Source organism: Actinomadura alba (assembly GCF_014323705.1).
Taxonomy (GTDB): Bacteria; Actinomycetota; Actinomycetes; order Streptosporangiales; family Streptosporangiaceae; genus Actinomadura_C; species Actinomadura_C alba.
Genome location: NZ_JABVEC010000019.1, coordinates 57480 through 112521, shown reverse-complemented (window position 1 = coordinate 112521; position 55042 = coordinate 57480). Strand labels below are relative to the sequence as shown.

Here is a 55042-nt window from a genome sequence, read left to right as displayed (position 1 = left end):
AATCTGGTCTTCCAGCGCGACTACCGCATCGTGCCCGCCACCACGGCCGGCGCGATCTCATGACCTCCGAGAGCACTGGCTGTAGCTGCCGTATTTCGCATCGAAGCCCCAGAGGGTGTAGAGCTCGCGGGGAACCTTGGTGCAGGGCGTGAGTCCCGTGTCGCCCAGGTAGGTCCAGTCGGCGTCGCCTTCTTTGCGCCAGACATGGGGGCCGCCCTGGCGGCTGATGTTGTAGTTGGTGAAGCCCGTGCTGCCGACCGCGTAGTAGGTCTTGGGCACCCTGTCGAAGCCCCAGACGATGCCGTAACTGATGTTGGTCGGGCCGATGACCCTCTCGCGGCGTCCCTTTGGGAAGGCGTGCTTCTGGCTGGCGAAGTAGGCGTCGGCGAGTTGCTTGCGTAAGGCCTCGGTCACGGGGAGCTTGGCCGCCGTTCCCGTAGGCACCGATGCGGTGACCTGCGGAGCGCCGGCGGCGACATTGCGTGCCGGAGGCGCGCCCTCCGCCCCGCCACAGGCGGCGATGGCGAGGGCCGTGACGGCGCCCCCGAAGGCCAGGACGGCCTTCGTCGCGATGGGTGACGCCGAGGCGCTCTCCGCACGCTTCGGTGTCGTGGTCGTGGTCGTCCGTGCGTTGGCGCTCACGTCGGTTCCTCTGTGTGAAGGGTGCCGCAGTGTGCTCGGCCGAGGTCGGGAACGCTCCCCTCTCTCGGGCACGGCGATTGCCTCGTGCACTGACGATGATTCCCCCCGTACATGCCCGGAATTCGCGGCGTGGGGGAACCCGCGCGAAATATTAGGAAACGCGGGCTCCTGCCGGAGAGCCAGCTGACCTGCTGGAACGCCGCGTACGAGTGGGAGTGCTCAGGAGCCGGCTCATCGGCCGCGATCGACGCCGGCCCAGAGCGGATCGCGGAGGGCACGGCGCAGGATCTTGCCCACCGCGCTCTTCGGGATCGCCTCGACTAGGCCGCCAAGATCATCAATCTCGGGCGAAAACATGTTGTCCACAGGCTGTGGACGAGCGTGGGCGACTTCGTCCGATGCCGCCTCTGCCGCCCATTTCGACGTGACCCCGGGGAACGGTTGCGCGGCTCCCGAGCCCATGTGAGCAGGGCTGACGTCACTGCGGCAGCCGAATCGCACTCAGCGGCACGGACACGGCAGCGATCCGGCAGGCGGGGAAGTGAGGCTTTCCACCGGCGCCGGGCGGTAGCGGTCAGGGTGCTCGTCCCAAGGCGATCACCTGGCCGAGTTCGCTGAGCCTCCGCATGCCCGGCGCGGAGAGACCTGAAACGGCTGAACGCCGGCGGGACCGGAGGCCCTCAAGCCGAACCGCCGGTGACGATAGGAAGGTGCAGTTCCACTATGTCGATCAACGATTCCAGCGGCTACGCCGCACCCACGGCACCCGGTCCGGCTCCCACCGGACCGGCCGGGGGGCCACCTGCTCGCACCACTAGCGGGATGGCCGTCGCGTCGCTCGTTCTCGGGATCGCGGGCTTTCTGGTGATCACGATCCCGATGAACCTGGTGATCGGCGTTCTCGCGCTCTCACGCACCGCACGGCGGGGACAGAAGGGCAAGGGCCTGGTCATCGCGGGGCTGACGCTGTCGGCCGCGTGGGCGGTCGGCCTCGGCGTCATCGGCGCCATGGCGGCCTCGTCGCCGGAGCCGGAGCGGGACGCGCAGGGGCAGATCACCAAGCCGGCGCAGGCGGCGCCGGACAAGCTCAAGGTCGGCGACTGCGTGGCGCAGATCAACGCGGCGGAGGTCTCCGACGTCCGGGCGCAGCCGTGCGGTCAGCCGGGCAGCGGCAAGGTCTTCGCGATCTTCCAGCTCACCCAGGGCTCGTGGCCCGGTGAGAAGGTGGCCGACGACAAGGCCGGCGACACCTGCGTCAAGCGGTACGAGAAGTCGGGTGAGCAGGCCGACAAGCAGTCCGGGATCCAGTACATCCGCCCCACGGAGGCCAGCTGGCGGCTCGGCGACCGCAGGGTCATCTGCCTGGTGGTTCCGAGGGCATGACCCCTCTCGCGGTCGGCCGCCGGAGATGAGTCCCGGCCGGGGGCCGGGGGCCGGCGGTCGACCGCGAGCGAGCCGGTGACCGGGGGCGGGAAAATCCGGTTGATCCGGCCGCTCGGGGCCGACATCGTGACGCCCATGCGGACGCACGAGATCAGGGCCGACTACGACCGGGAGTCCATCGTGGTCTATCAGGCCTACCGACCTGAGATCGCCCGGCCGGCGCTCGAGCACGGGCGGTTCGTTCCGCCCTTCTCCCGGGCCCGGATGACCTGGATCAAGCCGTCGTTCCTCTGGCTGATGGAGCGCAGCAACTGGGCCCGCAAGCCGGGACAGGAGATGATCCTGGCGGTCCGCATCACTCGCGAGGGCTGGGAGGAGGCGCTCTCGCAGGCCGTTCTCACGCACGCCGACCGGCGGGTCTACCGCGGCACCGAGGAGTGGCGGGCCGCGTTCGCGCGGGCTCGGGTGCGCGTGCAGTGGGACCCGGAACGGATGCTGCGCGGGGGGTCGCTTGAGGCCCGGAGCATTCAGGTCGGGCTCAGCCGCCACGTCATCGACCGGTACGCCGACGACTGGATCACCGGCATCGAGGACCTCACCCCGCTCGTTCGCAAGATCCATGGGCTGGCCCACGAAGGTGCCACCGCCAAGGCCAAGGAACTGCTGCCCCGCGAACTCGTCTATCCCCTCGCCCCTGAACTCGCCGGGAGGATCGGCGCGGATCTCTAAGGGCCGGTGGGCGGAGCACGACGGACGTCGGGTTGGATCAGGTCATGTCCGTCATCGTGCATCAAATCGCTCGGCCCCATGGCTGGCCGACCGCCGACCAGTTCGCCTACACCGAGGTCCCCACCCCCACACCGGGGGCGGGCGAGGCCCTGGTGGAGAACATGTACCTCTCGGTTGATCCCTACATGCGGGAGGCGATGGACGACCGTGAACTCGGCGTCCCCATGGAGGGCCGCTCGATCGGCCGCGTGGTCGACTCCCGGGCCTCCGGCCTGACGGCGGGAGACCTGGTCTTCCACCGGCAGGGCTGGCGCAGCCACGCGATCATCACGCCGGACGAGGCCCGCGTCCTTCCCGAGCCGCCGGGCGTCCCGATCACGGCGTACCTCGGCGTGCTCGGCGGTACCGGCCTGTCCGCGTACGTCGGGCTCACAAAGATCGCACGGCTGCGGCCGGACGAGACGGTGTTCATCTCGGCCGCCGCGGGAGGGGTCGGCAGCGCGGCCGGCCAGATCGCCCGCCTGCTCGGGGCCCGCCGGGTGATCGGCAGCACCGGGTCGGCGGCCAAGGCCGAGCATCTGGTCAACACCCTGGGCTTCGACGCGGCCGTCGACTACACCGCCGGTGACCTGGCCGCCCGGCTCACCGCCGAGGCTCCCGACGGGCTCGACGTGTACTTCGACAACGTCGGCGGCGACCATCTGGAGGCGGCGATCACCGCGATGCGCGACCATGGCCGGATCGCCTGGTGCGGTGCGGTGGCGCAGTACAACGCCGTGACGGCCCCGGCCGCGCCTCGCAATCTGTTCGACGTCGTCGGCAAACAGTTGCGCCTGGAGGGCTTCCTCGTTCGCGACCACCGGCACCTGCAACCCGAACTCGAGGAGTTCCTCGCGCCGCACCTGCGGAGCGGGCGGGTGGTCGTGGACCAGACCGTCGTCGACGGGATCACCGACATCGTCGACGCCTTCCTGACGATGTTGCGCGGGGGCAACACCGGCAAGATGATCGTCAGCGTCTGATCCATCGGCTGGGGCGGGCCGACGGGCTCTGCCCCGGCTCAGCTCCGTACGACGTCGTGATAGGGCTGGATGAGGTCCCAGCGGTTGCCGTACAGATCCTCGAACACGGCGACCTTTCCGTAGCGCTCCTCACGCGGGGCCTCCAGGAACGTGACCCCCCTCGCCGTCATGCGCGTGTAGTCGTAGTCGAAGTCCTCGGTGTAGAGGAACAGGCCGACCCGGCCGCCGGTCTGCTCGCCCACCCGAGCCTTCTGGCGGGCGTTCGCCGCCCGGGCGAGCAGCACCCCGGTCTCGCGCGCACCGCGCGGGGCGACGACGACCCAGCGCTTGCGCTCGTCCAGCCGGGTGTCCTCGCGCAGTTCGAAGTCGAGGGCGCCGACGTAGAACGAGATGGCCTCGTCGTAGTCGCGCACGACGATGGTCACGAGTCCGAGGTGCGACATCGGATGATCATGTCAAGGTCCACGGGGGCGTGGCCCGGCGGGGCGGCGGAACGGCCTCGGTCAGCTGGTGCTTCACTGTGAAAGTCCCCGACGCAGCAGGGAGAGATCCGTTCATGACCGACAAGATCTCGGTGGCGGTCCTCGGTACCGGCATCATGGGCGCGGCGATGGCACGCAACCTCGCCCGGGCAGGTCACGACGTCCGAGTCTGGAACCGCACCAAGGACAAGGCCGAGCCGATCGCGGACGACGGAGCGCGGGTCGCGGACACGCCGGCGGAGGCCGTGGACGGTGCCGACGTCGTGCTGACGATGCTGCACGACGGCCCCTCGGTCGATGAGGTGATGCGGCGGGCGGCCCCCGCGCTGCGCCGGGGCGCCGTGTGGGCGCAGTGCTCCACCGTCGGCCTCGACGCCCTGCCGGAACTCGCGGGCCTCGCCCGTGATCATGGGCTGATCTTCGTCGACGCGCCCGTGCTCGGCACCCGGCAGCCCGCGGAGAACGGGCAGTTGCTGGTGCTCGCCGCCGGCCCGGACGAGGCGCGTGCCGCTCTCGCCCCCGTCTTCGACGCGGTCGGCAGCCGTACGATCTGGGCCGGTGACGACGGCGCGACCGGCGGCGCGACCCGCCTCAAGCTCGTCGCCAACAGCTGGGTGCTCGCGATCACGAACGGCACCGCCGAGGCGCTGGCGCTCGCCAAGGGCCTAGACGTGGATCCGCAGGACTTCCTGGGCATCATCGCCGGCGGGCCGCTGGACAACGGCTATCTGCGGGTGAAGGCGGCCGCGATCCTCGGCGGCGACCTCACCCCGAGCTTCGCGACGGGCACGGCCGAGAAGGACGCCCGTCTGATCGTCGCCGCGGGCGAGCGGGCGGGCGTCCGGATGGACGTGGCCGCCGCGGGGGCCGAGCGCTTCCGCCGGGCGGCGGCGCAGGGCCACGCGGACGAGGACATGGCGGCCTCGTACTTCGCGAGCTTCGACGGCTGACCTCGGGACCTCATCGCCCCTTGACGGAGGTCGGCTAACTCCATTAGCTTTTCAGCTATCAGGCTGAACTTTGCGGCTATGGAGGTTGCGATGACCGAGTTCCTGGACATCGAGGGCGGTCGGATCGCCTACGACGTCACCGGCGAAGGGTCGCTGGTCGTGCTGGCACCGGGGCTGGCGGACGTTCGCGGGGCGTTCCGCTTCCTCGCGCCGAAGCTCGTCGAGGCCGGCCACCGGGTCGCCACGGTTGATCTTCGCGGCCACGGCGAGTCGAGCACCGGCTGGAGCTCCCACTCCCGTGCCGACACCGCGGGCGACCTGCTCGCACTGATCCGCCACCTGGGCGGCCCGGCGGTCATCATCGGCGCCTCGTTCAGCGGCGGTTCCGCGGTGATCGCGGCGGCCGCGGAGCCGGCCCTGGTCAGCGCCATCGTCATGGTCGACCCCGGCACCCGCAAGGCCAAGCTCAAGCCGCGCGACCTCACGCTGCGGTTCGTCCGGGGAATGACGCTGATCGCCGGTGCTCTGCTCCTGCGCAACACCGCCCTCTGGGGCCGTTACCTTCGCCTCGCCTACCCGGGGGTGCGGCCCGCCGACTTCGACGACTACGTACGGGCGCTCAAGGCCAATCTGCGCGAGCCGGGCCGGATGGCGGCCGCCGCCGCGATGGGGATGTCGTCCGCAGCCGACGCGGAGGCCCGGCTCCCCGGCGTCCGGTGCCCGGCCCTGGTGGTCATGGGCACGCTCGACCCCGACTTCCCCGACCCGCGTGCCGAGGCCGAGGCCATCGCAGCGGCCATGCCCGCCGGGGTCGGTACGATCGCGATGATCGAGGGCGGGGGCCACTACCCGCACGCCCAGTTCCCCGGCCAGGTCGCCGACGCCGCCCTGCCCTTTCTCGAGGAGAACGCCGTTGCCTAGAGCCGGGCTGTCGCCCGACGCCGTCGTCGACGTAGCCCTCGACCTCGTCGACGAGGGCGGTGCCGGGGCACTGACCCTCGCCGCGGTGGCGGGCCGCGCGGGCGTGGCGACTCCCTCGCTCTACAAGCACGTGCGCAACCTGACCGAGCTGCGGGCGCTGGTGTCGATACGGATCATGGACGAGATCTCCGACCGGGCCGGCGAGGCCGTGCTCGGCCGGTCCGGCGACGACGCGCTGCGTGCCCTGATGAAGGCCTACCGCTCCTACGTCGTGGATCATCCCGGCCGCTATTCGGCCATGATGCAGGAGGCCGACCCCGGCGTGGTCGAATCCGGGCGGCGGCGGATCGAGGCCGGGCAGCGGCTGGTCGACATCATGCTCGCCGCGCTGCGGGCGTACGGGCTGGAGGGCGGCGAGGCGATCCACGCCGCCCGGAGCCTGCGCTCGGCAGCGCACGGCTTCGCGGTCCTGGAGGCCGCCGGGGGCTTCGGCCTCCCCGAGAAGCTCGACGAGAGCTATGAGCTGCTCATCCACATGGTGATCTCGGGACTGCGCACCCCGCGCTGAACGCGGCGGTGGCTCTGCCCGCGGGCGAGCCCCTGCCGGGGCGAACGGGCCCCTCCCGGGAGACGGCCCCGGCCGGGCGAACGGGCCCCGGCCGGCGGCAGCGGCAGTGATCAGGTCGCGCGCTTGCGGACGATCTGCTTCACCTCTTCGGTCAGGGCGTCGGCCGCCGGCAGCCTGGGCAGCAGTTCGGGTTCGAGGGTGAGCGCCCGGAACACGAGCGAGACGGTGACGTCGTGGTTCGGGCGGCCGGTCACCGTGATCTCGTCACCGGCCTGGATGTCGCCGGGTTCGATGACCCGCAGATAGGCGCCCGGCACAGCGCGCCGGGTGAACCGCTTGATCCATCCGGTCTCTTCCATCCAGCCCTGGAAGGTTCCGCACGGGATGCGCGGGTCCGCCACCTCGAGGACCACCTGTGCGCCGACGCGCCAGCGTTCGCCGATCAACGCGCCGTTCACGTCGAGGCCCGACGTGGTCAGGTTCTCGCCGAAGACGCCGTCCGGCAGGTCCCGCCCGAGCTCGGCCGCCCAGGCGTCCAGATCTTCGCGGGCGTAGGCGTAGACGGCCTGGTCGTCGCCGCCGTGGTGCTTGACGTCATGGACCCGGTCGCCCGCGAGGCCCACCGCGCCGGTGCCCTTCGGACCCGGCGCGCTCACCGCCACCGGGCCCTCGACCGGGCGCTTGTCGATGCCGGTCGTGCCGACGCGCTTCCAGGGGTTCGAGCGCGGCCTGCCGATGTTCACCGAAAGGAGAAGTGCCATGGCTGAACGGTAGGCAGGCCCGCCACCGTCCCGCGACCCGGTTTTCCGGCCGCCCGCCCGCCGGTCCGTCCTCCCGTCCGTCCGCCGGTCCGTCCTCCCGCCGTTCCGGCCGGTGCACCGGCCGCTCCGGGGCCGGTCAGCGGAGGCCGGCGAAGACGTCGTCCTCGTGATCCGGAACCGGGACATGGCTGAAGGCGCGGACGAAGGCCTCGCGACCGAACGCGCGGCGCAGGGCCTCGTCGGGCATCCGCAGGAAGAAGATGTTGTCTCCCTGGCTGGCGTGCGCCTCCAGCGCCTTGCGCTTGCGCTCGGTGTAGGCGGACACGTCCACGACCGTGGTGATCAATTCGTCCGGGGTGCCGAAATCCTCGGGCAGCTCGGAGATGTCGCCGAGATCGGCGCCGATGCTCTGCAGGTACTCGAACAGCTCACGCATCGCCCGGCGTGGGACGGCCGTGTGGTAGAGCTTGCGCGGGATCCCGGTGGCCTCGGCCGCGGCGACGGCGATCCGGTGGGCCTGGATGTGATCAGGGTGACCGTAGTTGCCGTTCTCGTCGTACGTGACGACGACCTGGGGCCGGTAGCGCTCCATGAGCGCGGCGAGTCGCGAGACGGCCTGGTCGAACGGGACGTTCCAGAAGGCGTCCGGGCTCTCGTTGCCCGCCCATCCGGCCATGCCGGAGTCGTGGTAGCCGAGAAGTTCGAGGTCGGTGATGCCCAGATGGGCGACGGATTCGCGGAGCTCGTCGAGACGCAGGGCGCTCACCTGGGCCTCGTCGTGCCCGGGCGCGCCCGGCTTGACCCCGCCCGGGCCGTCGCCCTGTTCGCCGTTGGTGCATGTGACGAGTACGGTGCGGATCCCTTCGTCCGTGCAGCGGGCGAACAGCCCACCGGTTCCCAGTACTTCATCGTCGGGGTGGGCGTGAACGGCCATCAGCGTCAGTTCAGGATCCATGGGCTCCAGGATGCCTGAGGAGTGGGACGTTTCGCCCTGGTTAATGGTCGCGTGGGGGGTGTCACCTGCGGATGTGGTGCGTCTCACGCGGCGGTTTACATCGCGTTCACATAACGGCAACAGGTCCGAAATGCCCGATTGTCAACCTCGCAATGTCCGAAACCTCCCATCTACCTGCGACGAGGGGACCGACGTTGTCCTACAAGGCCGAGTACATCTGGATCGACGGCACCGAGCCCACCGCGCGGCTCCGGTCGAAGACCAAGATTCTTCCGGACGGCGCGGAGCTTCCGCTGTGGGGTTTCGACGGTTCCAGCACGAATCAGGCTCCGGGGGGCGCCTCGGACTGTGTGCTCAAGCCGGTCTTCTCGTGTCCCGACCCGGTACGGGGCGGCGATGACCGGCTCGTGCTGTGCGAAGTGCTGACCACCGAGATGGAGCCGCACCCGTCCAACACCCGGGCGATGCTCAGCCCCGTCGCCGAGCGGTTCGCCGCGCAGGACTCGTGGTTCGGCATCGAGCAGGAGTACACCTTCTTCGAGGAGGGCCGCCCGCTCGGCTTCCCGGCCGGCGGCTTCCCGGCTCCGCAGGGCTTCTACTACTGCGGCGTGGGCAACGACGAGGTCTTCGGACGCGAGATCGTCGAGGCGCATCTCGACGCCTGCCTCACCGCGGGTCTGGCGATCTCCGGCATCAACGCCGAGGTCATGCCCGGTCAGTGGGAGTTCCAGGTCGGCCCGGCCGGGCCGCTGGAGGTCGCCGACCACCTGTGGGTCGCGCGCTGGCTGCTCTACCGCATCGCGGAGGACTTCGGCGTCGGCGCGACGCTGGACCCCAAGCCGGTGAAGGGCGACTGGAACGGCGCCGGAGCGCACACCAACTTCTCCACCAAGGCGATGCGTGAGGGCTACGAGCCGATCATCACCGCCTGTGAGGCGCTCGGCGAGCAAGCGCAGGAGCACGTCAAGGGCTACGGCGCCGACATCGAGCACCGGCTCACCGGGCTGCACGAGACCGCCCCGTGGAGCAAGTTCAGCTACGGAGTGTCCGACCGCGGTGCCTCGGTGCGCATCCCGTGGCAGGTCGAGGCGGACAGGAAGGGCTACATCGAGGACCGGCGCCCCAACGCCAACTGCGACCCCTACGTGGTCGCGCGCTTGATCGTCGACACCTGCTGCTCCGCGCTGGAGAAGGCCGGTCAGGTCTGATCGGCGGGCCGGCCGACGTCCGTACGGGTCGGCCGGCATTCGCACGGGCCGGCGGCCAGGACGGGCCGCCGGTCAGGACCGGTCGGCGGTCGGGGCGGGCCGCCGGTCAGGGACGGTCGGCGGTCGGGGTGGGGCCGCCGGCCGTCAGGCCCGCGGCCGGGCGGCGCTGTCCCCGGACACCGCTGTGATATTGCCGGCCGGATCGAAGTTGGCGGTCAGCACTGCGCCGCCGGGATGCCGTCCGGCGATCCGGTCCGGCGCCTCCCTGCTCGGGATGTTGAAATGCCGGAACATGCCGCGCACGACGGCGCGCTGCTCGCTCGGCCAGACCTGGGCCGCCCGCATCAGCAGGTCCGGCGCGATGGCGGGTTCGAACTGCGCGACCGGCACCTGCGGGTCGTCGATGTGGACGTACGTCGAACCCTTGCCCTCGTTGATCCGGCATGACCAGATCCCCTGGCCGCCGAGGACGTACGCCGACGCGATGGCCAGGGTCGTTGCGGCGCCGTGGGGGTTGGCGAAGCCGGACAGATCGAGATGTCCCGTGGTCAACTCGGGAATGTCCTGTCGTTCACCGAACTGGTAGATCATGCGCACAGGCGCGACCGCCGGATGCTCCCAGTCGAAGGCGGGGTTGTCCCACATCCACAGCCAGGTCTGGCTCAGGTGCGAGAAACTGCCCAGGCCCGTCACGCCGCCGAGGACCAGTCCGTTGCCCGTCAGCGTGCGAGCGCTGAGGTCGAGGTTCCGGTGGTGCGTGCCGAGGAACTCGTTGATGAGGTCCTGCTGCTGAATGGCGGCTGCGGTGCAGTCGGCGGCGAACGCCTGAAAGATCGGGCTGAAATCGCTTGGTGCTGACATATCCCGTCAGCATATGGTTTCGTACGGTGGCCGCGGGCGCTCCGTGCCCGTTTCGTCACTCCCGATTCCGCTCGACGGCCACCGCCGGTACCCCCCCGGCGATCTCGCCATCACCTCGAACGCTTAGAGTCATCATCTGTGCACGTTCGGTGACTGAAGGGTGGGCGGCGATGGCCGAGAGGATCTTCGATATCCCGGCACTGAAGCGGCGGATGACCCGGGTCGGGGTGTGGAGCGCGACGCTGGGCGCGGAGCCGGCCGCCTTCGAACAGGAGGCCGCGGCCGAGATCGAGAGCCTGGGCTACGGAACACTCTGGATCGGTGAGGCCCCCAGCAGCAAAGAGGCGCTGACCCACTCCGCGATCCTGCTGCAGGGCACCCGGCGGCTGACGGTGGCCACCGGCATCGCCAACATCTGGGCCCGCGACGCGATCGCGGCGGCGAACGGCGCGAACACCCTGGCCGAGGCGTTCGACGGTCGCTTCCTGTTCGGCCTGGGCGTCAGCCACGCTCCCCTCGTGCAGCCGAGGGGCCACGACTACCGCAATCCGCTCGAGGCGATGCGGAACTACCTCGACGCCATGGACGCCACCGAGTTCGCAGGCCCGTTGCCCGAGCAGCCGCCGCGCATGCTCGCCGCGCTGCGGACGAGGATGCTGGAGCTGTCGGCCGAGCGCACCGAGGGCGCGCACACGTATTTCGTCACTCCCCTGCACACCTCCCGCGCCCGCGACATCCTCGGGGACAAGCCGGTGCTGGCTCCCGAACAGGCCCTCGTGCTCGAGACCGACCCGGGGCGGGCACGTGAGATCGCGCGTCGCTACATGGCGTTCTACCTGTCGCTGCCGAACTATCTGAACAACCTGCGTGAGCTCGGCTGGGACGAGGAGGACCTCGCCGCCGGCGGCAGTGACGCGGTCGTCGACGCCATCGTGGTGTGGGGCGACGAGGAGACGGTCGCCGCCCGTGTCCGGGAGCACTACGCGGCCGGGGCCGACCACGTGTGCGTTCAGCCGCTGGCAGACGACAGCCGGCAGGTGCTGGAGCACCTGCGCCGGCTGGCCCCGGTGCTCATCGAGGGCTGACCCGGGCACGGTACGGTCGCCGGTCGCCGGTCGCGCGCTATCCGCCGTACGCCGGGCCGCCGGGGACCGTGACACCGAGCAGCCCGGCGTAGCGGTCCACGAACATGATCTGGCCCTTCACCTGCGAGACCACCTCGGGCGGGACGATCCCGGGCTGACCGGCGAACTGCCCGGCGCCGCCGTTCGGACCGAGCGGCACGATGATGCCGGGCATCGCCGGCTCGTACTCCGTGAGCACGCCGTCACCCTCGATGAGCGTACGGATGTTGGCGGCGGCGATCTCGGCCTGGACGCCGGCCAGCGCGGCCATGTTGCCGTCGATCGCGGCGATGTCGCCGATGGCGAACACCGTGTCCTGGTCGAACACGCGCAGGTCGGAGGTCACTTCGAGGTACCCGCCGGACGTGAGCGCGTCGGCGAGCTCCTCGTCGAGGTAGTCGGTGACGGGGCTGATCCCGTGGCAGCGGAACCACACGTCCGCCGTGAGGTTCCGGCCCGCCTCAGTCGTGAGGCTGAAGGTCTCCAGCACGCCGGGGGCCGTCGGAGGTGTGCCGCGCAGGGGGCTGCCGAGCACGAACTCGACGCCGAGGTCGGTGAGCTGGCGGCGCAGATCGGACCTCAGATCGGGGTTGTAACCGCCGGGCAGGATGTCGCTCGAGCCGTTCGCGATGGTGACGTGCTTGTCCGGCCACACCGCGAGGATCTCGCCGGCCAGTTCCAGGCCCACCGGCCCGGCGCCGAGCAGCAGCACCCTGCCGGCGTTGGCGAGCGCCTTGTGGATCAACTGGTACCGCTCCAGGGTCTGGTCCGCGCTGTCGAGCTCGGTCTTTGCCGGGAACGGATACCTCGAGCCGGTGGCGAGCACGATGTAGTCCGCGGCCAGCTCATCGCCCGATGCCAGCACGACCCGCCCGGCGCCGACCATGACGGCGCGGTCCCGTACGACCCGGCCGTGGGCCAGCAAGCGGTCGTACGGCAGGAAGATGCGCGACAGCCAGTCCGGTTCGACGAGCGCGCGCAGCGCGGCCACGTTGTGCACGAAGGCGTCTTTGGGCTCGACCAGGATGACGTCGGCGACGTCGTCGAGCGACTTGGCGACGCTGATGCCGCCGTAGCCGCCGCCGACGACCACGACGGTCGGCCGGGCGGAGCGCGGGGAACGGGGGGCTTCGGTCATGGGGGCTCCAGGTCTGGTGCGCGAGTGTCTCAACGTACGTGTTCCGCCGATCCGTCACATCCGGTTCGGGTGGTACGAACGGAACATCCGCGCAGCGCTGCCCGGCGCGCCGGTGAACTTGATTCTCACGCGTCGATTACTGAGATCGGCTAGAGTCCCGCACATGCATGAGGGGCAAGAGGCGTGGGATGTTCTCGTGGGTCCGGGCTTCCTGCACGCCCTGCGTGACGCCCACGAGGCCGCGACCAGGATCGTGTTCACCCGGCTGAGCCGGTCGGCGGGCTTCAAGGACCGGTCCTTCGGCTACACCTCGTTCGACGTGCTCGAGTCCCAGCTCGACCGCGTGTTCCGGCTCGGCGCCTTCGGCCCGGCCGATACCGACGACCCGCTCCTCGGCGCGGTCGCGCGCGCCAACCTCAACGGTTCGCCCGGCTGGCGGTACGGGTCGTACCGCGTCCTGCTCAAGCGCTATGACTTCGGCTCCGTCGACGGCATCCGGTGGGACCAGGCCAGCCCGACCAAGCAGGCCGTGTCCAAGCAGGACTACGCCGACGACCCACAGCTCGCTCTCGACCTCGGCGGCCATGACGTGCCGGTGGTGCCCGGTGAGACGTCCGCGCCGATCACACTCGTACTCGCGCACAGCGCCAGCGAGGAGCCCCTCGAACTCGAGCTCTTCCTCGGCCGGCCGCGCTTCAACGCCGACGGCGGTTCGCCGTGGTGGTGGCGGCGCGCCCTGACCCGCGAGGCGCTCGGCGCCGATCCGCGCCCGGCGCGCGTCGAGCCGACGATGCCGATCTGGAGCGAGGACGAGCTCGACGTGCCTCTGCGGCTCCGGGCCGCGACCGGCCGGACCGCGACAGGCACGACGAGCTCTGAACCCGCTCGATGAACGATCCGGGCGGCGGCCCGCCCGCCCGGCGGCCCGGTGGCCGCAGGCTGGCCGAGGCGCGCCTGCTGTTCGAGGCCGAACGCCTGACCCTGGCCCGGCGCCTGCGCGGCCTGCGTAAGAACCAGCTCGCCGCGGCGGTCGACACCACCCCGACCGCGATCGGTCATTACGAGTCCGGGGTGCACCGGCCGTCGGAGCGGGTCCTGTCGCGGCTGGCGATGTCGCTCGGGGTACCAGTGGAGTTCTTCCAGGCCGGCCACGGTTCGGTGCTCGACGCCGGGCACGCGCACTTCCGCTCACTGCGCTCGACCACCCAGATCGAGCGCGACCAGGCCCTCGCCTACGGCCGGATCGTCGCCGACATCGTCGCGGCGATCGAGGGGTTCGTGGAGTTCCCGGCGGTGATGGTGCCGGAGTGGCCGGTCACGCCGGACGAGATCGCCGGCCCGGGGCCGGTCGAGGCCGCCCGCCGGGCCCGCGAGCTCCTGGTCGGGGGGCCCGGGCCCGTGCGCAGTGTCGTACGGCTGCTCGAGTCGGCCGGCATCGTCGCGATCGTGTTGCCGCCCACCACCGAGCGGGTCGACGCCTTCAGCGTCACCGCCTACCCCCGCCCGCTCGTGATGTTCAACCCGGCGAAGGGCGACTACTGGCGCAACCGGTTCGACGGGGCCCACGAGCTCGGTCATCTCGTGATGCACGCCGACGCCGAGCCGGGCAGCCGGGTCGTCGAGGACCAGGCCAACCGGTTCGCCGCCGAGTTCCTGATGCCCGAGCAGGACATCGCGGACGCCCTCCCGGCGACGGCCGACTGGGCGCGCCTCGCCGAGCTCAAGACCGAGTGGGGGGTCAGCATGGCGGCGCTGCTCTACCGCGCCCGCACCCTCCGGGTGATGAAAGAGGTGACGTACCGCAACGCGATGAGCGCCATGAGCACCCGCGGCTGGCGGCGCCGTGAGCCCGGCCCGGAGCGTCCCCTCGAACGCCCGACGATGCTCACCAAGGCTCTGGAGATGCTGGCCGTCACCGGTGTCGACCGGGACCGCCTCGCCGACGCCGCCCGGGTGACCCGGGCCGATCTCGACCTGCTCGTGCCGAGCCGGCCCACGCCGTCCGCCACCCCCACGCCCGGCCGGTGATCAGCGGGGCAGACCTGCGAGCTTGGCCAGCAGGAGGGTCTCGGCCAGGCAGGCGCTCTCGAAGTCACCGAGGTCGACGCTCTCGTCCGGGCCGTGCGCGCGGCTGTCCGGATCTCCGCCGGCGCTCGTGACCAGGATGGCCGCGTCCGGGAACGCGTCGGCGAACTCAGCGATGAACGGGATGGTGCCGCCGATGCCGATGTCCACGGACTCGTTGTCGTAGGACTCGCGGAACGCGGCGCGCGCCGCGTCGAACGCCGGGCCGTCGGCGTCGATGGCGACCGGCCGGGCCGCCTCGCCGTCCCGTACGTCGACCTGGACGCCCCAGGGCGCGTGCTCGCGCACGTGCCGCTCCAGCGCCTCCAGCGCCTGCTCCGCGTCCTGGCCCGGTGCGATCCGTACGCCGATCTTGGCGGTGGCCACCGGGATGAGGGTGTTGGACGCGTCGGCCACCCGGGTGGTGTCGAGCGCCAGCACCGATGCCGACGGCTTGGCCCAGATCCGTTCCGCCACGGTGCCGGTGCCGATGAGCCGTACGCCGTCGAGCATGGCCGCCTCGGCGCGGAACCGCTGCTCGGGGTAGTCGAGCTCCGGCGGCTCGGCGGTGACGAGCCCGTCGATGGCGACGTCGCCCTCGTCGTCGTGCAGCGTCGCCAGCAGCCGGCACAGCGCGGTCAGCGCGTCGGGGACGGCGCCGCCGTAGAGGCCGGAGTGCACACCGTGCTCCAGTGCCCGTACCTCGACGACGCACTCGATCATGCCGCGCAGGACCGTGGTGAGAGCGGGCGTGCCCACTGTGAAGTTCGCGCCGTCGGCGAGCACGATGACGTCGGCCGCGAGCTTGTCCCGGTAGCGCTCGATGAACGCGCCGAGCGTGGGGGAGCCGATCTCCTCCTCGCCCTCGACGAAGACCGTCACGCCGACCGGCGGCCGCCCGTCGAAGGCCCGCAGCGCCGCCAGGTGCGCCGCGATCCCCGCCTTGTCGTCGGCCGACCCGCGGCCGAAGAGCCGCCCGTCGCGCTCGGCCGGCTCGAACGGCGGGCTGGTCCACTCGGCCGGACGGCCGGTCGGCTGCACGTCGTGGTGCGCGTACAGCAGCACGGTCGGCCGGCCGGGCGGCGCGGGATAGCGGGCGAGCACCGCGGGCTGACCGCCCTCGATTTCGTCGAGGATCTCGACCTCCGGTGCCCCGGTCGCGCGGAACAGCGCGGCCGTCGCCTCGGCCGACCGGCGCACCTGAGCCGCGGCCGCCGGATCGGCGCTGACCGAGGGGATCCGGATCAATGCTTCCAGGTCGGCCCGGACGCCCGGCAGTACCTGCCGGAGAGTCTCCCGTAGCTCATCGCCCATGATCGCTTGTTGCCCCTCTCACCCGTGCTTCGTCTCGTCCGTGCCGCATCGCGCTCTGAGAGGGGCAGCCTATGCGGCGCCCCGCGGGCCGTGCCATGGGGCATCGGTCCGCGGGGCGGTGGGCCGGCGATGCGATCAGCGCAGGCCGAGGCCGTGGCCGTACGGGTAGAGCGTCTGGTCGGGCGCGCCGGCCACCGGGATGCGGACCGGCAGCCGGCCCTGCGGCCTGTTCTCGCCGTACAGCACGCGGGTGACCGACTCCAGCGCGTGCCCGGTGTAGGAGAACGTGGCGAGGAAGGTCGACGCCTCGGTGAAGTAGGCGATGTCGTACGGGTCGCGGGCGGCGATCACGATGACCGGCTTGCCGGTGGCGACGAGGGCCTTGGTCAGGTTCATCTGCCCCGGCCCGTTGTGCGGTTCGCCCGGCTTGCTCTCGGCGATGTCCCAGGCCCGGTTGGTGACCACGACGGTGAGGTCGTTCGCGCCGGCGCGCGCGACCGCCTGGCCGATCGTCGCCTGCGAGGGGCTGATGCCGGTCTCGTACACGCTGGTCTGCGGGCCGCGCTTGGCGATCGCGTCGGCGAGGCCCTGGGTGGTGGCGACGCCCCAGCCGGTGACGAGCACCTTGCGGGAGTCCTTGGGCAGCGGGAGCAGCCCGGCGTCGTTCTTGATCAGCGTGGTGGTGCCGTCGGTGATGCGCTGGGCGGTGGCGAGGTGCTGCGGGTTGCCGACCACCTCGGGCACCTTGGTCTCGTCGACGTAGGGATCGGCGAACAGGCCGCGCTTCAGCTTGAGCCGCAGGATCCGGTAGACCGACTCCTCGATGCGCTTCTCGGTCAGCTCACCGCTGCGCACGGCGTTGAGCACGGCGTTGTACTGCAGGTCGAAGGCGCCGTCCGGCGACTTGAGCAGCTGGTCGACCCCGGCCTTGAGGGCGAGTACGGGCACGCGCTCGTCGCCGTACTTGTCCCGGACGCCCTGCATGCCCAGGGCGTCGGTGATGACCACGCCGTCGTACTTCAGCCGCTCGCGCAGGATGCCGGTCAGGATCGGCCGGGAGAGGGTCGCGGGGTCCTCAGCGGGGTCGAGCGAGGGCACGATGATGTGCGCCGTCATGATCGAATCGATCCCGCTCTTGATCGCGGACTGGAACGGCGGCATGTCGAGCCGCTCCCACTCCTCCCGGGTGTGGTCGATCTTCGGTACGCCCGTGTGGCTGTCGGTCGCGGTGTCGCCGTGGCCGGGGAAGTGCTTGGCGGTCGAGCTGACGCCGGCGTTCTGGTAGCCGCGTACGGCCGCCCCGGTCAGCTTGGCCGCCACCTGCGGGTCGGCGCTGAAGGACCTGACCCCGATGACGGGATTGGCCGGGTCGACGTTGACGTCGGCGACCGGCGCGAAGTCCTGGTTGACGCCCATGGCGCCCAACTCGGTGCCGCTCACCTGCGCGGCCCGGTAGGAGTCGCCGACGTCGCGGCCGGCGCCGAGCGCCATGTTGCCGGGCAGCTGCGTGGCCGGGGCGAGGATCCGGGCGACGACGCTGCCGCCCTCCTGGTCGGTCGAGACGAGCAGCGGGATCTTCGCGCGCTGGCGCATCGCCGCCCGCTGGAGGCCGTTGGACAGCCCGGCGATCTGCTGGGGGTTCTTGGTGTTGTTCGACCAGGCGAAGTAGATGATGCCGCCGAGCCGGTACTTGTCGATGAGCTGCGCGGCGTTGTCGACCCCGTAGAACCGGCGGTTGAGCGCGACGTCACCCGGCTCGGTGGTGTCGGCCCGGTCGCCGTAGGCGTAGGTGACGAACAGCTGGCCGACCTTCTCCTCGAGGGTCATCCCGTTGATGATCTTGGTGATGCGGGGGTCCTTGCCTCGGGCGGTGGCGGCCTGGGCGCTGCCGGCTCCCAGACCGGTCAGCACCAGCCCGCTGGCGGTCACGAGCGCTATCAGACGGCGGGGACGAGCCACGGGCACTCCCTTCGCCCCGGCGCCTGCCGGAGACGGACCTACGGCGGAGAACTGATCATCAGTCAGGTGATGCCGGGCGTCAATAGGCTTGCGGCAGGCATGCGCCGCGCCGCCATGGCGCGGTCCGCGGATCATGGGCCGGTCCGGCCGTCGTCAGAGAGGTGCCGGGGCGGGTCAGGTGCGGTTTCGCCGACGCACTTGATGACCCGTCAGCGCGCCGCGATCAGCTCCGCGATCTGTACGGCGTTGAGCGCCGCGCCCTTGCGGAGGTTGTCGCTGGAGCAGAACAGCGCGAGCCCGTGCTCGACGGTCTCGTCGGCGCGGATCCGGCCGACGTACGTGGGGTCCTGCCCGGCCGCCTGCAGCGGGGTCGGCACGTCGGAGAGTACGACGCCGGGTGCGGTGCCGAGGATCTCGTGCGCGCGGCGCGGGCTGATCGGCCGGGCGAACCGCGCGTTGATCTGCAGGGAGTGGCCGGTGAAGACGGGGACTCGCACGCAGGTGCCCGAGACCTTGAGCCCGGGTATCCCGAGGATCTTGCGGCTCTCGTTGCGCAGCTTCTGTTCCTCGTCGGTCTCGTCGCTCCCGTCATCGACGACGGAGCCGGCCAGCGGAAGCACGTTGAACGCGATCGGGCGGCTGTAGACGCTCGGCGCGGGGAACGACACGGCCGCCCCGCCGAAGGTCAGCGCGCTCGCGTCCTCGACGACCTTGCGCGTCTGCTCGTCGAGCTCGGCGACGCCGGCCAGTCCGCTGCCGGACACCGCCTGATAGGTCGCGACGACCAGGCTCACCAGCCCGGCCTCGTCGTGCAGCGGCCGCAGCACCGGCATGGCCGCCATCGTCGTGCAGTTCGGGTTGGCGATGATCCCCTTGGGTCGCCGGTCCGCCGCCTCAGGGTTGACCTCCGAGACCACCAGCGGCACGTCCGGGTCCATCCGCCAGGCCGACGAGTTGTCGATGACCACCGCGCCCGCGGCGGCGACGCGCGGAGCCAGCTCCTTGGCGGTGCCCTTCCCGGCGGAGAAGAGCGCGATGTCCAGCCCGGAGTAGTCGGCGGTGGCCGCGTCTTCGACGGTCACCTCGGTACCCCGCCACGGAAACGTCCGGCCTGCCGAGCGGGCCGAGGCGAACAGCCGCAGCTCGTCGGCGGGGAACTCGCGATCGGCGAGGATCTGCCGCATGACCCCGCCGACCTGTCCGGTCGCTCCGATGATCCCGATTCTCATAGGTCGAGGTTACCCATCGCTCCCGTCGCCACGCCGCCCCATTTCCGGCCGCGCGCGGCGGTGAGAGCGCGGCCGGGTGCCGGGTCGAGAGGGAGGCCGGGTGCCGGATCGGGTGCGAGGCCGGGTGCCGGGTCGAGTGCGGTGGCCGGTACCGCGTTCATCGCGCCGGTCACTGTGCCGCCCGCCGGGGCTCGGGCGCCACCCACGGATCCCGGCCGTCGCGCGAGTCCCGGCCGCGCGCTTCGCGTACGTCCCGTACGTCCCGTACATCTCGTACAGCCGGGACGTCGTCCGCGCCGTGCCCGGCCCCGGGGGCGGTCCCGTTGGCGGCGGCGGTGGTGTGGGCGGTCGCGTGGGCGGCGTGAGCGGATCGCATCTGGTGCAGAAGGCTCGGTGCGCGACCGGCCGGGCCGGGCGGAATGTGCATGTAGCCACGGGTGACGAATCCGTCCTCCGCCACCTCGATGGGGCGGTAGTCCGCCGGGTCGACCAGGCCGGAGGTGTGCCGGATCACGTCGTCGTAGAGGTGTTCGGAGGTCACCAGCCCGACCTCGGCGGCCGTCTCGCGGAACTCGGCCTTGAACGCCGGGGCGTCGAGCAGGGTGAAGAGCCGGGTCAGCGAGTGCCCGACGACGCCGTGCCCGTCGAAGAGGACGCTTCCGGCGTGCAGGGCGACGCGGAGCCTGATCTGCGCGGCATCGCTGGACATCTTGTTGTGGAAGCGCAGTTCGGCCCGTACCAGGTCGATGAGCGGGTCGAGGAACAACATGGCGGGCACCACGGACGGCACCACCACGAGCACGCCGTCGCCGCGGTCCTGCCGGAACCATTCCTGCCAGCCCACTCCGGCCTGGTCGAAGGCGTTCCGGATCGCCCCGTACATCGCCTTCCGCACGTACCGCTGCACTTCGTCGTCGCGGCGCCGGTCCGTGAAGGACACGATGTCGACCGCGAAGAGAGTGCAGTGCACCGCGTGATCGTGGCCGTGGTGCGCCGGTGCGGGCTCGGGCGCCGGCCGGGTGCCCGTGACCGCTCTGCCGGCGCGGGTGCTGCTCAGCCGGTGGGGTTGATAGGTGACATGTGGGCCTGCCTGCCTCTCGCTCACCGGCACCCCGCGCGGTGCGGGGATCTCGGTCTGCAGCCTGTGGGCTGTCATGGCTCACCCTCCCCCAGGACGGTGGCCGCGCCTTTGTGAGGGCGGCCGTGCTTCTACGGTCGGGACCAGATCGGGCCTTTCTGAGGAGTTCCGATGCGTTAACGGATTGGAAGGGCTAGCCTTAGGCCCATGTCACCTGCCATCCCCGTCATACCAACCACTGGTCTCGTATGGAGGTATTACCTTCATAGCTATGGGGTAAACCCCATGATGCAGGGGATCCTGACTGTACGTCCTGGCAGACTGAGTCATGTGATACAGCTCGTGCGAGCCATGCAGGTGGTTGGTATGTTTGAGAGGAGCCAACGGCATGCCTGATCCGAAGTACCGCCAGATCGCCGCTGATCTGCACCGCAGGATCAAGTCGGAAGAGTGGCCCGCCGGCACCCAACTGCCCCCCGAGCCCAGGCTCGAAGAGGAGTACAAGGCATCACGCAACACGATCCGCGACGCCGTGAAGTGGCTGACCGCCCGCGGCCTGGTGTCCACGCAGCCCGGACGCGGCACATTCGTCAACGAGCAGATCAAGCCCTTCATCACCACACTGTCCGCTGATCAGGAGACCGGGCTCGGTGGCGGCGAGGGTGTGGCGTTCACCCGCGAGGCGACGCTGCAGCTCATGGCCCCGGTGACCACCGTCCCGCGGGTCGAGATCCAGCAGGCCGACGACGAGAAGGCACAGGAACTCGGCGTCGAGGTCGGCACCTCTCTGGTGAGCCGGCACCAGCAGCGCTTCATCGACGACCGGCCGTACTCCCTGCAGACGTCGTTCTATCCGATGAGCCTGGTGGAGCGGGGCGGCCTGCAGCTCATCCAGGCGATCTCGATCGAGCCGGGCACGGTCGCCTATCTGAGAGAGACCCTCGGCATCAAGCAGGTCGGCTACCGCGACATGATCCGCGTGCGGCCCCCGAACGACACGGAGACCAACTTCTTCATGCTGCCCGACGACGGCAGCGTCGCGGTCTTGGAGACCCGCCGGACGGCGTACGACTCGGACGGTAAGCCGTTCCGGCTCACGGTGAGCGTGTTCCCCGCCGACCGCAACAGGTTCACGATCAACGTGGGCGAGGTACCGGACGAGGTCGTCAATCCCACGCAGGGGACCGGATAGGCCGCCGCGGGCGGCCGCCCCGAGCAACGGAGCACCGGGGTGGAACCGCATCCCCTGAGTTCACCGACCACGACCGACATCACCATCCCGGCGCCCCATCGCAGATTCCGTCTCGCGGCGCCGGAGACCGTACCCCATCCACGGAGCCATGCAGACGACACTCGATCCTGCTCATGCCGCAGTGGGCGACACCGACGTCACCCGCAAGGCGGCAGAGCACCGCCCTGCCAGATCGTCCTCCTGGCGGGCCCTTCGCCATTCCGACTTCCGCCGGTACTTCATCGGCACCGTCTTCTCGAACTTCGGCACCTGGCTGCAGAACACCGCCCAGATGCTCCTGGCCTACAAGCTCACCGGTTCGGTCATGGCCGTCGGCATCGTCACCTGCGCACAGTTCTCCAGCGTGCTGGTGCTCGGACCGTGGGCGGGCATGCTCGCCGACCGCGCCAAGGACCGCAGGCGGCTCCTGATCTGGACCCAGTCCGGTTCGGCGCTCGTCGCCCTCGGGCTCGCGATCTTCCACGCCGCCGGATGGCTCGACCAGCGGATGCTGATCGTCGGCGCGCTGTTGATCGGCCTCTCGTACACGTTCAGCCTGCCGATGTTCAACGCCATCATCCCCACGCTCGTACCGGAGGAGGACACCAAGGCCGCCATGGCCATGAACACGGTGTCCTACAACCTCGGCCGTGCCGTGGCCCCGGTGATCGGCGTTGCCGTCGTGGTGTTCATCGGCTTCACCTGGGCGTTCGTGCTGAACGCGGTGTCGTTCGTCATTCTGGCGATGGTGTTGTGGATGGTTCGGCCCGGCGTGGTCGAGCGTCCGCAGCGGCCCTCGCGCCTGATGGACGGGTTCCGGCTGGCGCTGCGCGACCGTAAGATCCTCCTGCTGCTGGTCATGGTGTCCTTCGCCACCGTGGCCACCGACCCGCCCAACGTGCTCGGCCCCGCGCTCGCCGCCGAGGAATTCGGTCACGCTCCCGGCTGGGCCGGCTGTTTCATCGCCGCGCTCGGACTCGGAAACGTGCTGGGGGCATTCGTACCGACGAGGAACATCTCGCTCGAGAGCGCGGGGTGGTACGTCGGCGGGCTGGGCATCGCGATGGTGGTCTTCTCGTCGGCACCGTGGCTGTGGCTGAGCATCGCCGCAGGAGTGGGGGGCGGCGTCGCCGCGCTGCTCGCCGGCGCCGCGACACAGACCATGCTGCTCCAGCGAGCCGGGCCCTTCCACGCGGGCCAGGTGATGGCCGTATGGGCGATCGCCTTCGCGGGGAGCAGACCCATCGCGTCCGTGCTCGACGCCCTGCTCGCGAGCGCCACCAGCATCAGGTTCGCCGGGGTCGCCTTCGCGTTCCCCGCTCTGCTAATCGGCGTCGCCGCCGTCTGCATGCGGCTGCTGCCGGCCTTGACCATTCCCGTTCGGCGGATTCTCACCGGACCACAGGAGGCGATAGCAACATCTAACCCCAGAGTTACATAGAGGTGTAAAACCCGGCGCTGTTTCAGGCATTCGCCCAGCTCTGTACGGACGAGGCTGATCAGCTCTGTTGGTGTGCGCCCGTAATCCGCTGTCCGAAAGTCAGCCCGTTCGGTGTCGACAAAACGGATGATCAACGTCGTTCGTGCATAATCGCACCAAGCGCAGAAGGGACAGCGTAGTGAACGAAAGCAACATCCCAATGCCGCATCCGGACCCGTGGGTGGATCTGCTTCGGGACTACATCACATGCTCTGTGCAGTCCCTCGTGGAGCACGATCTCCACGTGGAGCGCAGCTGGCTCGACCCGATGGGTCCGCGAGACGCGACGATCCTGTACACGCCGGCGAGCGGATCGCCGCACGAACTCCACGCCCTGGTCTGGGACGAGGAGACCGGCTGGCGGACCGGCGGATACGCGTCCGGCGAGCAGGGCGTGCGCACGCGGCTTCACGACACCGACTACCTCGGCGGCGGTGTCCTCACGGACCCGCGCGAACTCGCCGTCCGGTTGATGGGCGAGACCCGGGCACCACGCACCGCGCACCGCTCGCACACGGCACTGCGGGACGGCCTCGACGACGCGCTTCGCGACCTGGGTCAGGCACGCTGACGCGTCTGCGACACGCCTCGACGAAGAGGTGACCGGCCCGGGCCTCCGGCCCGGCTGACCGCATCGACTGACGATCAAGGATCGGGGCACTCCTGGTTGCTTCGATCCTTGATCGATTGGCGGTCGCCCGTGCCCGTCACATGCCGGCTCGCCACAGGGCCATGATGAGCCCCGCGACCACGAGCCCGGCGATGGCCAGTGGGGCCTGGCCGATGAAGAACAGCAGCGCGCAGCCGATCGGCACGGTCAGGGCCACCAACAGCCGGGTGCGACGACTTGAGGCCACCTCGGACTCGTCGAACTCGCGCTCCCACTGGCCGAAGTCGTCCTGCGAGCCCATCTGGAATCCCTCTGGAAGTCCTGCCCCTCATAATGCGTCGCGGCACGCCGACGTGCCGAAACGGCTGAGATCGAGGCCGTCTCTTTCCTCCCGCGTTGCCCAGTACGGCAAGCCGCCTCCAAACGGGGTAAGAGGTGCGGGGTCGCGTGTGGCGATTGCTAGGCTGCGAGGAGCCTGGGGGAGGCAAGTACCACGTAAGTTCTCAGGTACTGACTTCATAGTCGAAGTGAAGGGTTCCAATCGTGAAGAAGCTGCTTGTTCTCGTCGTCGTTGCCGTCGGCGGCTTCGCTGTATGGCGCCGACTGCAGCAGGACCGTGCTGAGCTGGACCTCTGGACCGAGGCCACATCCTCCGACAACTGACATCCCGTACAGCACGGGGGAGCAGGAACGGGTTGCGGGGGTCTCGGCACCGGCTAGGAGCGGGGGGTCCGGCGTGAACGAAACAGCGCGGATCACACTCGCCTGCCTTGATCTCGCGGGGACCACCGTGGACGGCGGCAAACTGGTCGAGATGGCATTCGTCGAGGCGCTCGGCACACTCGGCATCGTCGCCGGCACCACCGCGTACGACCGGGCGATGGCCGGCGCACGGCGATCACGCGGCCAACCGAAGATCGAGATCTTTCGCAAACTGTTCCCCGAGGACGAGGCCCGCGCCCAAGCGGTCAACCTGTCATTCGAACGGTCCTACGACTCGCTGATCGATCGCATGGGCCTCGCCCCCGTTCCCGGTGCCGAGGGCGCCATCGACAAACTCGTCGGTGCTGGGGTGCGAGTGTGCCTGCTGACCGGCTTCAGCCGGGCCACCCTCGGCCGGGTGCTCGACACGCTCGGCTGGTGGCACCGCGTCGACCTGGCCCTGTGCCCGGCCGACGTGGGCCGGGGCCGCCCCGCGCCCGACCTGGTGCTGTCCGCCGCACTGCGCCTGCAGGTCGACGACGTACGGCACATCGCCGTCTGCGGGGACACCGAGAGCGACATGCTCTGCGGACGGCGCGCGGGGGCATCCATCGTGGCCGGCGTGCTCAGCGGCGCCCACGACCGGGAGCAGCTGCTGAACGCCGGAGCGACCCATGTCATCGACAGCATCGCCGACCTGCCCGCGATCGTGCTCGGCGAGGGCCGCCGGCAACCGGACGTGGTAGCCGCGGAGCACCGGTAGGCTTGTCTCGCCGATTCGAGGGGCCTTAGCTCAGTTGGCAGAGCACCGGCTTTGCAAGCCGGGTGTCAGGGGTTCGAATCCCCTAGGCTCCACCAGCCGAAACGCCCTCATCCCGATCATGGATGAGGGCGTTCGTGCCATTAACGTGCCATTAGGCCACCGGGACCAGCACGCCAGACGCGCCGTCGTCATCCTCGTCCTGGTCGTCCTCGTCCGGCCCGACAGCCGCCGCGATCCGATCGTTCAGCGAGTCCGCGATGGCCTTGCCCGCCTCAGAGGTGCCGTGCTGGTAGATCATTGCCGCGCGTACGGAGTCGTGGCCCATGCGGTCCATCAGATCCCGCAGACTTGCCCCGCTCTGCGCGGCGATCGTGTTGCCGGTGTGGCGAAGGTCGTGGAAGTGCAGGCCTGGTACACCGATTGCCGCCACCACCTCGGCCCACCGCGATGCGCGCCGGAAGTTGCCCCGCCGGAGGACCCCACCATTCGCGCCCGTGAAGACCAGGGCCGCCGGTCGGATTCGACGTACCGATCAAGAGCGGCGGCGCGTCGCGCCGCCGCCCCGGCCGCCCGGCACCGCCGCTACGGGCGTGCGGCGTGGGCGCCGGTCCCTACGCGCCGGACCGGACGGCCGCCCACCGCGCAACCGCGCCGACCGCGCCCACTCTCACCGCAGTCACCGGGTCCGCGCCGCCGCCATCGTTCATCGGCCGCAGGGCCGCCGGCCAACTCGCACACTCGCCCCTACGGGTGCCTACGGCATTGGACGGCAGCCCCGCTTTGCATTGAGTTGCGGTTCTTACATGCCTCCGGCGGGGGCTCCGGCTCCGGGATGGCCGATCAAGCCAGCCGCCGCAAGGTCTGTCAGGGGTTGAGGTGGAAGCCTGGTCTTCCCGCCTACCGCCGTCCCAGGCACAGCCGAGCAGACCAGGGCCAGGGCGCGAAGGTCGTTCGTCCAGTGGGCCGCTCCACCTTCACACCCTGGCCCTGGCCCGCTCCCCGAAGGGTGGGACGACGGCAGACGGGATGACCAGGCCGGCAGAGAGCGTGCGTCCGCGAGGGTGGGTGTTCTTGCGCGGAATCGACAGCCATAATGGCGAGCATGAGCGGGGAGAACCAGGCCCAGCGTCAAGCCGGGCGCATGAGGGTCACTGACGTTCTTCAACGTCTCTTTGGACGACAGCTGTCTCGCCGGGTCGTGCTCCTTCATCTCTCCGTCATCGGAGTGATTCTTGTCTGGCTAGTGCCCCAGAACTGGACGCCAGAGCCGCCTTTCTGGCTCATGCTCTTTTTCGCCTGGAGCCTGGGATGGGTTTTCTGCTGGCTGTTGCCGCAGGTCTGGATGCCACGGCTGCCGTTCTGGCTCAGAATCCTTCTCTTCCTCATTATGTTGATTCCTACCGTGCTGTTGCCTTCGGGGTGGTCTGCAGTGGCCTTCGGTGGGTCAGTGGTGGTCTTGATTTGGCTGGACGAAGCGGCCAGTAAGACCCCAACCCACGCCGACACTCGCGATCCGTCCGCCGATGGCGAACCCTGCCAGAGCCCTGCGCCCTGACGGCAACGGTGACGGCAACACAGGCGAACACCAGCGCACCTCGACGACCGTTAGCCACAGGACATCAGCGCACCAGGCCTTGATCACCTTGGGGTGGAACGAACTGATAAGGATGAGGTTGCTCAGCCAGGAACGGTAGCGCCCAGCGCCGTGCCCCGCCCTCGGCCGCCGTGCCATTAGCGTGCCATTAGCCCCAGTGACCAGGGGGCAATAGCGGTCACTTGCGGATCATCGATCGCCCTGGTCAGACGGGTGACCGGCGGTGATCACGGAGATTTGCAAGCCGGGTGTCAGGGGTTGGAATCCCCTAGGCTCCACCAGCCGAAACGCCCTCATCCCGATCATGGATGAGGGCGTTCATGTGGGCGGGAATGGCTACGAGCGCAGCCATTCCCGCCCACGGTGACGTGTAAGCTCAGCCGGCGTCGGCTTCCCGCGCACCGGTTCGGGTGAAGTGGAACGGGCAGTGGGTACCGCCCAGGCCTATGGTGGTGGCGCGCTCGAACCGGAAGCCGTCTTTGTCTGGGTCGATCGCCTCGATCCAGTTCCCGTCGAACGCGCACATGGCCGGTGTCAGTTCTGGGGCGGAGTTCGCCACGAGCACGTCGTGGTAGAAGCAGCGGTGGACGTCCACCCGGTAACGCTGATCGTCGTCGGCGGGGCGCCGGAATGTGAATCCCTCGCCGAAGGCGTATTTCTCGCGGGATTTCGAGATGGCGACCATGGCGGTGAACGGGTCTGGCGCGGCGTCCAGCATCGCCCGGGTGCTCGCGTGAACTGCGTCGCCGAGCGGTTCGAGCAACGCGGCCCGTGCCGTGCTGATGGCGACCTCACGTCCCAGCCGCGGCAGCAGCGACTCGTACGCCGCCACCAACGCGAGGGTGATGCGAAGGTTGTAGCGTGCGGGCTCGTCCACGATCATGTGTGCGTTCGCGGTCTCCAATTCCTCATGCCGCGCCCGCATAGCGGCGAGGAGGTTCTCGGGAAGCGCGTGCTCACGCAGTGCTGCGGCGATGTGGCCGAAGAAGGCGTCGACGAGGAGCGCGGTGTCCTGTTCGGGGTCGGGAATGTAGTCGCCGTCGGCGAGTCCGAACTGGTCGGTGGCCATGTTTTGTCCTTTCGGGACGATCTCGGTCCCGAAGCACAGACACGACACCACGCAAAGCGGAGCCGACTGTGCTCGCGACCGAGCGAGCACGCCGACGCGCTCCACCGACCAACCAGGCGCCGACGAACCTCAATGGATTCTGACTGGATGATCGTGGCATGCAGGGTGTGAGCATGTCGACAGGCGGGAACCCCTTCGCGCGGACGAACACTCCGGATCGGTCAGCGCCGGCGCGGGAGTGTGTGGAAGTCTCGTGATCACGAGTAGCCCCATGTCAGACGCTCGACTGTCGTGCAATTAGCGTGCAATTAGGCAGGGTGATTAGCGGTCAACAGCGGTCACTCGTGGATCATGGATCGCCCAGGTCGGAGCGCTGGCCGGGCTTGATCACGGTGATCTGCAAGCCGGGTGTCAGGGTTCGAATCCCCTAGGCTCCACCCACCCGAAAGCCCAGGTCAGGAAGCGATTCCCGCCCTGGGCTTTCGTCGTTCAAGACCCCGTCTTGCGCTTTCGTGCGAGCGCAGGATATGAGCTAAGTCACATCTTTCGCGTTGCGGCTAGGGCCCGTTCGGGGTTCGGATCATGAGGGGGAGCGGGGCGGTGTCAACCGAAGGATGTAGCCCGATTTCCTCAACCGCGCGGGCAGGGCCTGGCTAAGGTCTTTCGAAGATTTGGTGCGCCTGTTCCTCCTCGAAAAGGATTGCTCATGGCCTCTGCCCGTAACACGCTCGTCACTGGTTCGATCACCTTCGTGGCGGGGCTGGCGCTTTGGCTGTTCGGAACAGATGAGGAAATCTTCGGCTTCACGCCGTCCAAGGGCGGCGTGTTCCTGATGGTCATTGGAGGCTTGGAGACCTTGTACGGGGTCTACAAGAGCGTGCGCGGCGTCGACGCGACGCGCGACTAGGGCTGTACAACTTCGAATCTGCAGGTCGGGTGGCCCGGAGGGTCTCACCTCTGGGCCACCCGACTTTAGAGGGTGACTAGTTTAGCGACGCTGTAGACGTCTTCCAGCTCATGCAGTGATCCCGGCATGACTACCTCAGCCGCAAACAAGCCAGCGTCGGAGGCATCGTGCACGGTCGCCACGATGGCGATCACCGGCTCAGACCGCTTGATCTTGAGCAGGTCAGCCTCTTCACCGGTGGGCAAGCGAGCGGTCAGCCGAAGACCCAGCGGCGGGCGTGATGGAACTTCCAGCGCCGCCCCCCGCACGACAAGCGCGGGGGGACGTCGCTTGTGTCAGGTGCTCCGAGACGGGGTGTCACGCTCATGCCTCCTGTGGCGCCGGGTCGTCAGGATCAGATGACGTACGGTGTTGCCTGGTAGAAAGACAACCAGTCGTCACGCTCCGTCAGCACCGCTAACCAGCCCCCTTTTCGCCCCCCCTTTTCGCGACGAGGCCAGCCGATGCCGGACACGATCCCCAACGTCCAGCTCACCTCATGGCGCGAGGCGCATTCCTTCACCCGCGCCGAGATGGCCGATGCCCTGTGCCGTACGACCACAGCGCTGCGCGAAGGTCTGGCCTGCGACGAGGAACGCATCCGACGCTGGGAACGCGGCGAGGTCCTTTGGCCGCACCCCCCGTACCGAAAAGCTCTCGAAGAACTGACCGGCCGCACCGTCGAAGAATTGGGGTTCGTCCCCAAGAGCAAGCAGAAAGAGCGGCAACGGCTACTCATGGGTCGTGTGGTCCCCGCAGACGCCATGAAGGCCGAGGCGGAACTGTTCGACACCATGGAACTTGCCCGCATGGCAGAGATCTCCGACGTCGGACCCGGAACCTTGGAAGCCATTGAAGAGGCCGTGGACCTCCTGTGCCGCGCCTACCCCAGCGCGGACGCCGCCCTACTTCGCGACCGCACGAAACGACGACTCAAGTACGTCCTCGATCTGCTGAAGGGTCGGCTCACCCTTCACCAGCACCGTGAACTCCTCGTTCAGGCCGGATGGCTCGCCGCTCTCCTCGGGTGCCTGCACTACGACCTCGGGCAGCGCGAACAAGCCGAAGCCGCCCGCCAAGCCGCCTACCAAATGGGCAAGCAAACCGGCCACGGCGAACTCATGGGATGGGCCTACGAGATGTCCTCATGGTTCGCCCTCGTCGAAGGACGCTACGAAGAAGTCATCCACGCCGCCCAACGAGGCCAGGACCTCGCAGGCTCGACCAGCGCCACGGTGCAACTCACGCTCAAAGAAGCCCAGGGATACGCCAGGCTTGGCCCCAGCCACCAACAAGAAGCCCGCCAAGCGCTGGAACGAGGCGCCACCATCCTGGGCCGGCTCGCCACGCCGTCGCGCCCCGAACACCACTTCGTGTTCGACCACAGCAAATGGATCTTCTACGCCTCCACCATCTACACCTGGCTGGACGACAACGACCGCGCCGAAGAACACGCCCGCGAAATCATCACCCGCCACAGCCGAGACGACGGCGCCAGCGACGCACCCATGCGCACCGCCGACGCCCGCATCAACCTCGGAATGATCCACGCCCGCCGGGGAGACCTCGACGCAGCCGTACAAGAAGGCCTGTCCGCCTTCGACTACGACCGCCAGAACTACGACCTCGCCGCACGCGGCGAAGACCTCGCCGACATCCTCGGCGAGCGCTTCCCCACAGAACCACTCACCGCCCAGTTCCACGAGCTTCTGATAGCGGCACGCGACGCCCTACGACGCAACCGGCCCGAGTCACTCGGATGACCCCCATGCGCTGACGAATTCCGCCGTTTTAGATCAAGAGCGGCGGCGCGTCGCGCCGCCGCCCCGGCCGCCCGGCACCGCCGCTCCGGGCGTGCGGCGTGGGCGCCGGTCCCTACGCGCCGGACCGGGCGGCCGCCCGCCGCACTGGCTGCCGTTCGTGTCCGCTCCGGTCTGGCCGTGGTCACGGGGTCCGCGCCGCCGCTTCACCAGTCACGCTCGATGGCCTCCAGGTGCTTTAGAAACCGTCGCGCATCACGCTTGGGCAGGCCACACAGAGCGGCGCCGAGTAGCCGGCGGGCCTCTGTCGGGGACGCAAAGCACCGGGGTGTCTGGCCGCAGCAGAAATCGGCCTGGTCCCACGCGGGATCAAACTGCTCGTACAAAGGTTCCCAGACGCGGTGATACGGATGGCGAACGAACTCTTCCCATAGGACAAGGGCATGGACTGTAGCCCCAGGCCAGAAACGGCGATGTTCTATTTGGGCGAGCTGAGTGCGGCCCCATGGCGAGAGTCCAGGGATCGTAGAGGCACGTTGCACAGTGCTGCTGCCTGTGTGCGGCCGAGGGAGAACCTCAGCGCGAAGTCGACCGGGCCGCCTACGCGGCATGGTCCTTTCTTGTCGCTGACATGCCGACATCGTCGCAGGGCGACAGACGCTCTTCAAGCGCCTCCGGCGGAGGCTCCGGCTCCGGGATGGCCGATCAAGCCCGCCGCCACAAGGTCTGTCAGGGGTTGAGGTGGGAGCCTGGTCACCGCGCCTGCCATCGCCCAGGACAAGCCGACCAGAGCAGGGCCCAGGGGCGAAGGTCCGTCCAGTGGGGCGTTCCACCTTCGCCCCTGGGGCCTGGCCCGCTCCTGGGAGGGTGGGACGACGGCAGAAGGGATGACCTAGCAGGGCAGGTGCGCGGAGGTGTCCGCGTACTCACGTCCGGAGCGCTCCATACACTCCGCGCCCCAGCGGGCAGACCGGAGATCTCTACGGTTGGAATCGTGGAACACGACCTCGACTATCGAGACCAGGTTTTCATCAACTTCCGGGACTTCTTCGGGCTCTCGCCGGATCACGCCTACCGCTGGGTCGATCTCAAGCAGTTCTGCCTTCCCTCAACCATCTGGAGCGATGCGCAGCTTTTGGGCGCCTTGATCAGGCATGACCAGTTCCGGGATGACTACGCCGGGGGCGGGGTTGACCCGACTGGAATGCGACATGGCCCCTACTGGCTGGATCGCATCACCGTCAATGCATATGAACCACTCGATGAGGCGACCGCGCTGAACATCTTGCACGTCTGGGTCAGTCAGTACGGCGAGTTGCCCCAGACGTTGGAGCTGACCTTGGAGCGAGACGTTCATGCGCTTGTGCGGGCCGCCACAAGCCGATACCGCCTCAAGGTGCTTGGCGAAGACTCGCTGCACGACTGGGGCGGCGTGCACGGTGAGTTCCACGAACTGGCGTTGATTGACCGCGATACCCACAGCTTGGCTCTGATCGTCGCTGCCGACGACTGACAGCGCCTCTAACGATCGTCCCGTCCCCGGGAAGCGATCATCTTTCAGCCCCATAGTCCCAGGCGAGACCTACTCGTGAACTCCTAGGACGGGCCGTGGTTGCGGGTGGCACGGTAGTCGCCGTATTCGGAGCCGACGACTCCCTGATTGACCCAGCGGTCGGGGGCGGCGCCGAGCCGGTGTTCGGCAAGGTCGAGTGCTTCCTCCGGGCTGGCAGCGGTGCCGGTGATCTTTCCCCAGGTCTCCTCGTCCGGGTTGAGCGGCGGGAACTCCGACACGTCCCAGAAGGTGTCGGTGCCCACGTCTACGACCTCGCTCAGATAGAGAATGATCTGACCCTTGGCGGGGCTGAGCGCGGCCCATCGGATGATGTGTTCCTTGCCTTGGTCGAACCCGCCGAGGAACTGCTCGATCTCCTTGCCTCGGCGCAATGCTGCATGGGCGAAGGACGGGGTCAGATGCCGCACCTCAGCGTCTCCGTTCGTCGGGCAGGCGACCTGCATCGATACGGTCAGCGAGATAGATCATGACACCTTCGGGGTCCATCCCGAACGCGGCCGCGACCAGATCGCGGAGTACTACCGGGCCAACGGTTTGCCCGAGCCTTACGAGGAGACGGCACGGCAGAAGATCGTGCCGGAGACCTTGGAGCAGCGCATCCTCGCGGCCTTCTCATCATCCGCGCCGTTGTTCCGCAAGACCTCGTGTGGCGTGGCATACGCCCATGGTCTGCCCGACTACAACGGCCACTACGGCATCCGTGAATTGTGTGACATCTGCCCGCTGAGCCAGCTTGAGCTGTGCGCCAGCGCTCACCGTGTACCGTCCGCCGACCGGGTACGGAAGGTCGCCGCCAACTTGCACGAGGCTCGTGGTCTGGTGGTCGCGGACATCACCGAGCACGCGACCGTGGTGTCCGGGCTGGAGACGGAACAGCCGCGGTACTACCTGCAACACGCGCTCGGCTTCCAGGTTCACGACGTGCGTCATCCGCACCGTGAGCGGCGGCATGGTCGGGCCGACATCGGATGGAAGGACGGCACGTTAGGTGACTGAATGGACGAGCCTTCGGTACGCGGTGGTGGACGTCGAAGGCAACGGACACCAGCCGCCCGACTTGGTCGAGTTGGCCGCGGTGCCCATTGTCGGCGGCATCATCGGACAGCCGGCGAGCTGGCTGGTTCGGCCCGATCAACCCATCAAGCACTTCGCCACTCGCATCCACGGCTTGACCAACAAGGACGTGGCCGACGCGCCTGTGTTCGCCGACATCGAGGACGAGGTGCTGAGCGCGTTGGCTGCGGACGCCATCGTCGCCCACAACGCGCACGTTGACCTTGGTGTTCTTCGGCGCAAGCTCGGTGACTGGACCACGCCCGAAGTGTTCGACACGCTCAAGCTCGCCCGTCGTCTCCTGTCTGATCAGGACAGCTACAAGCTCGGCGCGTTGGTCGAGGTGTTCAAGCTGGCTGAGGGTTTGCCGGATGCCCTCACGCCTCACCGCTCCACCTACGACGCCATGGTCACCGCCCGCCTCTTCGTACGGCTGGCCACGCTGCCCGACACCCGCCCGCTCAGCCTGGAAGAGCTGCGCGACCAACCCACAAGGAACGGCGAGGATGAAACTGCGACCCTTTTCTGATCACCCGCGCGGCGTGTTCATCACGATCGACGGACCGAGCGGGGCCGGGAAGTCCACCATCGTTCACCACCTGGCCCAACAGCTCGTGGCCGAAGGCGAAGACGTTCACGTCACGGTCGTGGCCGAGGTCTCGTCGACATGGCTGACCTGGCTTGGCCTCGATATAGTCCATCTCATGTCCGATCCCTACGAGCAAGAAGAATGGGAAAGCGATGCTGAATACGCCCGCGGCATCGCTATTCGTGAACATATTGCAAGGCTCCGGGCTTGGGCTGCTGAGAATGGAATCAAGGTGCGGCCAAGTGGGCGCATTCCGTTCTCGGTTCAGCAGCAGTACACAGAAGCGACCGGCGATGACCTCGCGGCAATCCTGGAGCAGATCCCCAAGGAAAGCTGAACGACCTGTGGGGTGGGCTCCAGGCGATCGGTCAGTAGTGTTGCCATGTACTGCTGAATTCAGCTGTTTGAGATCAAGAACGGCGGCGCGCCGCGCCCATCGCGCTGGCCGGCGTCACTCTGGCCGTCGCCGTCGGGTCCGCGCCGCCGCCTCACTCTTGCGCGCCATCACAGATACGCGTCCTTTGCACCGTGCGCACGGCACCCAGACTCGGGGGTGCTCGGGAGAGGAGTACAGGCCGCCGCTGCCAAGCCCCATGTGATCCATGCGCCCGCCCGAGCCGGAACACCCGTTGCACGCTATGCGGAGTGGCTCGTTCAGCTTCGTCTTCTTGCGTTTCTTCTTGGTGCGCTTCTTAGCCACCAGGCGAGCATCCCGCTGGCTCCCAACACCATGCAAGAACTCAATCAGATCCGTGGTCACAGGGACTCGCCGCCGCCCCGCTTCCGGGCCTCACGTGGTCGAGGTTCGAACATGCCTCCGGCGGGGCACTCAGGCTCCGAGATGGCCGATCAAGCCCCGCCCGTCAAGTGTCAATGGCCATCAGACCTCCGCGCGTTACGACATCGCCGCTCGCTGCCCTGCTCCACCGACAGTCACCCGGTCAGCCACCACGCGTCATGACGGTTGCTCACGTCAAGGCACGCTGGAGTTGTGCGGCAAGCCGGGCCCTGAGTTCTCGGGGTGCGGGGGTATCGTCCGGATTCGGAATCACGAAGCCGTCTCCAGCCCAGCGTGGGATGACATGAACGTGAAGGTGCCGCAACACCTGATCGGGCGCATCGTTGTTGTTCAGCACGGTCGTCCCCAAGGCGCCGAAGGCCATCGGAGCGGCACTGGTGAGGCGAGTCACCACGCCGAACACCTCCGCCAGCACGGATGCGTCCACCGCGTGCAAGGCGGTCACATGCTCGATGGGGCAGACGATGACCTGACCAGGACTCGAGAGCCGCTGCTTCAAGGAGGGCACGACGAAGACCCGTTCGGTCCGAAGCACGATCAGATCCTGGTCCGCGTTCCCAGCGCCGATCTCACAGAAAGGGCAGCCATCGGTCATACCGGAAGAATCCCAGAATCCCAGAATCACACAATGGTGCACGGCTGGGCGTCCCCGGCTCTGCCCAGCCATCCGTACGGCGATCCGTGCGGGCGCGAATCCAAGGTACTCGTCTACTGGCAGGGTTAGATTTGGCCGCATGACGGCCCAGCCCGCAGGGCCTGCCAGGCCACACGACCCCGGCGACGATCCGGGCCGCGATCTTCGACGCGCTCCCGCCGTCGCATCGGGAGGAGTTTCGAGCCGAATACGACGACGCATTGGACGCCGCCCACGACCTCGCACGGTTCAAGCAGGTACAGACCCTGCTGCGGCAGTGGCGTTCGCGTGCGATCGCTTACGCCCGGCCTGGGTACGAGGTGGCCATCCAGGACGCGCTCCAGGGACGTGAGGACGCCTTCGTGCGGTGCATCCCGCCGGAGTGGGAAGGCCGGGTGTGACCTACAAATTCGACGGTTTCCATGGGCGTGCGCTGTATGAATTGAACGGACTGCCCAGAGACGTCCGCGATGGCCCCCGAACTTGACTGGGCGGGAAGATAAGGCTTCCGCCTTCACCACAGACAACCGGTACGGGCGTGCCCTGGGCTTCCCGGAGCCGGAGTGCCCCCGCCGGAGGTTGCCCGATTGCTTCTTGCCCGACATCTTGGCTCGGTGTACGCCGTCGCGCTGAGGTTGTCCGCGATCTCATGGTGCCTCTCGTCGGTGGCGTGCAAGTGGGTGACGCTGTGCGGGCACGGCGCAAGTGGGTGGTCACCACATGCCGTGGGAATGCGCGTCGCTGTGCAGGCGAGACGCGGCAGGGGGCGGGACGCGAATGCATCCCGCCCCCTGCCACGACCGGGCTCGACGACGTGCCGACCGCGCCGGGTCGACTGGGACATCCGTCTTACCGGGCGCGCCGCCGAGGCCTCGTCAAGGTCGTGGTGTTCACGCCGCCAGGAACTTGAGGATCCGCTCGTTGACCTCGGCGGGCTTCTCCACGAACGGGAAGTGGCCCACGCCTTCCAGGAGGACGCCGTCCGAGCCCGCGGGCAGCGCGTCAACGATGTCGGCGAGGATCGCCTCGTCGACCACGGGGTCTTCGCTGCCGTGCAGGTAGAGGGTCGGCTGTGTGGGAAGCGAGGCCAGTACGGCTCCCATCTCCCACTGGTCGGTTCCGAACGTCGCGGGGTGGAAGTTGTCGCGGTAGAGCCCGAGGCCCGAATGCAGGTTGGCCGGCGCCCGCAGGCTGTCCTTCCCCGCCTGTCGGTCCGGAGTGGAGTCGAAGCCCGGGACGGACCCGCTCCAGTGCTGCCAGAGCCAGTCGAGATAGGCGAAGTCGTTCACGGGCACGATCTGATCCGCTATGCCCATCTGGAAGAAGTAGAAGTGGCTGTTCTTGTGGATCTGTACGGGATCTGTGGCCTTGCGCTCGTAGAACCGCACCGGCGGGACGTCGGCCACCACGACCTTCGACCAGCGTTCAGGTGCGTGGGCCGCGGCACCCCAGGTGGCGAAGCCGCCCCAGTCGTGCCCGACGATCACCGCGTTCGCGTCGCCGCCCAACACCTCGTGCAGGCTGTTGGCGTCGGCGATCAGGTCGGCGACACGCATGCTGCCGTCCGGCGGGACCTGGGTCGGGGCGAAACCCCGCATGGACGGGGCGACGGCCCGGTAACCCGCCTCGGCGAGAACGGGCATCAGGTGCCGGTACATGCTCGGGGCCTCCGGGAAACCGTGCAGCAACAACGCCAGCGGCCCCTCGCCCTCCTCCAGATATGCGAAGTCGATCCCGTTGGCGGTGACGCGCTTTTGTCTCATGCTCTTGCTCCTCGACTGTCATTGCGAACACGTGGCCAAAGCCGAGGCCGCCCGCCGCCTTGGTGGTCGGCGAACGCTCCGGAACGGGTCCCGGCGGCCGTGTGATTCCCCTACTGGGCTGAACGCCGCGACCAGACCAGGCACGCGTCTGGAACGAACGTTCTACCCAGAGATTAGCACGCGTTGGAACGAACGCTCCAACCAGTACTGTGGTGAGATGAAGGACATGACTCGGCACGCCGCTCCACCGGCCCGTCCGCACGCCGCCGTCGGCACCCGAGAGCGGATCGTCCGGACGACCTCACGACTGATGCAGCGGCAGGGCTATGAGGGAACCGGAATCAAGCAGATCTCCCGGGAAGCCGACGTCGCGCTCAGCTCCGTCTACCACTTCTTCCCTGGCGGCAAGCAAGAGCTGGCGACTGAGGCGGTCCGCCATGCCGACCGGGAGTTCGCCGACATCCTGCACGAAGCGCTGGCCGGCGAGGACGACCCGGCCGAGGCGATCATTGCCTGCACCGGCACGCTCGGCGTGCACCTGCGCGGCTCCGACTGGTTCGACGGCTGCCCGATCACGGCCACCGCCCTCGAGACCGCCGGGCGCGCCCCCGACATCCAGCAGGCCGTCGCCGAGGCCTTCGAACACTGGCGAGGCATCGTCGCGGACAAGCTCCGCCAGAGCGACATCGACCAGGACGACGTCCTCGAGCTCGCGCACACCGTGATCAACACTCTCGAGGGCGCGGAACTCGCCGCGCAGGTATCCAGAAGCGACGAGCCGCTCAGGATCGCCGGCCGACACCTCGCCCGACTGATCAACTCCTACAGACGGACGGAGACCGCAGACGCGACCACGCACGGGTGATGCTGCGTACGTCGGTGGTCGGGGTCCAGTGGTCACGGGTGACAAACGCCGATGTGCGCACTTACGTTAATCCTGTTCCGTGGTGATGGCCTGAAGGGTGTGAGGGACCATGCACGGAGAGGCGACCGGGCGAATGCCGTACGAGCCGGGGACCCGGTGGCTGGTCGCGGCGGTGCTCGTGTCGGCCGCCGTGGCTCTGGCGCTGCTGTTCCTGCCGTTGAGCGAGAGTGCCGGCGGCAGTTCGCAAAGCGGTCCGGTGCCGGCGAGTTCGGCCTCCGCCGAGCCCGGCCCGGTTACGGTGACGACCGTCCGTACGGAGCGCCGCAACCTGGTCCAGCAGGAGGGCTGGGCGGTCGCGATGGTGGTGTCGGTCCCGGTGGTGGTCTGCGCGCTTCCGCTCCTGATGACAGGCGCGGTACGGCGCTGGGCCGCTGCGGCGGCGACCACGTTGCTCTGGCTGTTCGTGCTGGCCGGTGCCGCGTCGATCGGACTGTTCCTGTTGCCCAGCGCGATCCTCATGACGGTGGCCGCCGTACGGCTCCGCCGCCTGGGCCGGGTCACGGACCCGGCCGTGATCAACCAGTGATGATGCCGGCGGCCCGAGCGGGGATCAGCTCTCTGGCCTCCGGTGCGCGGCGAGGGTGAAGCGTTCGTCGATCGGCGGCAGGCCGTCGGCGAGGTCGGCGGCGGCCTCGCCGATGAGCGGGGTGAACTTGGCGCCGTGTCCTGAGCACGGCGAGCAGACGACGATCGGGCCGTGCCGGTCGAGGATGAAGTCCTCGTTCGGCGTCGACGTGTAGAGGCAGGTCAGCTCGTCTCTCGGAGCCGGGTCGAGGCCGGGCAGCCATCGGCGTACGAACGACGTCACCCGCTCGCGCGCGGCCGGATCCACGATCCCGTCGCGCTCCTCGGCCGTCGTCACCCCGCCGCCGCCGTGCTCGGCGACCTTGACCAGGGGACCCTCGGGCAGGCCGTACACCGCGCCTTCGTCTTCGCGGATGAAGGTCGGCCAGGCGCCGGGTTCGCGCGGGGCGAAGAAGAACGCCTGCTGCTGCGAGACGGTGAGCTGAGGCAGTTCCACCAGACCGGCCAGCAGGTGTTCGGTCCATGCCCCGGCCGCCACCACGACCGTACGCGCGTCCCATGTCCCCCGGGCGGTGCGCACGCGAACGCCGTCGTCGTACGGTTCCAGCGCGTCCACGCGGGTGCCGTACGAGAGGTCCGCGCCCGCGGAGGCGGCCAGCCGGGTCATGGCGGCCATCGCCCTCTCGGGGTCGACGACTCCGGCCTCGGGATGGAAGAGCACCGGTCCCTCGAAGGCCATCCCCGGCCAGCGGTGGGCGGCGGCATCCGGCGGGATCAGCTCGAACGGCACGCCGGCGTCGGCGAGCAGCCCGGCCATCAGCTCGGGTTCCCCGTTCGCGCCGTGGTCCACCCCGCCGATGCGGTCCAGCAGGCTTTCCCCGCTCTCCTCCTCCAGCCGGTTCCACAGCCTGCCCGCCCGGCCGGTGAGCTCGACGTAGAGCGCGTCGGGATAGGCGCGGCGGAAGATACGGGACCTGCCGTGCGAGCTGCCCCTGCGGTGACCCGGTTGGAAGGCCTCGAAGGCGGCGACGGTACGGCCGCGGCGGGACAGCGCCCACACGGCGGCCGATCCGGCCAGTCCCAGACCCACCACCGCCACGTCGACCCGCGTCATGTGTCCTCCCGCTGCTGACAACCGTCTCGACGGTAGCGCGGCGCAGCCGACCGGTCATGAGCGAGGGGGTCGGTCGGTAGTGAGGCCGGGCTTTCCTCAGGGCGTGACGAGCGCGCGTGCTGCTCTCCGCTGGTCCCGCCATGCGGGGAGGAGAGCGGCGCACAGTACAAGGGCGACGAGGGCGAACCCGGCCGGGTAGCCGACCGGCCCGGCCAGCAGCCCGAAGCCGACCGCGCCGACGCCCATCCCGGCGTCGTAGGCGAGGTTCCACAGCGCGCTCACCCGGCCGAAGTCGGCCTCGCGAACCCGCTCGAACATGACGGCCAAGGTCACGTTCTGGGCCACGCCGAACCCGATCCCGAACAACCCCATGCCCGCGATCACCGCTACCGGGCTGTCCACCCGGACCAGTGCCGCCGTGCCGAGCGCCGCGGAGACCACGGCGGGCACCAGCAGCCGGGTGGAGCCATGCCGGTCGGCGTACCAGCCCGCGAGCCAGCGGGCGAGCGGAGTCGCGCACGACTGCGCGAGCAGCGCCACCGCCGCCAGCCGCCCTGACCCGTCCGACACCGCCAGCGGGAGGAAGGTCAGCAGTACACCGGCGGCCAGCGTGACCGCGGCGAACACGAACGCCGGCCCGGCCAGCCCGTCGATGCGCAGGGCGCCGAGGACGCCGCCAGGGTACCCGGCCGGTCCGGACCGGCCGGGCAGGCCCGGTACGGCGGCGAGCGCGAGCAGCGACAACGCGGCCGCGGCGACGAGAACGGGCCGGTGGCCGAATTCAGCATGCACCCACAGGCCCAGCGGCAGGCACGCGATGGACGGGACGCCGACCGCCACGCCGTACAGTCCCAGCCCCTCGCTGCGGCGTTCGGCCGGCACGAGTTCGGCGATCAGGGCCGCACCGGCCACCACCACGATCCCGAGCCCCGCGCCGCGCAGCAGGCAGACGGCCAGCACCGAGGGCAAGGAGAGCGATGCGATGAGCAAGAGGGCGGGCGCCCCGAGCAGGAAGAGGCCGAGCGCGATGACCGCGCGGTATCCGTACCTGCCCATGAGGCGGGGCACCGCGAACTCCGTCAGCACGGTCCCGAGCATCAGGGCCCCGGTGGCGAGCCCGGCGCCCACGCCGCCGGCCCCGCCATTGGCGGTCAGCAGGGGGACGACCGGCAGCAGCAGGTAGAAACTCCCGAGTGAGCCGATCGAGGCGAGCAACAGCAGGATCATCGGACGGCTCAGGATCGGCCGGCGACCACCATCGGTCGTGGGGCGAACGCCGACGCGGGCCGCCGAAGCGGTCCGGTCGAGGTTTCTCTCGTGCTCCATGATCAGACCGTAGGGCGGAACCGGTTCAGCGGTAAGGTCCAGTTTTGTGTCGATACAGTGGACCGGTTCAGGTCCGGAGCTGTTGCTCCACATCGATCGGGATCGTCCAGAACCGCTCCGCGACCAGCTCGAGAACGCGCTGCGCGCCGCCATCCGGGCCGGCCGGCCGGGCACCGGCGAACGGCTCCCCTCCTCACGCAGCCTCGCCCGGGACCTCGGCATCTCCCGTGGTCTCGTGACCGAGTGCTACGCGCAGCTGCAGGCGGAGGGCTACCTCGTCGCACGCCCCGGAGCGGCCACCCGGGTGGCGGGCGCCGCGCAGGCGGCGACGGCCGGGCCGTCGCGGCCCGAGGCCACCACGGTCGTCCGGGTCGACTTCCGGCCGGGCCGGCCCGATCTGTCGAGCTTTCCCCGCGAGGACTGGAGCCGTGCCCTGCGCCGGGCCTGCCGCGACGTGCCCGTCGAGCTGCTCGGGTACGGCGACCCGTACGGTGACGCGGCGCTGCGTGAGGTGCTGGCGGCGTATCTCCGGCGGGTCCGCGCCGCCGCCGCGGACGACGCCCACACGATCATCTGCGCGGGCTACGCGCAGGGCCTGGAACTCGTCCTGCGGGCGCTGGCCGCCGAGGGTGTGCGCACGGTGGCCGTGGAGGACCCCGGTGACCCCGACCAGCGCGCCATCGCCGCGGCGCTGGGCCTCGACATCGTGGCCGTGCCCGTCGACGAGCGCGGCATCGATGTCGGCGCGCTGGCGGCGACCGGTGCGCGAGCCGTGGTTCTCACGCCCGCGCACCAGTCGCCGACGGGCGTGGTGCTGGCGCCCGACCGGCGGCAGGCTCTCATCGCCTGGTCCGTCGCGCACGACGCGACGGTCGTCGAGGACGACTACGACGCCGAGTTCAGGTACGACCGCGAGCCGGTCGGCGCCCTCCATGGACTCGCACCCGACCGGGTGGCGCTCATCGGCTCGGTCAGCAAGTCACTGGCACCGGGCCTTCGGCTCGGCTGGATCCTCTGCCCGCCCCGCCTCTCGGCCGCCGTCGCCCATCACAAGGAGTTCGCCGACCGCGGTTCACCGATCATCGATCAGCTCGCGCTCGCCGACCTGCTGCGGTCCGGCCGCTACGACCGCCACCTGCGCCATATGCGCCTGCGTTACGCCGCGCGGCGTACGGCCCTGGTCGAAGCGCTCCGGCGGCACGCGCCGGCGGTCGAGCTGCGCGGTCTGGCCGCGGGCTTCCACACCGTCGCCCTGCTTCCCGTCGGTACGGACGAACGCGCGGTCGTCGAGGAGGCCCGCCGCCGGTCCGTCGGGTTGTACGGGATGGGCTCTTACCGCGTCGACCGGCATCCGGCCGAGCCGGAGCCCGCGCGGCTCGTCCTGGGGTACGGCAACCTGACCGCCGACGCGATCCAGGACGGGATCGGCACCATCGCCGACCTGCTGCGCGGCGGCTGAACGATCAGGAGACGGCCTGGACTGCTCCCGGACACGGAACGCTTCCGCGAGGATGATCGGGTGCGGTCAGTACGGACGCTTCCGCGAAGATGATCGGTCTGCGGCCGGTACCGGCTCGGTGGCCGCGCCACGTGACGGCGGCCGGTTCGACGGCTCAGCAGGGAGATCGGGTGCGTGCGGAGGACTCTGTGCGGGTCGTGCTCGCCGAGGACGGTGTGCTGCTGCGGGAGGGGCTGGCCGGGCTGCTCGAACGGTTCGGCCATCGCGTCGTGGCGGCGGTGGGCGACGCCGAAGCGCTGATGGCGGCCGTCGAGGAGCACGAGCCGGATCTGGTGATCACCGATGTCAGGATGCCGCCGAGCTTCACCGACGAGGGACTGCGGGCGGCGGTGACACTGCGGTCGAGGCACCCCCGCCTCGCCGTGCTGGCGCTCAGCCAGTACGTGGAGCGGACCTATGCCGCCGAGTTGCTCGAGCCGGACGGCGCCGCCGGCGTCGGCTACCTCCTCAAGGATCGGATCGGGGACGTCGCCGAGTTCCTCGGGGCGTTGCGGCAGGTGGCCGGCGGTGCCACGGTCATCGATCCCGAGGTGGTCCGTCAGCTGCTGCGAGATCGGGCGGATCCGCTCCGGCGCCTGACCGCAAGGGAACGCGAGGTGCTCGCGCTCATGGCCGAGGGCCGGTCCAACGCCGCGATCGCCCGGGAGCTCGTGGTCACCGAGGCCGCGGTGAGCAAGCACATCGCCAACCTGCTGGCCAAGCTGGATCTGCCGCCGAGTGAGGACCACAACCGCCGGGTCATGGCGATCCTCGCCTACCTGCGCGGCTCACGATGAACGGCACCGCCGGGCACGGGCGCCTCCGGGCACCGGTACCGGGCGGAGCACGGCCCGGCCGTGGACAGTCATGCCGCCCCGGTCGTCATGCCGTACGGACCATCCGCGCCCGGGGCGCAGGGGATGGCGAGGCCGACGACGGTCGGCCCGCCGCGCGGGCTCGACACCGTCAGCGTCCCGTTCACGACGGCCAACCGGTCGGCGAGGCCCTCCAGCCCTCCGCCGGCGCGCACGGCCGCTCCGCCGACACCGTCGTCCTCGACCTCGAGGGTGAGGACGACGTCGTCGCTCAGCCGGCCGCTGATCCGTACATGGGCGGCGTGCGAGTGCTTGACGACATTGGTGAGCGCCTCACTGACCGCGAAATAGGCGGCGTGCTCGACGTCGTCGGGCAGCCGTCCGGGCAGGCGAACCTCGACCTCGGCCGGCACCGCCGACCGGCGGGCCAGCTCGGTGAGAGCGGGCGGCAGGCCGCGATCGGTGAGGAGCTGCGGATGGACCCCGTTGACGATCTCGCGCAGCTCGACGAGCGCGCGCTTGGCGTCCTCGTGCGCGCCGGCCAGCAGGGCCGCGAGGTCGTCGCCGGCGTCGCGCAGCTCCACCCGGACGATCCCCAGCTTCATCGTGAGCGAGACGAGCCGCTGCTGTGCGCCGTCGTGCAGGTCACGCTCGATCCGGCGGCGCTCGGCGGCGAACGCGTTCACCAGCCGCTCGCGTGACCGGGAGACCTCGGCGACCTGCGCGCCGAGCTCCTCCTCGCGAGAGCCGAGCAGCGTCCGTGCGATCACCGCGTGCCCCGCCGCGACGAACGTCACCAGGTAGGCGCCGGCGACGGCGACCAGCGACGCCAGGAGCAGCGCGACGGCCGTCGCCCGCGGGCCGGTCGCCGAGAACACCAGCAGCGTCGCCTCGGTCTCCGGATTGATCAGCGCGGCACCGGCCGCGAAGAGCAGCCCGCCGATCAGCACCAGAACGCCGCCCGCGACGAGTAGGTCGATCGGCCACAGGCCGGCCGACAGCAGCAGCGTGTAGGCCAGCTCGCGCCAGGTCGCCGGTTCGCTCAGCCTGGTGCGCATCCAGCCGAGCGGTCCCGGGCCGGCCGGCGTGCGATGTGCTCCCGTCACGGGGACCGGATCGATGAGCCGCAACCGGGACCGTTCCACGGTGGCGACCGGAACACCGATCACGGCCAGGCCCGCCAGCAGCGCGAGACCGACGACCATGAGGGCGAGCGCGATGCCGAACAACGCGAGGGCGGCCACCGCCACCATGCACGCCGAACCCAGCATCGACCCGCTGAGCAGGTAGGCCAGTGAGCGCCACGGCCATTCGGAGCCGAGGAACCGGAGCGGACTGCCCGCCATCGCCCGCCACGGTGTGCTGGGCACGGATGCCACGGTGACGAAGCTACCGGAGCCCGCACCGCCTCGGCACTAGTGCTGGCACTAGTACCGAGACGGGATCTGCCGCCAGTGACCGCGACCGCTCCGCCGCGATCTCCTTTTCGGCATGGAGAGATCAGGTGAGGCGCCCATGACGCGGCGTGGACGGCGAACGGGCAGGCGGACCGTGCCGAGAGCCGGGTCGGTTCTGGCACTGGCCGCCGCGACCACCGTCACCGCCGCCGCGATCGCCGTCACCCCGGCCGGTGCCGCCACGACCACCGTCACCGGCGCCGCCGTCACCGGGGAGAGCACCCGGCCGGTCGGCGGGCGACCGGCGCACGGTTGTGGTGACCGCCGGGCGGTCCAGCGGGCCCTGGACACCCTGACCGGGACGTACGGGCTGGCCGGCGCGGCCGTGGAGGTGGCCGGGCCGGGATGTGGTCGCTGGACCTCGGCGAGCGGAGTGGCCGATGTGCGAACCGGCCGCCCGATGTCCGCCGGGCAGCGGGTGCGGATCGGCAGCACCACCAAGACCTTCACGGCGACCGTGGTGCTTCAGCTCGCCGCCGAGGGGCTGGTCGAGCTCGACGCTCCGGTGGAGCGTTACCTCCCCGGCCTGATCCGGGGAAACGGTCACGACGGCCGGGCGATCACTGTCCGGGGGCTTCTGCGGCACACCAGCGGCCTGCCCGATCACGTCTCCGCGCTCGACTGGACCCGGCTCGACACGTTCCGGTTCCGCCGCTTCGAGCCGCGCGAGCAGGTCGCGGTGGCACTCGCCCTGCCGCGCCCGGGCTCCGCGTGGAACTACTCGACGACCAACTACGTCATCGCCGGGATGCTCATCGAAAAGGTCACCGGACACGGGGTGACCGAGGAGGTCACCCGCCGGATCATCCGGCCGCTGGGCCTGCGCGGCACCTACTGGCCCGGCGGCTCCACCCGCATCCGCGGCCCCCATCCGCGTGGCTACACGCTGGTGACGGAGGCGGGCGGCGACACCCGCCGGACCGACGTCACCGAGTTCGACATGTCGTACGGCGGTGCCGGGGGCGCGCTGGTGTCCACGCTCGCCGACGAGAACCGGTTCTTCGCCGCGCTGCTCGGCGGCCGGCTGCTGCCACCGGTCCGGCTCGCGCAGATGGTCCGCACGGTGCCCGCCGATCCGGAGCGGACCTGGCCGGGCGCCCGTTACGGCCTCGGCCTGTTCTCCACCCCGCTGAGATGCGGCGGCCGGTACTGGGGCCACGGCGGCACCGTGCCCGGATACGACACGGCAGGCGGGATCACCGCCGACGGCAGGCGGGTGCAGCTCGTCCTCAACCAGAACATCGACTCGGCGGAAGCCCACCGGACCATGCTCGACGCCGTCCAGGCCGCCCTGTGCGGCGGGCGCTGATCGCCGGGCCCTTCGCCCGCGCGGGAGGCCGGAACACCACCGGGGAAGCGCGGCCGGATCACGCAAGACGCAACGACCCAAGACGCAACGACCGAGAGGCGACATGAACCGAACGAGATCCATCCGGAACAGGGCGCTGGCCGCCGGGCTGGCCGCCGCGGCACTGGCCACCGCCGGTGTCACCACGACCCGCCCGTCCGCCGCCTCGCCGGGCGAGACCCGGCCCGCCATCGGCCCTGCCGCCGAGGCCGGTCCGGAAGCGACCCGGTTCCACCGGCAGCGCATCGCGTGGAAGGCATGCCGGCAGGGGCCGGAAGACGGGCTCGGCGAGGAGCTCGACCGGGCCGGGGCACAGTGCGGCGAGGTGACGGTGCCGCTCGACTATTCCGATCCGGGCGGCCGCACCATCACGGTGGCGATGTCCCGGCTCAAGGCCGCCGACGGCGCGCACCGGATCGGGACCATGCTGCTCAACGGCGGCGGCCCCGGCGGCGGGTCGATGGATCTGCCGCCGTACGTCCGTTCGCTCATGGGCGACGTGGGGCCACGGTTCGACCTGATCGGGATGGACCCGAGATCGAGCGGGCGCAGCACGGCGGTGGACTGCGGCTGGCCGACCGGCGTCTGGACCCGCTCGGCCGGGCTGGACCGCGCGGGATTCGACCGGATGGCCGCCTTCGAACGCGATCTCGCCGACAGGTGCGCGCGGCGCCACCCCGACCTGCTGCCGCACATGACCACCCGGAACATCGTGCGGGACATGGACGTCATCCGCGCGGCACTCGGGGAGCGGCGGATCTCGTACTACGGGGCCTCGTACGGCACCTATCTGGGCGCGGTCTACACCCAGATGTTCCCTCGGCGCACCGACCGGTTCGTGCTCGACAGTGCCGTCGATCCGCGCCGGTACGGGGCCGAGGACATGCTGGCCGACGCCGCCCCGGCCAACGAGGCCGCCTTGCGCGACTGGGCCGCCTGGGCCGCGCGGCGCGACGGCGAGTACGGTCTGGGCGCCACGCGGCGCGCCGTGCTCGCCACCGTGGAGCGGATCATCCGGGTCGCGGCGAGGCGCCCGCTCCGCGTCGGTGCCGACCTCCGGGTGGACGAGCACATGGTCCCCTTCCTGTTGTTCGCCGCTTTGGACGACGACCGTGACGAGGCCGCCGCGAACCTCGCCGCCAACGTGCGTGTGCTCAGGGACGCCGCCGCGGGCCGGCCGGCCGAGCCCACCGACGGGCTCAGGGCCGCGCTGGAGTCACTGCTGACCGGCGCGGACTCGCGGTCCGGCAGTTCACAGGCGGCCATCCTCTGTGGTGACCGGGCGGTGCACCGCGACCCGGAGTCGTACTGGACGAAGATCGAAGCCGCTCGCTCGCGACAGCCGGTCACCGGACCCCTGCTGAACAACATCAGCCCCTGCGCCTTCTGGCCGGAGCCGCCACGAGAGGAACCGACCCGGGTGCGCAACGACGTCCCGGCACTGATCATCGCTGCGACCGGTGACACCCGCACGGTTTACCGGCACGGCCTGGCCCTGCGCCGCCTGATGACCGGATCGCGGCTGCTCACTCTGCGCGGTGCCCGCATCCACGCCGTGTACCCCCGGTACGGGAACGCGTGCGTCAACGACTCCGTCAACGCCTACCTCCGCGACGGTGCCCTTCCCGCCACGGACCTCAGCTGTGCGAAGGGCTCCCCGACGGCCGTCGCCGGATGAGCACCGGACTTCTGGCCGTCCGTCGCGTAGGTCGGGTAGGTCGCCTGAACAGGAACCCGAAAGAGGACCGTCCCTGTCCGCGCTCGATCGTACGGTTTCGCCATGAGACTCAAGAGCGAGCTCCTCGATCTCTCCGACACCGCCTGGCAGCGACTGCGCACCCGCGTCGAAGGATTGACCGACGAGGAGTACCTCTGGGAGCCGGCGCCCTACTGCTGGACGGTCCGCGCCGCCGGCGACGGCACTTGGCGGGCCGACGGCTCACCGCTGCCGCCCGAGCCGGCGCCGCTGACCACGATCGCGTGGCGGCTGTCGCATCTCATCGACCTGTTGAGCGGCGAGCGCAACGCCACGTGGCTCGGCGTCACACCCGCGGCGGCGCCCGGCCGCGAGGGTGCGCCGGGCACGGCGGCGGAGGCGCTCGAACGGCTCGACCAGGCGTACGCGCTGTTCCGCGGTCACGTGGACGCGGCCGACGAGGCCGCGCTGCCCGAGCCCATGGGCCCTATTGCGGGCGCCTACGCCGAGCACACCCGCGCGGCCTTCATCCTGCACGAGGTCGACGAGCTCATTCATCACGGCGCCGAGGTCGGCGTGCTCCGCGACCTCTACCAGGCGACCCGGCCGCGCGAGCCCTTCGTGGCCGCGTGCCTGGGCGACGATCTCCAGGAGGTGAAGTCGCTGCTCGCGGCCGATCCGGGCCTGCGCGATGCCCATCCGGCGATGCTCGGCCAGGCCGCGGCCGCGGGGAGTTGGCGGGTCGTACGCCTGCTGGCCGACGCGGGGTTCGAGGTGGACCCGGCCGACGGCGTCCCCGCGATCCACTCCGCGGCCGGCGCGGGCGAGCTGGAGGTCGTACGGCTGCTCGTCGAGCGTGGGGCCGACCTGAGCGTGCGCGACCCGCGGTTCTCGGAGACCCCGCTCGGCTGGGCCCGGTACTTCCGGCAGGACGAGGTGGCCGGCTATCTGGAGTCGGTCTCCGCCCCCGCCGGTCCGCCGGCCTGACGACGGCGTCGGCCGGCCACGGTGCAGGTTGAACGACGACCGCCCCCGCTCACGACTCTGGGGACACCTGACCGGCGAGGCCGTGCAGCAGCAGAGCGCTGAGCGTGTCGATGATCTCGTCGTCGCTCAGCTCCGGGACGTGCTCGCCCGAGGTGAGGAACGAGTAGCCGAGCATCGAGATCATCGCACCGATCGCGGCCGCGACCAGTGCCGGATCGCCGGGCAGGGCGTGACCGCGCTCTCGCAGGTACTCCAGGTGGTCGCGCAGGACGGCCGTCTCGGCGGTGAGGTTCCGCCAGGCGCGGCCCGAGCCGTGCTGCTCGGCCATGGTCGACTGCAGTACGGCCACCACCACCGGCAGGTGGTCGCGCAGGACGGTCCATGCGACGGCGACATGGGCGCGGAGCTGACCGGGGTCGGTGAGGTCGTGGTCACGGGGATGTTCCTCTCCGATCTCGGCGTCGGCCTGCGTGTCCATGTCGCGCAGCAGGGCCTGTAGCAGGTCCTCCTTGCTCGTGAAGTGGTCGTAGAACGAGCCGGTGGCGCGCCCCGCCTCCCGCGTGATGTCAGTGATCTTGGTGTTCAGGTAGCCGCGTTCGACGAACAGCCGCCGCGCCGCCTGCTTGAGGGCGACCTCGGTCTCGGCCGCCCGCGCTCTTCGTACGCCCACCCTCGGTCCTCCTGTTGACGCGGTGCCACGACAGTACCCATACTGAACCAGAATTCACCGAATAGAGATTCGGTGAATCAGAGTTCGGGAGGACTCGTGAGGGTGATCGTGGTCGGCGGAGGCGTGGCGGGAGCGGCCGGAGCGATCGCGCTGCGGCGGATCGGTGCCGAGGTCACCGTGTACGAGGCGTACGACCCGCCCGCCGGGCAGGTCGGCTCGTTCCTGAGCCTGGCCGCCAACGGGCTGCGGGCACTGGACGCCCTCGGCTGCCTGGACGAGGTCCGGCGTGCGGGATTCGAGGTCGCCCGGCAACGCATGTGGTCGGGTACCGGCGCGTTGCTGGGCGACGTCCCCCGCGGGCGCGTGTCCGCCGACCCCCTGCGCAGCGTCACGCTGATGCGCGGCCGCCTGGTGGGGGCACTGCGCGACGAGGCACGGCGCGCCGGTGCCCGGGTCGTCACGGGCGAACGCCTGGTGGCCGCCGTCAACGGCACCGACGGCGTGCACGCCGAGTTCGCCGGCGGGCGCACCGCGAGCGCCGACCTGCTCGTCGGCGCCGACGGCATCTGGTCGGCCACCCGGTCGATCCTCGACCCGTCCGCCCCCACGCCTGCCTATGGCGGGCTCTACAGCGTGTCCGGGGTGGCGGAGGGCGTCGAGGCCGAAGGCGTCGACATCGAGCCCGGCGTCTTCAACATGGTCTTCGCCCGGAACGGCGCCTTCCTCTACCTGCCCGCCCCCGACGGCACGGTGTGGTGGTCGGCACAGGTCAACAGCCCCCGGCGCCCGGAGCCCGACGGGCTCACCGACGCCGAGTGGCCGGCCCGGCTCGGCAGGCTCTACCGCTTCGAGGAGGCGCCCCGAGCCGTCCTGCGGGCGACGACCCGGTTGCACCGCCCGACCCTCATGCACGCACTGGCCGAGGTCCCGACCTGGCACGACGACCGCACCGTGCTCATCGGCGACGCCGCGCACCCGGTGGGCTCGGGCCAGGGCGCGTCGATGGCGCTCGAGGACACCGTGGCGCTCGCGAGGGAACTGGCCACGGCCGATTCGATCCCGGCCGCGCTCGCCGGCTACGACCGGTCACGCCGCACGCGCGTCGCCAAGATGACCAAGGCGGACGGCGGTAATCGCGCGACCAAGACGACCGGTGCGGTCGGCCGCCGGATGCAGCGGCTCATCATGCCGATCGTGATCCCGCGCGTCTACGAGCGCGCCACCGCCTGGCTCTACACCCACGACGTGGGGGCCCTGCCGGCCCCGGCCGCCGACGGTGCCCCCTACGACCGCGCGGTGGGCCGGTAATAGAGCAGGACGTTCCCCGAGTCGTACCGCACGGTGCCGGTCAGCGTCAGGTCGACCCGGCTTCCGGCGAACAGCGACCGTCCCGCGCCGAGGAGGACCGGAGCGACGATGACCCGGAGCTCGTCGACGAGGCCCATCTCCAGAAGGCTCACCGTGAGCTCGGAGCTAAGATCGCGATGTCCTTGCCGGGCTGCTCCTTGAGCCGGGCGATCTCGCCGGCCACGTCATCCTTGATCAACCGTGTACCGGACCACTCGGCCCGCTCGAGCGTCCGGGACACGACCACCTTGGGGAGCTCGTTCATCGCCGCGGCCACGACCGGGTCGCCGCTCTTCGCCTCGGGCGTCGGCCAGTACGACGCCATTCCCTCGTAGGTGACCCGGCCGAACACCAGGGTGCCGATCTCGTCGAGCTGCCGTTCGGCGAACTCACCGAACTCGGCGTCGACGTTGTGTCAGTCGATCTCGCCGTTCGGGCCCGCGTGGTAGCCGTCGAGGGACGTCATCATGAACGAGAACATCTTCGGCATCGGAACTCCTTCGCGCACGGTGATGGCACCCTGTGCGGATGCCCTTCATCGGGGAGGTCGGAGCGGGCGGCGGGTCATCGACACGGCCGGTCGCTCCCGGGCAAACCCGCGCGTTGGTCAAGGTTCCGCCCCGGCGCGACTTGGCGGCCGGATACAGCGGACAATGGTGGCAAGCCGCTAGAGCAAGGAGCTCCATTGACCGCCTCAGGCACGAGCGACAATCTGGATCTCGCAGCGAGCGCACGCGAGATCGCCGATGGCGCGCCCGCCGGATCAGTACAGCAGGCCGCGGCCGGCTCCGTGGCCGTCACCTGCGCGACCACCCGCAGCCTCGCCGAGGCGCGTAGCGTGCTCGGCGGGGTCAAACCCGAGCCGGTACGGCAGGCCGCTCTCGACCTGCTCGATCGGCTGTCGATCCGCGGCTGATCCCTCACCCGCCGCATCGTGCCTCACGACAGTGACAGTGCGGCGAGCGCTGCGTTGACGATGCTGCCGGGCAACAGGTCGTGCAGCTCGTAGAGTTCCCGCACCGTGCCGGACTGCCCGAACTCGTCGACGCCCAGTGGCACGCACGGAGTGCCGAGCGCCGAACCGAGCCACGCCATGGCGTGCGACGCCGCGTCGTGCACCGTCACCACGGGCGCGCGATCGCCGAACACCGTGCGCAGCGCGCCCGGGACACTCGGCGCGGCGGCGGTCCGTACGCCCTGGCGCAGGGTGCGCTGCCAGGCGGTGTAGATCCGGTCCAGCGAGGTCACGTCGGCCACGTGGGCCGCGATGCCCTCGTCGGCGAGCTCCTCGGCGGCGGCGAGCACCTCGGGCAGCACGGCGCCGGACGCCGCGAGATGCACCACGGGGGCTCCGGCGGCACGGAGCTCGGGGTGGGCGTGATGGGCGTCGTACAGCCGGTAGGCGCCGGCGAGCACCTGACGGCGCAGTACCGCGTCGCCGATCCGGGCGCGCGCGGCCTCGAAGGGCGCCTGGTCGACCGGACGGGTGGTGAGCCGGAAGTAGTACGCGCCGTCCTCGGCGGGGGTCGCCGTGGTGGTCGAGCTCGGACCCGCGGCGATGTGCCCGAGCGCGTCGCACAGCAGCCAGTCGAGCGGTGTGGCGTAGGCGGGCTCGATGAAGGTCACGCCGGGCAGTTCCAGGCCGACCGAGGCGGTGATGGTCGACTGGTGCGCGCCGCCCTCCGGGGCCAGGGTGACACCCGACGGGGTACCCGCCACGATGAACCGCGACCCGGAGTAGGTGCCGTAGAGGAACGCGTCGAGCCCGCGCAGCACGAACGGGTCGTACACCGTGCCGACCGGCAGCAGCGGCTGGGCGGACAGATCCCAGGACAGGCCGAGCTGGCCGAGCAGCAGGAACAGGTTCATCTCGGAGATGCCCAGTTCGATGTGCTGACCCGAGGGACCCTCGGCCCAGCGGAGCATCCCGTCCTCGTTCCAGGACCGGCGCTGCGTGGGGGCGAACACGCCGGTCTTGTTGATGAACCCGGCCAGGTTGGTCGAGGTCGCCACGTCGGGCGCGGTGGTCACGAGGTACGGCGCGACGCGTTCGTCGCGGGCCAGGTCGACCAGCACCCGGCCGAAGACCTCCTGGGTCGAAATGGGCCTGCTGGTGCGCACGTCGGTGCTCTCGGGCACCTTGATCGGCAGCGCCTGCTCGCGAGGTGCGCGGGCCATCGCCTCGCGCCGCGAGCCGACCAAGATCCCGGCGGGTGACGCCGGGTCGAACCGGTCCCACTCGGTGTCGCGGTCCAGCCCGCGCTCGGCCCGCAGCGTGTCGATCTGCTCGGTGGACAGCAGAGCCGAGTGATTGCGCGGGTTGCCCGCGATCGGCAGTCCCCATCCCTTGACCGTGTAGGCGAACACGACGCTGGGGCGGTCGGTCACCGCGTCGCATTGAGCGTACGCGTCGAGCATGGCGCCGAGGTCGTGCCCGCCGAGGTCGGTCACCAGTGGGGCCAGCTCGGCGTCCGGGATCCCGGCGACGATCTCCTGTACCGCCGCCGGTGCCCCGTCGAGGAACCGCTTGCGCAGGTCGTCGCCGAGCGGGCCGAACAGCGACTGGTACTGCTCGTTGGGCATGGCGTCGATCCAGGCCCGCAGGTGCTCGCCGCCCGGGCGATCGCAGGCCTCCCGCAGCCGCCGGCCGTACTTCACCTCGACCACGTGCCAGCCGGCCGCCTCGAACTGGCCGCGCCACTGGTCGATGCGCACACCGGGTACGACCCGGTCGAGCGACTGGCGGTTGAAGTCCACGAGCCACATCACGTTGCCGAGACCGGCGGTGGCCGGATCGGCGACCGCCTCCCAGATGTTGCCCTCATCGAGCTCGGCGTCCCCGAGGATGGCGACGAAGCGCGAGGCGGGCCGCTCGCCGAAGTGCGCGTCGACGTAGCGGCGCGTCACCGCCGCGAAGAGAGGAGCGGCCACGCCGAGCCCGACCGATCCGGTGGAGAAGTCGACCTCGTCGGGGTCCTTGGTGCGCGACGGGTAGGACTGCAGGCCGCCGCGTGCCCGCAGCCGCGGCAGGTAGGAGCGATCGAGATTGCCCAGCAGGTACTGGATGGCGTGGAAGACCGGTGACGCGTGCGGCTTGACCGCGACCCGGTCGGCCGCGTTCAGATGCGCGAACCACAGGGCCGTCATGGCCGTCACGAGCGATGCGCTCGACGCCTGGTGCCCGCCGACCTTCACCCCGTCACCGGTGTCGCGGTCGTGGTTGGCGGCGTCCACGATCCGCGTGGCGAGCCACCCCACCCGCCGCTGGATCTCGTCCAGGACCTCGAGGTCGGGTGTGTGCCGCGGGGTCGGCCGCCGGCTCTCGTCGTGGTCGGTCACGGATGCTCTCCCAGGGTCGTACGCGGACCGCCCCTGAGGCGGGCTCACAGCGGGTTCATGGACCTGTTGATGTCGTCGTTTGCGACAAGCCTGACCATACCGGGCAGGGAATGTCCACCTTCCGACGGCATGGTGTGTTTCGAACCGTGCCGAGGCTCGGCGGTCCCTCTTCCGGCGCCCGCCGCGGGACGCCGGCCCGGCGCGACTCGAAAGATCTTTTTCGGCCCTCCGGGCATAAGGAGGCACACCCCCACCGTTAGACTGAGGCAATCACCCTTTGCGGCGCTGAGCGCGCCCGGCTCGTCCTTGCAGCCCACCGATCGAATGTGGTGCCTCCCGAGACGTGCCCCCTCTCGGAAGGTTCTACGTGTCAGACACGCCCACGTTCGCCCAGCTCGGCCTGCCTGCCCCCCTCGTCTCCGCCCTCTCCCGCCAGGGAATCGAGTCACCGTTCCCGATCCAGGAGGCCTGCATCCCCGACGTGCTGGCCGGGCGAGACGTGCTCGGACGCGGCAAGACGGGCTCGGGCAAGACGCTGGCCTTCGGACTCCCGCTGCTCGCCCTGATCGCCGGGCAGAAGGCGGCTCCCAAGCGTCCACGCGCCCTCATCCTGGTCCCCACCCGCGAGCTCGCGATGCAGGTCCAGACCAACCTGGAGCCGCTCGGGCGCAGCGTCGGCCTGCGCTTCAAGACCGTCATCGGCCAGACGTCGATGCCCCGTCAGATCGACGCGCTGCGCCGCGGGGTCGAGGTGCTCGTCGCCACCCCGGGCCGGCTCAAGGACCTGCTCAGGCAGGGCGCCTGTGATCTCGGCGACATCGCCGTCACGGTTCTCGACGAGGCCGACCACATGGCCGACATGGGTTTCCTGCCCGACGTCACCGACATCCTCGACCAGGTGCGCCCGGACGGTCAGCGGCTGCTGTTCTCCGCCACCCTGGACAAGGACGTCGACGTCCTGGTGCGGCGCTATCTCAACGACCCGGTGACCCACGCGATCGGCCCCGTCGACGAGTCGGTCGACACCATGGACCACCACCT

General features: G+C 69.9%; 59 protein-coding genes and 1 tRNA gene (2 of these 60 only partly in view). 35 read left to right on the top strand and 25 right to left on the bottom strand.

The features are described from left to right. Window positions 1-63: the 3' end of a VOC family protein gene (locus tag HKK74_RS40185; RefSeq protein WP_187245591.1), read on the top strand. Its footprint begins 816 nt before the window's first position; only the last 63 of its 879 coding nucleotides appear in the window; the start codon falls outside the window, past its left edge; its stop codon occupies window positions 61-63. On the opposite strand, the gene HKK74_RS24040 is transcribed toward HKK74_RS40185, so the two are convergent. Both HKK74_RS24040 and HKK74_RS24035 read right to left on the bottom strand, forming a co-directional pair. Beyond that, window positions 58-642: a hypothetical protein gene (locus HKK74_RS24040; RefSeq protein WP_187245590.1), complete on the bottom strand. Its 585-nt coding sequence runs from the start codon at window positions 640-642 to the stop codon at window positions 58-60. The genes HKK74_RS40185 and HKK74_RS24040 overlap by 6 nt on opposite strands. A 231-nt stretch (window positions 643-873) precedes the next feature. Next, on the bottom strand, window positions 874-1104 hold the full coding sequence (locus HKK74_RS24035) for a hypothetical protein (protein WP_187245589.1): 231 nt from the start codon (window positions 1102-1104) through the stop codon (window positions 874-876). 360 nt (window positions 1105-1464) lie between these two features. Here HKK74_RS24035 and HKK74_RS24030 point away from each other — a divergent pair, with 360 nt between their 5' ends. The 3 genes from HKK74_RS24030 (at window position 1465) to HKK74_RS24020 (ending at window position 3776) form a co-directional block, all read left to right on the top strand. After that, complete coding sequence (locus HKK74_RS24030) at window positions 1465-2025, top strand: DUF4190 domain-containing protein (protein ID WP_187245588.1); 561 nt, start codon at window positions 1465-1467, stop codon at window positions 2023-2025. A gap of 135 nt (window positions 2026-2160) precedes the next feature. Next, the gene (locus HKK74_RS24025) at window positions 2161-2754 is read left to right on the top strand and encodes a DUF4291 domain-containing protein (protein ID WP_187245587.1); all 594 of its coding nucleotides are present in this window, start codon (window positions 2161-2163) and stop codon (window positions 2752-2754) included. 44 nt (window positions 2755-2798) lie between these two features. Then, window positions 2799-3776, top strand: coding sequence for an NADP-dependent oxidoreductase (locus HKK74_RS24020; protein WP_187245586.1), 978 nt, complete (start codon window positions 2799-2801; stop codon window positions 3774-3776). A gap of 38 nt (window positions 3777-3814) precedes the next feature. On the opposite strand, the gene HKK74_RS24015 is transcribed toward HKK74_RS24020, so the two are convergent. Then, a complete protein-coding gene (locus tag HKK74_RS24015) occupies window positions 3815-4219 on the bottom strand; it encodes a VOC family protein (RefSeq protein ID WP_187245585.1) in 405 nt (134 codons plus the stop codon). A 113-nt stretch (window positions 4220-4332) separates the two neighbouring features. Between HKK74_RS24015 and HKK74_RS24010 the strand changes: the two genes are divergently transcribed. From HKK74_RS24010 to HKK74_RS24000, 3 genes are all read left to right on the top strand, one after another. After that, window positions 4333-5208: an NAD(P)-dependent oxidoreductase gene (locus tag HKK74_RS24010; protein ID WP_187245584.1), complete on the top strand. Its 876-nt coding sequence runs from the start codon at window positions 4333-4335 to the stop codon at window positions 5206-5208. Between the two features lie 90 nt (window positions 5209-5298). After that, window positions 5299-6129 carry an alpha/beta fold hydrolase gene (locus HKK74_RS24005; protein WP_187245583.1) on the top strand — a complete coding sequence of 277 codons (831 nt, stop codon included), beginning with the start codon at window positions 5299-5301 and terminating at the stop codon, window positions 6127-6129. Then, a complete protein-coding gene (locus tag HKK74_RS24000; RefSeq protein ID WP_187245582.1) occupies window positions 6122-6697 on the top strand; it encodes a TetR/AcrR family transcriptional regulator in 576 nt (191 codons plus the stop codon). Before HKK74_RS24005 ends, HKK74_RS24000 begins: the two co-directional genes overlap by 8 nt. A 110-nt stretch (window positions 6698-6807) precedes the next feature. On the opposite strand, the gene HKK74_RS23995 is transcribed toward HKK74_RS24000, so the two are convergent. After that, window positions 6808-7458 carry an MOSC domain-containing protein gene (locus HKK74_RS23995; protein WP_187245581.1) on the bottom strand — a complete coding sequence of 217 codons (651 nt, stop codon included), beginning with the start codon at window positions 7456-7458 and terminating at the stop codon, window positions 6808-6810. A 136-nt stretch (window positions 7459-7594) separates the two neighbouring features. After that, complete coding sequence (locus HKK74_RS23990) at window positions 7595-8413, bottom strand: PIG-L family deacetylase (RefSeq protein ID WP_187245580.1); 819 nt, start codon at window positions 8411-8413, stop codon at window positions 7595-7597. A 194-nt stretch (window positions 8414-8607) separates the two neighbouring features. On the opposite strand from HKK74_RS23990, the gene glnII reads away from it, so the two are divergent. Further along, window positions 8608-9621: a glutamine synthetase gene (glnII, locus tag HKK74_RS23985; RefSeq protein ID WP_187245579.1), complete on the top strand. Its 1014-nt coding sequence runs from the start codon at window positions 8608-8610 to the stop codon at window positions 9619-9621. Between the two features lie 144 nt (window positions 9622-9765). Here the strand turns inward: glnII and HKK74_RS23980 are convergent, their stop codons facing one another. Further along, the gene (locus HKK74_RS23980; RefSeq protein WP_187245578.1) at window positions 9766-10482 is read right to left on the bottom strand and encodes a DUF6882 domain-containing protein; all 717 of its coding nucleotides are present in this window, start codon (window positions 10480-10482) and stop codon (window positions 9766-9768) included. A 170-nt stretch (window positions 10483-10652) separates the two neighbouring features. Between HKK74_RS23980 and HKK74_RS23975 the strand changes: the two genes are divergently transcribed. Then, on the top strand, window positions 10653-11567 hold the full coding sequence (locus HKK74_RS23975) for a TIGR03620 family F420-dependent LLM class oxidoreductase (RefSeq protein WP_187245577.1): 915 nt from the start codon (window positions 10653-10655) through the stop codon (window positions 11565-11567). Window positions 11568-11604: 37 nt separating this feature from the next. Here the strand turns inward: HKK74_RS23975 and HKK74_RS23970 are convergent, their stop codons facing one another. Further along, complete coding sequence (locus HKK74_RS23970) at window positions 11605-12744, bottom strand: FAD-dependent oxidoreductase (protein WP_187245576.1); 1140 nt, start codon at window positions 12742-12744, stop codon at window positions 11605-11607. A 163-nt stretch (window positions 12745-12907) separates the two neighbouring features. Between HKK74_RS23970 and HKK74_RS23965 the strand changes: the two genes are divergently transcribed. Together HKK74_RS23965 and HKK74_RS23960 are read left to right on the top strand one after the other, a co-directional pair. Then, window positions 12908-13636, top strand: coding sequence for a hypothetical protein (locus HKK74_RS23965; RefSeq protein ID WP_187245575.1), 729 nt, complete (start codon window positions 12908-12910; stop codon window positions 13634-13636). Continuing rightward, complete coding sequence (locus HKK74_RS23960) at window positions 13633-14772, top strand: XRE family transcriptional regulator (protein ID WP_187245574.1); 1140 nt, start codon at window positions 13633-13635, stop codon at window positions 14770-14772. Before HKK74_RS23965 ends, HKK74_RS23960 begins: the two co-directional genes overlap by 4 nt. Here HKK74_RS23960 and HKK74_RS23955 read toward each other — a convergent pair whose 3' ends face one another. From HKK74_RS23955 to HKK74_RS23935, 5 genes are all read right to left on the bottom strand, one after another. After that, window positions 14773-16122: a dipeptidase gene (locus tag HKK74_RS23955; protein WP_187245573.1), complete on the bottom strand. Its 1350-nt coding sequence runs from the start codon at window positions 16120-16122 to the stop codon at window positions 14773-14775. A gap of 135 nt (window positions 16123-16257) precedes the next feature. After that, window positions 16258-18081 (bottom strand): glycoside hydrolase family 3 protein, encoded by a 1824-nt coding sequence (locus HKK74_RS23950; protein WP_312881707.1) that lies wholly within the window; start codon window positions 18079-18081, stop codon window positions 16258-16260. A 209-nt stretch (window positions 18082-18290) separates the two neighbouring features. Continuing rightward, complete coding sequence (locus HKK74_RS23945) at window positions 18291-19310, bottom strand: aspartate-semialdehyde dehydrogenase (protein WP_187245571.1); 1020 nt, start codon at window positions 19308-19310, stop codon at window positions 18291-18293. Next, entirely contained in the window at window positions 19307-19471 is a 165-nt protein-coding gene (locus HKK74_RS23940; RefSeq protein WP_187245570.1) for a hypothetical protein, read from the bottom strand. The genes HKK74_RS23945 and HKK74_RS23940 overlap by 4 nt, the downstream gene beginning before the upstream one ends. Window positions 19472-19479: 8 nt before the next feature. Continuing rightward, a complete protein-coding gene (locus HKK74_RS23935; protein ID WP_187245569.1) occupies window positions 19480-20466 on the bottom strand; it encodes a hypothetical protein in 987 nt (328 codons plus the stop codon). 310 nt (window positions 20467-20776) lie between these two features. On the opposite strand from HKK74_RS23935, the gene HKK74_RS23930 reads away from it, so the two are divergent. The 3 genes from HKK74_RS23930 to HKK74_RS23920 all read left to right on the top strand — a co-directional run bounded on the left by HKK74_RS23930 (window position 20777) and on the right by HKK74_RS23920 (window position 23670). After that, a complete protein-coding gene (locus HKK74_RS23930) occupies window positions 20777-21580 on the top strand; it encodes a GntR family transcriptional regulator (RefSeq protein WP_187245568.1) in 804 nt (267 codons plus the stop codon). Between the two features lie 148 nt (window positions 21581-21728). Next, window positions 21729-23060 carry an MFS transporter gene (locus HKK74_RS23925; protein ID WP_187245567.1) on the top strand — a complete coding sequence of 444 codons (1332 nt, stop codon included), beginning with the start codon at window positions 21729-21731 and terminating at the stop codon, window positions 23058-23060. Window positions 23061-23313: 253 nt separating this feature from the next. Next, a complete protein-coding gene (locus tag HKK74_RS23920; protein WP_187245566.1) occupies window positions 23314-23670 on the top strand; it encodes a DUF6292 family protein in 357 nt (118 codons plus the stop codon). Between the two features lie 136 nt (window positions 23671-23806). Here the strand turns inward: HKK74_RS23920 and HKK74_RS23915 are convergent, their stop codons facing one another. Continuing rightward, entirely contained in the window at window positions 23807-24010 is a 204-nt protein-coding gene (locus HKK74_RS23915) for a hypothetical protein (RefSeq protein ID WP_187245565.1), read from the bottom strand. 242 nt (window positions 24011-24252) lie between these two features. Here HKK74_RS23915 and HKK74_RS39235 point away from each other — a divergent pair, with 242 nt between their 5' ends. The 3 genes from HKK74_RS39235 to HKK74_RS23905 all read left to right on the top strand — a co-directional run bounded on the left by HKK74_RS39235 (window position 24253) and on the right by HKK74_RS23905 (window position 25269). Next, on the top strand, window positions 24253-24372 hold the full coding sequence (locus tag HKK74_RS39235; protein ID WP_312881705.1) for a DLW-39 family protein: 120 nt from the start codon (window positions 24253-24255) through the stop codon (window positions 24370-24372). Between the two features lie 73 nt (window positions 24373-24445). Beyond that, the gene (locus HKK74_RS23910; RefSeq protein WP_187245564.1) at window positions 24446-25174 is read left to right on the top strand and encodes an HAD-IA family hydrolase; all 729 of its coding nucleotides are present in this window, start codon (window positions 24446-24448) and stop codon (window positions 25172-25174) included. 19 nt (window positions 25175-25193) lie between these two features. Continuing rightward, a tRNA-Ala gene (locus HKK74_RS23905) sits at window positions 25194-25269 on the top strand. 56 nt (window positions 25270-25325) lie between these two features. On the opposite strand, the gene HKK74_RS23900 is transcribed toward HKK74_RS23905, so the two are convergent. Beyond that, entirely contained in the window at window positions 25326-25679 is a 354-nt protein-coding gene (locus HKK74_RS23900) for a tyrosine-type recombinase/integrase (RefSeq protein ID WP_222722671.1), read from the bottom strand. A 597-nt stretch (window positions 25680-26276) separates the two neighbouring features. On the opposite strand from HKK74_RS23900, the gene HKK74_RS23895 reads away from it, so the two are divergent. Next, on the top strand, window positions 26277-26729 hold the full coding sequence (locus HKK74_RS23895) for a hypothetical protein (RefSeq protein WP_187245563.1): 453 nt from the start codon (window positions 26277-26279) through the stop codon (window positions 26727-26729). A 415-nt stretch (window positions 26730-27144) separates the two neighbouring features. On the opposite strand, the gene HKK74_RS23890 is transcribed toward HKK74_RS23895, so the two are convergent. Beyond that, window positions 27145-27837 carry an L-2-amino-thiazoline-4-carboxylic acid hydrolase gene (locus tag HKK74_RS23890; RefSeq protein ID WP_187245562.1) on the bottom strand — a complete coding sequence of 231 codons (693 nt, stop codon included), beginning with the start codon at window positions 27835-27837 and terminating at the stop codon, window positions 27145-27147. Between the two features lie 706 nt (window positions 27838-28543). On the opposite strand from HKK74_RS23890, the gene HKK74_RS23885 reads away from it, so the two are divergent. The 3 genes from HKK74_RS23885 (at window position 28544) to HKK74_RS23875 (ending at window position 32056) form a co-directional block, all read left to right on the top strand. Beyond that, window positions 28544-28744, top strand: coding sequence for a DUF5708 family protein (locus tag HKK74_RS23885; RefSeq protein ID WP_187245561.1), 201 nt, complete (start codon window positions 28544-28546; stop codon window positions 28742-28744). A 503-nt stretch (window positions 28745-29247) separates the two neighbouring features. Further along, window positions 29248-30546, top strand: a complete 1299-nt coding sequence (locus HKK74_RS23880) for an NsdA family TPR-like regulatory protein (RefSeq protein WP_486303393.1) — start codon at window positions 29248-29250, stop codon at window positions 30544-30546. A gap of 991 nt (window positions 30547-31537) precedes the next feature. Continuing rightward, window positions 31538-32056, top strand: coding sequence for a hypothetical protein (locus tag HKK74_RS23875; RefSeq protein WP_187245559.1), 519 nt, complete (start codon window positions 31538-31540; stop codon window positions 32054-32056). 83 nt (window positions 32057-32139) lie between these two features. Here HKK74_RS23875 and HKK74_RS23870 read toward each other — a convergent pair whose 3' ends face one another. Then, window positions 32140-32523 carry a hypothetical protein gene (locus tag HKK74_RS23870; protein WP_187245653.1) on the bottom strand — a complete coding sequence of 128 codons (384 nt, stop codon included), beginning with the start codon at window positions 32521-32523 and terminating at the stop codon, window positions 32140-32142. A gap of 178 nt (window positions 32524-32701) precedes the next feature. On the opposite strand from HKK74_RS23870, the gene HKK74_RS23865 reads away from it, so the two are divergent. The 3 genes from HKK74_RS23865 to HKK74_RS23855 are packed head-to-tail and all read left to right on the top strand — an operon-like array spanning window position 32702 to window position 34095. Beyond that, window positions 32702-33112: a hypothetical protein gene (locus tag HKK74_RS23865; RefSeq protein WP_222722651.1), complete on the top strand. Its 411-nt coding sequence runs from the start codon at window positions 32702-32704 to the stop codon at window positions 33110-33112. Further along, window positions 33105-33698, top strand: coding sequence for a 3'-5' exonuclease (locus tag HKK74_RS23860; RefSeq protein ID WP_187245558.1), 594 nt, complete (start codon window positions 33105-33107; stop codon window positions 33696-33698). Before HKK74_RS23865 ends, HKK74_RS23860 begins: the two co-directional genes overlap by 8 nt. Beyond that, window positions 33676-34095, top strand: a complete 420-nt coding sequence (locus HKK74_RS23855) for an Lsr2 family DNA-binding protein (RefSeq protein WP_187245557.1) — start codon at window positions 33676-33678, stop codon at window positions 34093-34095. The genes HKK74_RS23860 and HKK74_RS23855 overlap by 23 nt, the downstream gene beginning before the upstream one ends. A gap of 631 nt (window positions 34096-34726) precedes the next feature. Here the strand turns inward: HKK74_RS23855 and HKK74_RS23850 are convergent. Continuing rightward, on the bottom strand, window positions 34727-35152 hold the full coding sequence (locus HKK74_RS23850; RefSeq protein ID WP_187245556.1) for an HIT family protein: 426 nt from the start codon (window positions 35150-35152) through the stop codon (window positions 34727-34729). 161 nt (window positions 35153-35313) lie between these two features. On the opposite strand from HKK74_RS23850, the gene HKK74_RS39230 reads away from it, so the two are divergent. After that, window positions 35314-35592 (top strand): DUF6247 family protein, encoded by a 279-nt coding sequence (locus HKK74_RS39230; protein ID WP_222722670.1) that lies wholly within the window; start codon window positions 35314-35316, stop codon window positions 35590-35592. A 489-nt stretch (window positions 35593-36081) separates the two neighbouring features. On the opposite strand, the gene HKK74_RS23840 is transcribed toward HKK74_RS39230, so the two are convergent. After that, on the bottom strand, window positions 36082-36954 hold the full coding sequence (locus HKK74_RS23840) for an alpha/beta fold hydrolase (RefSeq protein ID WP_187245554.1): 873 nt from the start codon (window positions 36952-36954) through the stop codon (window positions 36082-36084). 217 nt (window positions 36955-37171) lie between these two features. Here HKK74_RS23840 and HKK74_RS23835 point away from each other — a divergent pair, with 217 nt between their 5' ends. Further along, complete coding sequence (locus HKK74_RS23835; RefSeq protein ID WP_246491917.1) at window positions 37172-37819, top strand: TetR/AcrR family transcriptional regulator; 648 nt, start codon at window positions 37172-37174, stop codon at window positions 37817-37819. A gap of 109 nt (window positions 37820-37928) precedes the next feature. Next, window positions 37929-38405: a hypothetical protein gene (locus HKK74_RS23830; RefSeq protein ID WP_187245553.1), complete on the top strand. Its 477-nt coding sequence runs from the start codon at window positions 37929-37931 to the stop codon at window positions 38403-38405. 24 nt (window positions 38406-38429) lie between these two features. Here the strand turns inward: HKK74_RS23830 and solA are convergent, their stop codons facing one another. Further along, window positions 38430-39518: an N-methyl-L-tryptophan oxidase gene (solA, locus tag HKK74_RS23825; RefSeq protein WP_187245552.1), complete on the bottom strand. Its 1089-nt coding sequence runs from the start codon at window positions 39516-39518 to the stop codon at window positions 38430-38432. Between the two features lie 96 nt (window positions 39519-39614). Beyond that, window positions 39615-40844, bottom strand: coding sequence for an MFS transporter (locus HKK74_RS23820; RefSeq protein ID WP_187245551.1), 1230 nt, complete (start codon window positions 40842-40844; stop codon window positions 39615-39617). Window positions 40845-40890: 46 nt separating this feature from the next. Between HKK74_RS23820 and pdxR the strand changes: the two genes are divergently transcribed. Next, on the top strand, window positions 40891-42303 hold the full coding sequence (gene pdxR / locus HKK74_RS23815) for a MocR-like pyridoxine biosynthesis transcription factor PdxR (protein ID WP_187245550.1): 1413 nt from the start codon (window positions 40891-40893) through the stop codon (window positions 42301-42303). Window positions 42304-42473: 170 nt separating this feature from the next. Then, a complete protein-coding gene (locus tag HKK74_RS23810; RefSeq protein ID WP_312881704.1) occupies window positions 42474-43139 on the top strand; it encodes a response regulator in 666 nt (221 codons plus the stop codon). Window positions 43140-43207: 68 nt separating this feature from the next. Here HKK74_RS23810 and HKK74_RS23805 read toward each other — a convergent pair whose 3' ends face one another. Then, on the bottom strand, window positions 43208-44527 hold the full coding sequence (locus HKK74_RS23805) for a sensor histidine kinase (protein WP_312881703.1): 1320 nt from the start codon (window positions 44525-44527) through the stop codon (window positions 43208-43210). A 145-nt stretch (window positions 44528-44672) separates the two neighbouring features. On the opposite strand from HKK74_RS23805, the gene HKK74_RS23800 reads away from it, so the two are divergent. The 3 genes from HKK74_RS23800 to HKK74_RS23790 all read left to right on the top strand — a co-directional run bounded on the left by HKK74_RS23800 (window position 44673) and on the right by HKK74_RS23790 (window position 48645). Further along, window positions 44673-45923 carry a serine hydrolase domain-containing protein gene (locus tag HKK74_RS23800; RefSeq protein ID WP_222722650.1) on the top strand — a complete coding sequence of 417 codons (1251 nt, stop codon included), beginning with the start codon at window positions 44673-44675 and terminating at the stop codon, window positions 45921-45923. A gap of 103 nt (window positions 45924-46026) precedes the next feature. Beyond that, entirely contained in the window at window positions 46027-47640 is a 1614-nt protein-coding gene (locus tag HKK74_RS23795) for an alpha/beta fold hydrolase (protein WP_187245548.1), read from the top strand. A 102-nt stretch (window positions 47641-47742) separates the two neighbouring features. After that, the gene (locus HKK74_RS23790) at window positions 47743-48645 is read left to right on the top strand and encodes an ankyrin repeat domain-containing protein (RefSeq protein ID WP_187245547.1); all 903 of its coding nucleotides are present in this window, start codon (window positions 47743-47745) and stop codon (window positions 48643-48645) included. Window positions 48646-48694: 49 nt separating this feature from the next. On the opposite strand, the gene HKK74_RS23785 is transcribed toward HKK74_RS23790, so the two are convergent. Further along, on the bottom strand, window positions 48695-49315 hold the full coding sequence (locus tag HKK74_RS23785) for a TetR/AcrR family transcriptional regulator (RefSeq protein WP_187245546.1): 621 nt from the start codon (window positions 49313-49315) through the stop codon (window positions 48695-48697). Window positions 49316-49411: 96 nt separating this feature from the next. Between HKK74_RS23785 and HKK74_RS23780 the strand changes: the two genes are divergently transcribed. Further along, window positions 49412-50623: an FAD-dependent monooxygenase gene (locus HKK74_RS23780; RefSeq protein WP_187245545.1), complete on the top strand. Its 1212-nt coding sequence runs from the start codon at window positions 49412-49414 to the stop codon at window positions 50621-50623. Here HKK74_RS23780 and HKK74_RS23775 read toward each other — a convergent pair. Together HKK74_RS23775 and HKK74_RS23770 are read right to left on the bottom strand one after the other, a co-directional pair. Then, a complete protein-coding gene (locus HKK74_RS23775; protein WP_187245544.1) occupies window positions 50599-50775 on the bottom strand; it encodes a dihydrofolate reductase family protein in 177 nt (58 codons plus the stop codon). The two genes, HKK74_RS23780 and HKK74_RS23775, sit on opposite strands and share 25 nt — an antisense overlap. Further along, window positions 50772-51014 (bottom strand): dihydrofolate reductase family protein, encoded by a 243-nt coding sequence (locus HKK74_RS23770; RefSeq protein WP_187245543.1) that lies wholly within the window; start codon window positions 51012-51014, stop codon window positions 50772-50774. The genes HKK74_RS23775 and HKK74_RS23770 overlap by 4 nt, the downstream gene beginning before the upstream one ends. Before the next feature lie 333 nt (window positions 51015-51347). Between HKK74_RS23770 and HKK74_RS23765 the strand changes: the two genes are divergently transcribed. Then, the gene (locus tag HKK74_RS23765) at window positions 51348-51578 is read left to right on the top strand and encodes a hypothetical protein (protein WP_187245542.1); all 231 of its coding nucleotides are present in this window, start codon (window positions 51348-51350) and stop codon (window positions 51576-51578) included. Window positions 51579-51601: 23 nt separating this feature from the next. On the opposite strand, the gene HKK74_RS23760 is transcribed toward HKK74_RS23765, so the two are convergent. Continuing rightward, a complete protein-coding gene (locus HKK74_RS23760) occupies window positions 51602-54001 on the bottom strand; it encodes a thiamine pyrophosphate-binding protein (RefSeq protein WP_187245541.1) in 2400 nt (799 codons plus the stop codon). Between the two features lie 367 nt (window positions 54002-54368). Between HKK74_RS23760 and HKK74_RS23755 the strand changes: the two genes are divergently transcribed. Next, window positions 54369-55042 carry the start of a DEAD/DEAH box helicase gene (locus HKK74_RS23755; RefSeq protein ID WP_312881701.1) on the top strand. Its footprint extends 781 nt past the window's final position, so the window shows 674 of its 1455 coding nt (coding positions 1-674); its start codon is at window positions 54369-54371; its stop codon lies off the right edge, out of view.

Excerpts from the sequence above, each read along its gene's own strand:
- HKK74_RS24035 (WP_187245589.1), bottom strand. The coding sequence starts at position 1,104 with ATGGGCTCGGGAGCCGCGCAACCGTTCCCCGGGGTCACGTCGAAATGG.
- HKK74_RS24030 (WP_187245588.1), top strand. The coding sequence starts at position 1,465 with ATGGCCGTCGCGTCGCTCGTTCTCGGGATCGCGGGCTTTCTGGTGATC.
- HKK74_RS24025 (WP_187245587.1), top strand. The coding sequence starts at position 2,161 with ATGCGGACGCACGAGATCAGGGCCGACTACGACCGGGAGTCCATCGTG.
- HKK74_RS24020 (WP_187245586.1), top strand. The coding sequence starts at position 2,799 with ATGTCCGTCATCGTGCATCAAATCGCTCGGCCCCATGGCTGGCCGACC.
- HKK74_RS24015 (WP_187245585.1), bottom strand. The coding sequence starts at position 4,219 with ATGTCGCACCTCGGACTCGTGACCATCGTCGTGCGCGACTACGACGAG.
- HKK74_RS24010 (WP_187245584.1), top strand. The coding sequence starts at position 4,333 with ATGACCGACAAGATCTCGGTGGCGGTCCTCGGTACCGGCATCATGGGC.
- HKK74_RS24005 (WP_187245583.1), top strand. The coding sequence starts at position 5,299 with ATGACCGAGTTCCTGGACATCGAGGGCGGTCGGATCGCCTACGACGTC.
- HKK74_RS23995 (WP_187245581.1), bottom strand. The coding sequence starts at position 7,458 with ATGGCACTTCTCCTTTCGGTGAACATCGGCAGGCCGCGCTCGAACCCC.
- HKK74_RS23990 (WP_187245580.1), bottom strand. The coding sequence starts at position 8,413 with ATGGATCCTGAACTGACGCTGATGGCCGTTCACGCCCACCCCGACGAT.
- HKK74_RS23980 (WP_187245578.1), bottom strand. The coding sequence starts at position 10,482 with ATGTCAGCACCAAGCGATTTCAGCCCGATCTTTCAGGCGTTCGCCGCC.
- HKK74_RS23975 (WP_187245577.1), top strand. The coding sequence starts at position 10,653 with ATGGCCGAGAGGATCTTCGATATCCCGGCACTGAAGCGGCGGATGACC.
- HKK74_RS23970 (WP_187245576.1), bottom strand. The coding sequence starts at position 12,744 with ATGACCGAAGCCCCCCGTTCCCCGCGCTCCGCCCGGCCGACCGTCGTG.
- HKK74_RS23965 (WP_187245575.1), top strand. The coding sequence starts at position 12,908 with ATGCATGAGGGGCAAGAGGCGTGGGATGTTCTCGTGGGTCCGGGCTTC.
- HKK74_RS23960 (WP_187245574.1), top strand. The coding sequence starts at position 13,633 with ATGAACGATCCGGGCGGCGGCCCGCCCGCCCGGCGGCCCGGTGGCCGC.
- HKK74_RS23955 (WP_187245573.1), bottom strand. The coding sequence starts at position 16,122 with ATGGGCGATGAGCTACGGGAGACTCTCCGGCAGGTACTGCCGGGCGTC.
- HKK74_RS23945 (WP_187245571.1), bottom strand. The coding sequence starts at position 19,310 with ATGAGAATCGGGATCATCGGAGCGACCGGACAGGTCGGCGGGGTCATG.
- HKK74_RS23940 (WP_187245570.1), bottom strand. The coding sequence starts at position 19,471 with ATGAACGCGGTACCGGCCACCGCACTCGACCCGGCACCCGGCCTCGCA.
- HKK74_RS23935 (WP_187245569.1), bottom strand. The coding sequence starts at position 20,466 with ATGACAGCCCACAGGCTGCAGACCGAGATCCCCGCACCGCGCGGGGTG.
- HKK74_RS23930 (WP_187245568.1), top strand. The coding sequence starts at position 20,777 with ATGCCTGATCCGAAGTACCGCCAGATCGCCGCTGATCTGCACCGCAGG.
- HKK74_RS23925 (WP_187245567.1), top strand. The coding sequence starts at position 21,729 with ATGCAGACGACACTCGATCCTGCTCATGCCGCAGTGGGCGACACCGAC.
- HKK74_RS23915 (WP_187245565.1), bottom strand. The coding sequence starts at position 24,010 with ATGGGCTCGCAGGACGACTTCGGCCAGTGGGAGCGCGAGTTCGACGAG.
- HKK74_RS23895 (WP_187245563.1), top strand. The coding sequence starts at position 26,277 with ATGAGCGGGGAGAACCAGGCCCAGCGTCAAGCCGGGCGCATGAGGGTC.
- HKK74_RS23890 (WP_187245562.1), bottom strand. The coding sequence starts at position 27,837 with ATGGCCACCGACCAGTTCGGACTCGCCGACGGCGACTACATTCCCGAC.
- HKK74_RS23885 (WP_187245561.1), top strand. The coding sequence starts at position 28,544 with ATGGCCTCTGCCCGTAACACGCTCGTCACTGGTTCGATCACCTTCGTG.
- HKK74_RS23880 (WP_486303393.1), top strand. The coding sequence starts at position 29,248 with ATGCCGGACACGATCCCCAACGTCCAGCTCACCTCATGGCGCGAGGCG.
- HKK74_RS23855 (WP_187245557.1), top strand. The coding sequence starts at position 33,676 with ATGAAACTGCGACCCTTTTCTGATCACCCGCGCGGCGTGTTCATCACG.
- HKK74_RS23850 (WP_187245556.1), bottom strand. The coding sequence starts at position 35,152 with ATGACCGATGGCTGCCCTTTCTGTGAGATCGGCGCTGGGAACGCGGAC.
- HKK74_RS23840 (WP_187245554.1), bottom strand. The coding sequence starts at position 36,954 with ATGAGACAAAAGCGCGTCACCGCCAACGGGATCGACTTCGCATATCTG.
- HKK74_RS23835 (WP_246491917.1), top strand. The coding sequence starts at position 37,172 with ATGAAGGACATGACTCGGCACGCCGCTCCACCGGCCCGTCCGCACGCC.
- HKK74_RS23830 (WP_187245553.1), top strand. The coding sequence starts at position 37,929 with ATGCACGGAGAGGCGACCGGGCGAATGCCGTACGAGCCGGGGACCCGG.
- solA (WP_187245552.1), bottom strand. The coding sequence starts at position 39,518 with ATGACGCGGGTCGACGTGGCGGTGGTGGGTCTGGGACTGGCCGGATCG.
- HKK74_RS23820 (WP_187245551.1), bottom strand. The coding sequence starts at position 40,844 with ATGGAGCACGAGAGAAACCTCGACCGGACCGCTTCGGCGGCCCGCGTC.
- HKK74_RS23800 (WP_222722650.1), top strand. The coding sequence starts at position 44,673 with ATGACGCGGCGTGGACGGCGAACGGGCAGGCGGACCGTGCCGAGAGCC.
- HKK74_RS23795 (WP_187245548.1), top strand. The coding sequence starts at position 46,027 with ATGAACCGAACGAGATCCATCCGGAACAGGGCGCTGGCCGCCGGGCTG.
- HKK74_RS23790 (WP_187245547.1), top strand. The coding sequence starts at position 47,743 with ATGAGACTCAAGAGCGAGCTCCTCGATCTCTCCGACACCGCCTGGCAG.